Genomic DNA, 56,783 nt, shown 5'->3' with positions numbered 1-56,783 from the left:
AGCGGAGGAATGATCGGCCGTCACTTGTCGGTGTCGACGGCTGGTGACCACTGACCCCGTGGTGGCAGGCGGATCCGCTGCGGGCCCACAGGTCATCCGGTCCGCAAACCTCGCCGTACCACGGCTTCTTCTTCGTCCAGCGCGCCATCGATCCTCGGTGGCGCAGGACACGGTGCGCGGTGGGGAGGGGACGGCGCGAGCGGCCCGGTGTTCCTGCGAACCTGTGCGTCAGCCCAGAGTTCGGTGCCGGAACACTGTCCGGGCGCTGCGGGGCAAATAGACTGTGGGACGCATCAGAATCCTCGATCAACGGAGTGTGCGAACCACCGCTATGGGCCCATCGCCTGCCAACCCCGGGTCGTCCGACGACCCGGGCGACAGTTGTCCTTTCCCCGCAACAACTGACCCCCGCCGCAGGCTCTTGCCCGGCTCCTCCGCCCCGGGGGTGAGCCCCCGATGATCGCAGCAGCTCTCACCCTGCTCTTGGGCATCCTCGTGATCCTGGTGATCATCGCCGCCAATGGGTACTTCGTGGCCCAGGAGTTCGCCTACATGTCGGTGGACCGCACTCGCCTGGGCGCCCGCGCACAGGCCGGCGACAAGGCCGCCCAGCGGGCCCTGAAGGTCACCCGCCGCACCTCCTTCATGCTCTCCGGGGCCCAGCTGGGCATCACCGTCACCGGCCTGCTCATCGGCTACGTCGCCGAACCCCTGGTGGGCGAGTCCCTGGGCGTGCTGCTCGGCGCCACAGGAGTGCCGGCGGCGTTGAGCATCTCGGTGGGCACCGTGGTCGCCCTGGTCGTGGCCGCCGTCGTGCAGATGATCTTCGGTGAGCTCTACCCGAAGAACCTCGCGATCGCCAACGCCGAGCCCATGGCCCGGGCCCTGGCCCGTTCCACCACGATCTACTTGGCGCTGTTCGGCTGGTTGATCACGGTGTTCGACCACGCCGCCAACGCCCTGCTGCGCCTGGTGCGCGTGGAACCGGTGCACGACGTGGACACGACCGCGACCGTGGAGGACCTCGAGCGCATCGTCGCCGACTCCCGGGAAAGCGGGGACCTGCCCGAGGAGCTGTCGATGCTCATCGACCGCATCATCGACTTCCCCGACCAGGACGTCGAGCACGCCATGATCACCCACTCCCAGGTCGGGGCCGTCTCCCCGGACACCACCGTGAGTGAACTGCGCGCCCTGATGGCCACCGGGCACACCCGCTACCCGGTGATCTCCGCGACCGAGGAACCCCTCGGCGTCGTCCAGCTCACCGATCTGCTGCGCAGCAGCGCGCCTGAGGACGCCACGGTGGCCACCCTCATGGCGCCCCCGCTGGTGCTGCCCACCCTCATGTCCCTGCCCGATGCCCTGGCCCAGCTCACGGCCTCACGCAATCAGCTGGCCTGCGTCATCGACGAGTACGGCGGCTTCGCCGGGGTCCTGACCCTGGAGGACCTGGCCGAGGAGCTGGTCGGGGAGATCACCGACGAACACGACGAGGAACCCCCAGCACTCATCACGCCCGAGCAGGACGACACCTGGCGGATGGACGGGGACATCCACGTCGACGAGGTTCAACGCGCCGTCGGCCACGAGCTGCCCGCCGGTGACTACGAGACCATCTCCGGGATGCTCATCGCCCACCGCGGGGAGCTGCCGTCCGCCGGGGAGACGGTGCGCATCGAGCTGCCCGACGACCCCCGCGACCTGGTCCTGGACGAGCCCGTGCACCGGGTGCTCGACGTCGAAGTGCTCGAACTCTCCCGGCACGTGCCCAGCGAGCTGCTCGTACGCCTGGTGAAAACCACCGCCGAGGCCACCACCGACACCCACGCTGCCCGGGAGGAGGACCGATGAGTGATCCGCTGATCGTCACCGCCGTGACCGTGCTGCTGATCGTGCTCAGCGCGTTCTTCGTCATCATCGAGTTCGCCCTGCTGGGGGCCCGCCGCCACCGGCTCGAGGCCGAGGCCGCGACCAACCGCTCCGCGCGTGCTGCGCTGCGCGGCATCAACGAGCTGACCATCATGCTCGCCGGCGCGCAGCTGGGCATCACCGCCTGCACCTTCGCCCTGGGTGCGGTCACCAAGCCGGCCGTGGACGCGTGGCTGAGTCCCGTGTTCGCCTCCTGGGGTGCGCCCGAGGGGCTGGCCGACGGCGCCGCCTTCGCCCTCTCCCTGCTGTTCGTGACCTTCCTGCACCTGGTCGTGGGTGAGATGGCGCCCAAGTCCTGGGCGATCGCCTACCCGGAGACCTCGGCCAAGCTCATCGGCGTGCCCTCCCGCGGCTTCATCTGGGTCGTGCGTCCGCTGCTGGTGTGGGTCAACGGCATCGCCAACCGGCTGGTCGCCGCCAGCGGGATCACCCCGGTGAACCGGGCCGCCGTCGGAGGACAGGACGCCGACACGATCCGGCACCTCGTGGAGCACTCCGCCTCCGTCGGTGCGCTCGACTCCTCCTTCCGCACCCAGGTCTCCGGGGTCCTGGAGCTGGAGAACCTCACCGTCGAAGCGCTCATCGCCCCGGGCACGACACCGACCACGGTGCCGGCCGGCGCCACGGCTGCCCACGTGCAGGAGACCGCCACCCGGACCGGGCACCTGCGCATCCTCGTGGAGCACCCCGACGGCGCCGCCCCCGGGGTGGTGCACGTGCGTGACACCCTGCTCGAGCCGCCCGAGCGGCCCGTCCGGGATCTGGCCCGCCCGGCGTTCGTCCTGGAGGCCGACACCCCGGTCTACGAGGCCCTGGCCCGGATCCGGGCCGCCGGGGAGCAGCTCGCGGCCGTGAAGCACGACGGCCGGTTCATCGGGGTGATCACCCTTTCCGACGTCCTGCGACGGGTGCTCCCCATGGAACTCACGCCGGAGGACCAACCCAGCAGGTGAGCGCGACGGGGCCCAGCACGGGCGGCACTGTCCGTGCTGGGCTCTTTCCGGCCCGACCTCCTGTTTTCTACGGAGAATGATCCGTTTCGCCGGGTCCGAGAGAGATCTCCAGGTGACCGCCGCTGATCCGCCATGTGTAAGACCAGGGTGCAGTGGTGTGATCCTGCGGGTGGCCAGCAACTGATCATCGGCCGCAGGAACCGTGTCCCCGGCGGCCGTGAACCACGGCATCCTCGCCATGGCCCGCTAAGGAGCATGGACCGCACCAGACGCGGTCCCGTACCGCATGATCCGCGACGAGGCAGCCACCGGGCAGCAGCATCACCAGGGCACTCCAGGCGCCTGGCCAAAATGCCGACCGCGCCCCGGCCACCGAATCGGTGAAGCCGCTGGGGGCAGGGCCCACTCCGGGTATTGGCCCGCTGGAGCCGGTTCAATGGTCCGGACAACGCCACGGAGACTGGGCGCTCTTCTCAACGTGGCCTAGATTGAGATCGGTGTCGACGCCGGACGAATACTGAGCAGATGCGACGGTCGAAAAGTGAGCACTCGACGATTGGAGTGTGATCACTGTGGAAGATTGGGCGTTGATCCGTCGGCTGCATGCCGAGGGGGTGCCGAAGTCCCAGATCGCGTCGCGGCTGGGGATCTCGCGGAACACGGTCGCCAAGGCCGTGGCCGCCTCCCGACCACCGCGCTATGAGAGGTCCGCCGGGCCCAACGCGTTTAGCGATGTCGAGCCGGCCGTGCGGGCGCTGCTGACCGAGCACCCGTCCATGCCGGCCACGGTGCTGGCCGAGCGGGTGGGGTGGTCGGGGTCCATCACCTGGTTCCGGGACAACCTTCGAGCCATCCGCAGCGAGTACGCCCCGCCCGATCCGGCGGACCGGTTGTCCTACCGGCCCGGGGACCAGGTCCAGTGCGATCTGTGGTACCCGCCGGCACGGATCCCGCTGGGTGACGCTCAGCAGGGATCACCGCCGGTGCTGGTGATGGTCTGCTCCTCCTCACGGTTCGTCACCGCGGTGATGATCCCCTCCCGCACCACCGGTGATCTGCTGGCCGGGATGTGGCACCTGGTGGTCGAGCAGATCCAGGGCGTGCCGCGACGGTGGGTCTGGGACAACGAGTCCGGCATCGGTCGCGGGGGCCGCCCGGCCGAGGGAGTGGCCGCGTTCATGGGCACGATGGCGGCAACCCTGGTGCAGCTCAAGCCCTACGACCCGGAATCCAAGGGCATCGTGGAGAGGGCCAACGGCTACCTCGAGACCTCGTTCCTGCCCGGGCGCACCTTCACTTCCCCGGCCGACTTCAACGCCCAGCTGCGCCAGTGGCTGATGGCCGCCAACACCCGGCGGGTGCGGGCCATCGCCGCCCGGCCGGCGGAACTGATCGCCGCTGATCGGGCCGCGATGCTCCCCGTGCCGCCGGTCGCCCCGGCCGTCGGGCACCGCACCTGGGTGCGGCTGGGCCGGGACTACTACGTGCGGGTCGCCGGCAACGACTACTCCGTGGACCCGACCGTGATCGGATCCATGGTCGAGGTCACCGCCGACCTGCACCGGGTGCTCGTGCGTCACCAGGGCCGGATCGTGGCCGACCACGCGCGTTGCTGGGCGTCAGCGACCACGGTCACCGACCCGGCGCACGTGGCCACCGCCGCGATGCTGCGCCGGGCCTACCAGCAGCGCCCGCACCCGGGCGCCGAGGCGGATCCGCTGGTACGAGATCTGGCCGACTACGACCGCGCCTTCGGGATCGAGGTCGCCTGATGGCCACCACACCAGCCGAGACGGCCAAGACCCTGGAGTACCTCACCGCCTCGTTGAAGGCGCCGAGGATCCGTGAGGCCGCCGCCCGGATCGCCGACACCGCCCGCACCAATCACTGGTCCTACGAGGAGTACCTGACCGCCGTGCTCGAGCGCGAGGTCGCCGCCCGCAACGCCTCCGGGGCCCGGCTGCGGATCACCGCCGCAGGCTTCCCCGCGATCAAGACCGCCGAGGACTTCGACTTCACGGCCCAGACGGCGATCACCCACACCGACTACGCCGCGATGGCCTCGGGCCGGTACCTCGCCGAGGCCGGCAACATCGTCCTGCTCGGGCCCCCGGGCACGGGCAAGACCCACCTGGCCACGGCCCTGGGCATCACCGCCTGCCAGCAGGGCCACCGGGTGCTCTACGCCACCGCCGTGGACTGGGTGCACCGGCTCAAGACCGCCCACGACACCGGGCGCCTGGACGCCGAGCTGCGCAAGCTGGGCCGCTACCGGCTGATCATCATCGACGAGGTCGGGTACCTGCCCTTCGAGCAGGAGGCCGCGAACCTGTTCTTCCAGCTCGTCTCGACCCGCTACGAAAAGGCCTCCCTGATCCTCACCAGCAATCTGCCCTTCGCCCGGTGGGGTGAGGTCTTCGGCGACGTCACCATCGCCGCGGCCATGATCGACCGCATCGTCCACCACGCCGAGGTCCACACCCTCAAAGGCGCCAGCTACCGACTCAAGACCCTGGGCACCGACTCCCTGCCCAGCACCACCCACCAGACCAACTAGCGACACCAACTGCTCACTTTTCGACCGTCGCTACTGCTCACTTTTCGACCGTCGTTGACAATCGGGGCCGGTGCTGGCCCCGGTCGATGTTCTGATTCCCATGGCATGGACTGATACAGCGCCAATAGGGACCGTGACCCGGGAGCACGGATCCAGAAGGGGGCTCCCCCACAAGGTGGGGGAGCCCCCTTTCAAAAACATTTCGGGAAATCCCGCAGGCCGATTCCCGTGTCCTGTCATCTGGTCTCAACCGTCGATGCGCAATCACAAAAAGACCTGCCCTCAAAGTCGACGCGCGGGCACCCCGCCGGGGTGTCCGGTCCATGAGCAGCGCAAGTGCCCGTTATATACCGTGGAACATCACCACTACGGGTCATGCTTCCCGCCTCACCGGGCCTTATGATCAAGCGTCCCTTCACGGATGAACGCGTGTAGAAGTCAAAGACCTTGGCGCTGTGAGCACGGGCTGGGTTCGGAGGGCGGACGCGTTGCGGGAAAGCTGGCCCCGATCATTCCCCTGGGCACTGGCGTTGCGCGGATGCCGGGTAGTCGGGGACCGGCCGGGCCTGGGCCTCCTGGGGCGTCTCGGCCACGCCGTTGGCCTCGATGTCGGCGATCAGCCAGTTCATCTCATCGATCTCCCGCCGCTGAGCCTCACTGATCTCCACGGCCAGCTGGCACACCCGCACGTCGGCCAGCTCGGCACGCTCGGAACGGGTGATGGCCAACGAGTGATGCGGGATCATCGAGCTCATGTAGGCGCTGTCCTGCACCGTGGTCTGGCTGCGGTCCAGGAACGCCCCGCCGCCCAGCAGCAGGAGGCTGATCACGACCACGGCCACGTTGGCCTTGGTGTTCTTGTACATGTTCAGCATCCAGGCGAGCATGACCAGGCCCATGGTCCCGCCCATGGTCAGGGTCATGAACAGCCGGTTCTCGCTCCAGCGCACGTGGCTCCACTCCCAGGAGCCGATGAACATGGTCCCGTACATCACCACCATGGCCGTGAAGATCATCGCTCCGAAGCGCCAGTACATCTTCAGGCCCCCGTGGGACTGGTGCTCGCCCTGTTGATCGCCCTCGTGCTGGTTCTGATCTGGCTGGTGCTGGTGGTTCTGGTCGTTTCTGGTGCTGGGCACGGGTCTCCTCCGTTCTGCCGGTGCGCGGCTGGGCGCGGCAACGTGGTGCGGCCGGCCATGGCGTACTACCGACGGTAGACCCCCGGTCTCTCCGGGGGGGCCGGGCGTGGCCCTGGGGCCAGGGATGCCTCCTGCGCCGTGCCCATGTGTCACTGTGCGGCGTTCCGATCCTCGCCACGGGCGCGGGTGCGTCGGCGTTCCAGTGTCCGGGTCCGGTGGAAGCGCTCCAGCTGCGCCAGGACCTGCTCGCGGGTGGCCTCGTGGCGGCGGGCGTGGCGGCGGATCTCCCAGGGGTAGTAGTAGGGCTGGGTGGCGATCTGCTCGTCGGTGCGCCAGGTGCCGTCGATGAGGTAGCGCACCACCGTGTTGGCGAACGCCAGGGCCGGCACCGCGAACAGCGCCCCGGCGATGCCGTAGAGGATCGAGCCGGTGGCCACGGACAGGAACACGGCCAGCGGGTGCAGGGACACCGCTTTGCCCAGGATCAGCGGTTGCAGCACGTTGCCCTCCAGCTGCTGGACGAGGATCACCACACCGAGCATCAGCAGCGCGTTCGTCGTGCCGTTGGCCACCAGGGCCACCAGCACCGCCACCGCCCCGGTGGCCACCGCTCCGATTATGGGGATGAAGGAACCCAGGAACACCAAGATCCCGATCGGCAGAGCCAGCGGCACCCCGAGGAGGGCGGCCCCGGTGCCGATGCCCACCGCGTCGATGGCGGCCACCAACCCTTGGGCGCGGGCGTACTGGACCAGAGCTTCCCAGCCGTGTCGGCCCGCGCCGTTGACCGCCCGGCGGGCGGGCACCGGGAAGAGCCCGACGACGAACAGCCAGATCCGTTCTCCGTCGGCCAGGAAGAACAGCAGGGTGAAGAGCAAGATGAGGATGCCGGTGAGCAGGTGCCCGGCCGTGGCCCCGAAGGACAGCGCCCCGTCGAGCAGGGCCTGGCTGTTGTCCTGGACAGTGGCCCCGAAATCGGTGACCCAGTCCTCCAGGTCCGCGGTGCCGAAGTTCAACGGCGTGTCCTGCAACCGGTCTAGCAGCTGCCCGGCGCCGGCCACCACGCTGCCGGAGAGCTCGGCGAAGCCGACCACAATCTGCTGCCCGGCCAGCACCAGCAGCCCCACGACGACCCCGACCAGCCCCAGCACGGTGGCCCCGGCGGCCACCCCGGCCGGCACCCGGTGGCTGCGCGCCCACTTCGTCAGGGGGAAGAGCAGCCCGGCCAGCAGGCCCGCCAGCAGCACCGGGACGACCACCACCGTGACCGTGGAGAGCAGGTAGCCCAGCACCCCCACCCCCGCGGCCACGACCAGCAGCCGCCAGGACCAGGCCGCAGCCACCCGCACCGCCACAGGCACCCCTGCCGCAGCGCTGCCGTGCATCGACGGCAGCTCACGATCGGGCCCCGGGGCGGTAGGACGCTGCGCGCCGCGGGCTGTCGAAGGCATGGGCGGATCCTGACACGATCATCGCTCAGTACGCCCGAGGGGCGCTGAACGGCAGCGGGGTGGGCGCGCGAGGCGGTCCCGAACTGGGCACCCGGTTCGGGACCGCCACTGGGGGTGGCTGGTCAGCGCCGGCTGCGGGTCACTCCTCCTCGAGGATCTCCCCGCTGGTGGCCATGAGGTAGGGCTCGCCCACGTAATCGGCGTAGAGCTCGTCCTCCAGGTCGATACCGAGCTCCTCCTCGGTGGCGGCGATGTCGAAGTCCTGGGCGACCGTGCCGGTCACCTCCACCACCTGCCCGTCATCCAGGGGCGGGATCTCCTGCTCCTCGACGATCAACAGCGGATCCACCGCCGTGCCAGCGGCACCGGCGATCACGAAGGTGTCCGTCGACAGCGTCTCGGTGACTTCGGCCGAGACGGTGACCTCCTGGCCGGCGTAGGTCTCGCTCTCGTCGTAGAAGGCCTGGTCATAGGGCCCGACGTAGCCCACTCCGACCTCTGGATCCGTCTCCTGCGGCGCCGGGGAGGACTCCAGGACCTCGCCCTCGGAGATGTCCTCGACGTCGGTGCCCTCCTCGGGGCCCTCGGTGTTGCACCCGGCCAGCCCCAGGCCGGCCACAGCGACGATGCCAGCGGCCATCGCCCGTGTGCTGCGTCGATTTCGTGTCCTCATGATGTGCCTCCTGCGTTGTGGTGGCTGTCACCGAGGGACTGATCGGTCAGCGCCCCGGCCTGATGCCCATCGACCCTAAGGAAGCTGTTCATCCTGATGCAAGGAACATTCCGCCCTTCCCCGCGTCTTCCGACCGCACCGTGAGGAAATCGTTATGCCTTATCAAGGGCAGTTGAGCCCGTGAAAGCCGCCGTTCTTGCCTGGAGCTGACCGCACTGGGGCAGATCTCCCGGGTCACTTCGATCGGTGAAGACGGCGATGTCACCGGCGGCCGCGCAGCAGCCGAGATCGTCGTGGCCGAAGGAGCCCACGCACCTCAGTCCACGTCCCGGCCCGCGGGTGTGGCGCACGAACCGCGCATTCGTCCGCTCCAGCTCCGTGCCGGTGACCGTGTCTATGGTCTGCCACGTTCGTTGGTGCACCTGCGGGTGCACGGCCTCGAGGTGGGCACGGTGGGTCCGGGCTCGCGGGGTGGGCGTTCTGTGGGGCACAGCCCGACGACGGGGCCGCCCCGGCCGATGTGTCGAGCCCTACCGGCGTGGGGCTTACCCGGGTGATCGGTGGGGAACAGGTCTTCGCCGATCCCGGGCCGATTTCGGGGCAGGTGTCGGGCGGGTCACTCCTCGGGCACCGCCTGGACGTTCTCGGCGACCACACCGAGGTCGAGCTCGCGTTCGACGAGGTAGTTGTTCTCGTCCTGGTCGAAGTCGAAGCCGCCCCAGGCCTCCACGTCGGTGAGCACGATCTGGCGCACGGTGCCAGTGACCTCCACCCGGTCCCCGTCCTCGAGGCCTGCGGCGGCAGCGTCGAAGCCCACCACAGGGGTGTCCTCATCGCCGACGGTGAAGAGGCTGGGGCCGTGGACCTCGGTGACCTCGTTCTCGAAGGTCACCGTTTCGTTGAGCATGGCTGCGGCGGTCTCGGTGCCTTCATCCTGGGCTTCCTGCACCGGAGTCTCCTCGGCGCATCCCACCATCAGTACGGAGGCGAAGGCGGCGGCGACCGGCCACGCTGCCAGTTTCTGTCCTCGGGTCCGCATCATGTGCTCCTTCGATCGATTCGTTGCCTGGCTTTGCGACGTCGTCGCGGTCTTCATTACTGCACGCACCCGGACCGTTACCGGGCCCGGTCAGCGTCGTGACCGGGGGCCAGTCGGCCTGCCGGGATCAGCTGCCGACGCCGGTGACCGTTCCGTCCTCGGCGTTGATCCCGACGTCGAGGACCTCTCCGGTGCCGGTCTCGTTGATCTGCACCACCCAGGTCAGCAGGCCGTTGATCTCTCCGAGGTCCCCGGCGCGGGCCAGGGTCCCCTCGACCTCCCCGAAGGCGGTCTCCACGGCTTCGGTGAGGGTGACGGTAGCCCGGTCCAGTTCGGCGATCTTGTCGTCGGTCAGGGCGATCTCCTCGCCCTGCTCGAGGACTTCCTCACCGTCGGCCGAGACGGTGATCTCGTGGCGGGTCTGCCCGGAGGCCACACCCACGATCCAGCTCTCGCCCTCGGCCTCACGGTCCAGCTGCACGGCCCTACCGTTCTCCACCGCGGCCTCGGCGGTGGCGATGGCGGTGGCCGCACCGGCGGCACCAGCCACCGGATCAGCATCGGCTGAGGCGGAATCGGTGGCCGCAGCGGCATCGGTGGCCGTGGGAGTCGCAGTGGAAGTGGCGGACATGCCCCCCTCGGCCGTACTCGTTCCGGTGGCCGTGGCGGTGGCGACAGGGCCCACGACCTCGGCCGTGGTGTCCTCTTCACCGCACCCGGTCAGGGCCAGAGCAGACACGGCCAGGACGGCCAGGACGGGACGTCGATAATCAGCAAGCTTCATCTTTCCCATGCTTGCCCATGTCAGCGGCCATTTCAAGGCATCGTCCCGCACCGTGCGGCGCGATCGCCCGCAACCTCGGCCTCCCATACGCCAGGCTGCTGGGCAGTGCCTGTCAGTCTCCGGAACCGGATCCACAGCGGTTCCCCCACCCTGGCGCAACCGGCTACGGTCGAATCCTTGAGGGGCACCGGGTGCACCGGCTCAGACCCGGGTATCGCACCCACAACCACTGTGTCCGGACGAAGGAGCGAGACCATGATGCACGTGCCATCGATGCTCAAGTCCTACCCGAAGGACCTCGGGACGGTCGACGAGGTGAAGCTGGCCGCCTGCATCGCCGCCTGCTTCGAGTGCGCCCAGACCTGCACAGCGTGTGCCGACGCGTGCCTGTCCGAGGACACGGTGGCGGAGCTGACCCAGTGCGTGCGCACCAACCTGGACTGCGCCGATCTGTGCGCGGCCACCGGCAATATCCTCTCCCGGCACACCGGTTACGACGTCAACATCAACCTGGCCGCGCTGCGGGCCTGCTGGATGGTGGCCAAGGCCTGCGCGGAGGAGTGCGAAGCCCACGCGGAGCGGCACGAGCACTGCCGGATCTGCGCCGAGGCCTGCCGCCGGTGCGAGGTCGCCTGCATGGACCTGATCACCGCGCTGGGCTGACTAGAGGCTCAACCATCACTGCCCCGGGGGAACCGGCCCATGGTCTGGTCCGCGCCCGCTGGCCCAGCAGCAGACCACCCAGAGGGGCAGTCCCTCGGCCAGCACCCAGTGCACCGCTTCGATAACGAGAAGGACCACCATGAACACCATCCACCACCGTCATCGCGTGCGGAAGCTGGCCGGCGCCCTGGTCCTGGCCACCACCGCCGCGGTGAGCACCGGCTGTGGCACCAGCAACACCCCAGAACCCGCCCCAGAGACCGAGACCAGCCCGGCCCAGCCCGAGCAGACCCCGGGCGAGCAGACCACCGCCGCCTACACCGGGCCCTACGACGAGGACTTCCGCACAGAGGCGGCCTCCTACGCCGGGCAGCAGGTGAGCCTCACCGGGGAGGTCGCCGACCTGGTGCCCTCCCGCTCCGCGATGGTCCTCATCGACCCCGAGAACCCCGAGCTGGACCCGCTGCTGGTCAGCGCCCAGTACGCCTTCCCCGACGCTGAGGAAGGCGCGATCGTGGAAATTACCGGCACCCTCCAGACGAACTTCCAGGCCAGGGTCGACCAGGACGACGTGGACAACGAGGCCGGCTTCTACGACCGCCACATCGGCCAGCCCTACCTGGACGAGGCCAGTCTCGGCGCGGAGTAGTCCTGGCCGGGCGGCGACCGGGCCGCCTCAGGCCGGGTGCAGCTCGATGGTCAGCAGCTGGGGCGGGGCGTTGATCCGCACCGGGGCCAGGCTGAACCCGATCCCGCAGGTCACGAACATCTCGTTGCCCTCGGCCCCGTAGCCGTCCGGGGCGAAGCCGTCGGCGACGATCTCCTCCTCCTCGGTCAGTCCCATGTAGGAGGATTCCGGGCTCCAGGGCAGGGCGATCTGGCCGCAGTGGGTGTGCCCGGCCACCGCCATCGGGGCGGTGCCGGCAGGCAGCTCCGGGAACGTGGTCGGGTTGTGCATCATCACCAGCCGTGGTGCGGCCTCCGGTACGTCGTCGAGGGCTTCCTGAGGCTCGGCTTCTCCGACCGAGGAGGGCCCGACGCCGACCAGGAACAGTCCTGACCCGCGGCCGCCGCCGGGAGCGGGCATCAGGACGGCTTCGTTGGCCAGGACCTCGATGCCGCTTTCCTCGAAGGCCGCAGTGAGTTCGTCGACGGCCCCGACGGCGTAGTCGTGGTTGCCCATCACTGCGTACACCGGGATCTCCGCTTCGGTCAGGGGTTCCAGCAACTCGGTCACGTGCTGGATTCGTTCCTGGATGCTGGTCTCGCTCTGATAGAGGAAGTCCCCGGGCAGCAGCACCGCCGCCGGATCCGCCGCCACGGTGTCCTCCACCACCCGCTCGATCATCCCGGTGTTGTCCCACCACATCCCCACCTGCAGATCGGAGAACACCAGCACGTCCGCCCCGTCCCAGTCCGGACTCAGCCCGGGGATGTGGGCCTGGATGCGCTCCTCGTCGAGGATCAGCCGCGGCTCGATCGCCACTCCGTAGCCGGTCACGAGCAAGCCCAGGGCGATGACCACCGCCACGACGCCCATGAGCCAGGTCCGGGCACGACCACGCCGGTGACCCCGGCGACCCGACTCGGCCCAGTCGTCCCGGGCAGCCGAAGAGTTCATTCCAGTCCTCTCGTGGGCGGATGGGGTATTCCGGCACAGGTTCCCCCGGTGGCGCCTGCGGGCCCGGCGAACCGGCCCTCCACCCTAGCGACCCCGGTCCGGATCCTGTGACGGGCTCCAACCCCCGGATCAGGGCAGGCCTCAATTGTGGTGCGACGTGCTCCGAAGCGGTCTACGCTGCGTCGCTGGGCCCCCATCGCTGCCACCCGCTGAGCAGCCCTGGTGGCTAGGGTAGGACGACACAGGTCGACGACAGGCCACCCTTGCACACCCCGTCACTGGAGCACCGAGGAGCACGCTGATGACCCACCGCATCCTGACCCACCGCGCATCGATCCTGGCCGCGGCCGGCCTGGCCGGGGCGCTGTTGCTGACCGGGTGCCAGGACGAGACGAGACTGACCCAGCTGGACCAGTCCGGGGTCTCCAACGAGGAACTGGTCGGGGAGGAGATCACCCTCACCAATGACGTGGAGGGCATCTACGGGGAGGAGTTCCTGACCATGGGAGATGAACAGACCGTCGTCTTCGTGACGGACATGCCGGCCGATGTGCGCCCCGGCGATGAGGTCGAGGCCACCGGCACCGTGGCCTCCGGTGATCTATTCAGCGATCCCGGGGACCGGGAGCGGCTGTACCAGCTCACCGATGAGGGAAACGCCAACTATCTGGTCAATCGGGAGTCCGAGCTCTACCTCACCGAGGCCACCGTCACCGTCGTCGAATAGGCACCCCGGTCTCTGGACCATTGCCCTCCAGCTGCCCTGCGGCTGGAGGGAGACGGGAACATGCGCGAAGGGAGCCCCTCTCACCGCATCAGCGGTGAGAGGGGCTCCCTGGTCGTTCGGGGGACGTCTAGTCCTGCTCGATGACCTGGACGTCCTCGGCGACCACGCCGAGGTCGAGCTCGCGCTCGACGAGGTAGGACGTCTCGTCGTCGTCGAAGTCGACGCCCCAGCCGGACTCGATGTCGGTCTCCAGGATCTGGCGGACGGTGCCGGTGACCTGGACCATGTCCCCGTCCTGGATGTCCTGGGCGGACGCGTCCACCCCCACGACCGGGGTGTCGTCCTCACCGACGGTGAACAGGTTCGGGCCCACGATCTCGGTGACCTCGTTCTGCATCGTGACCGTCTCGTTGAGGATCGCCGCCTGGGCGGCGGCATCTCCCTCTTCGGCCTCCTGGACCGGGGTCTCCTCGGCGCAACCGACCATCAGCGCCGAGGCGAGGGCGGCCGCGGCCGGCAGAGCAAACATCTTCTTCTTCGAGCTGGTCAACATGATGTTCTCCATTCGATGGGATTGTTCGCTGCTGGACCTCCCACCCTAGGAGCTCAGCCTCCTGCGTATCCCGGAAACCCGTCACACCGGCATAACGAAGTCCTGGACGGCACGTCGGTGGCGCCTTGTCAGACCCTGGGCGCCCGCCCGCCGGGCGTCCCCCCGGGTCATTGCAGGGCGGAGGTCAGCCGGGCGGTGTTGTCGAGGTACTTCTGGTACCAGGGCCGGGACAGCCAGTCCTCCAGCTCCAGTTCGTGGCTGTGCTCCCGGTAGTCGTCCACGAGCTCGTCCAGGCGGGCCACGAAGTCCTGGTCGACGACCAGGAGGTTGACCTCGTGGTCGAGCACGAACGAGCGGATGTCCATGTTCGAGGAACCCACCACCGCGGCGGCGGCGTCGATGAGCACGAACTTCGAGTGCAGCACCCAGGGGGCCTGGTAGAGGAAGATCCGGATCCCGTCGCGGATGAGCATCTCGTAGAAGGACCGCTGGGCGTGGTGGGTCAGGGCGTGGTTGGAGGTCTCCCCCATGTACAGGTGCACCTCCACGCCGCGGCCCACCGCGGTGCGCAGGGTGTTGTACATCGAGTCGTCGGGCACGAAGTAGGGGCTGCACACCGTGATCCGCTCCCGGGCGGAGGCGAAGAGGTGGTTGAACAGCTGCTGGTTGGACTCCTGGCTCAGCCCCGGTCCCGAGGGCAGCACCTGGCACACCAGGTTGCCCGGGGAGGGTCCGTCAGAGCTGGGCGCCGGGGCCCGGTCCGCGCCCAGGACCATCTCGTCGGTCTCGCAGTACCAGTCCGTGGCGAACAGCGCGTCCAGGTGCCCCACCGCCGGGCCCTGCAGGCGGACCGTCATCCCGATCCACTGCAGGCCCTGCTTGCGGTTCTTCTTCTTGTTGTAGGAGCGGTCGATGACGTTCTGCGACCCCGTGTACGCCACCTCCCCGTCGACCACGAGGATCTTGCGGTGGTTGCGCAGGTCCGGGCGCTGGTACTCCCCGCGCCACGGGCGCACCGGCAGCATCCGCCGCCAGTCCACCCCCGCCGCCCCCAGGCGGCGCACGAGCCCCTTGTACCCGGGGTACCCGGCCGAGCCGAGGTGGTCGATGAGCACCCGCACGGTGACCCCGCGGGCGTGGGCGTCCTCCAGGGCGGTGATCACTGGCTCCGTCGTGGCATCGGCCACGGCGATGTAGAACTCGAAGTGCACGTAGTGCTGCGCGCCCCGGATCGTCTGGGCCATCGCGGCCAGCGAGGCGTCGTAGTCGTCGAGGACCTCGATCCGGTGCCCGCCGGCCACGGGGAACGCCCCGTTGTGCTGGTTCAGCCGCACCGTCTCGTGCGCCCAGTCCGGCATCGCCTGAACCTTCTGCGCACCGGCCCCGGGGCCGTGCGCGTCGACCAGCCCCGCCGCCTCGCGCTGCTTGGTCTTGCGCTTCTCGGGCAGCTCGGCCCGGCCCAGGACCAGGAACACCAGCCCGCCCAGGATGGGGAAGAAGAAGATCACCAGCAGCCAGCCCCAGGCCGCCGAAGGACGCCGGTTGTGCGGGATCGTGCCCAGCGCCAGCAGCCGGATGACCAGGTCCACGGCGAAGAACGCGATCGTCGCCCAGGGCGGGACGGAGTTCCACAGCAGGTGAGGAATGTCCATCCGCCCACCCTACGGGCACGCCCGTCCGCAGCACCCTGCTCCCCGGGGCAGAGCAAAGCTCCCCGCGCGGCTGTCTGACGTGCTCCTGAACACAGCGGCCGGGACGGTACGGACCTGAACTTTTATGCGGCGCTGCTAGCGTGGCCGGAAGCGTCTCTGACCGAGTGACCTGGCGCCGGTCAGTCTGGGTGGTGATTGCACCAGTCGCCACCATCGGTGGGCGGCAGCCTCGGGGACGGGCGCCGTCGGATTCCCCGAGCGGCCACCTGGCTGCCAGCCCTCATTGATATGCCACACGACGACCAACCTGTCCCGGTCGACCGATTCGTAGGCCTCCGGGTGGATTCCTCCTGAGTTACAGGCGGAGTGGATCCGGGAGGACCCAGTCATTCCGCCAGTCACGTTGTAGAGAAGGAGAAGAGGATGAGCGGCAGGCTCACCAGCGGGACCGTACCCCGTGGCAGGACCACCGCACCGTGGGTGCTCCTGTCCGGCGCGGCCGTGGCAGCCCTCAGCGGTGCTGTGCGGTTCCTCATTCCGGTTTCCCGCACGGCAGACGGCCCGGCCGGGGTCCGCACCGACGACGGGGTGGAGCTGTGGACTGAGACCCTGGGCCGGGCCGACGCCCCGGTGACCGTGGTGTTCGCCCACGGGTTCGCCTCCGGCGCCCAGGAGTTCCGGTACCAGTGCCAGGCCCTGGAACGGCGTGCCCGGGTGGTGATCTTCGACCAGCGCGGCCACGGCCGCAGCGGCTGGAGGACCTACCGCTCGGCCAGCATCGGCCGGCTGGGCCAGGATCTGGGGGAAGTCATCGACCAGCAGGCGGGCGAAGGACCGATCGTGCTCGTGGGCCACTCCATGGGCGGGATGGCAGTCATCTCACTGGCCGGTCAGCGCCCCGAACTCTTCGGGGGCCGCATCACCGGGGTGGCGTTGCTGTCCACAGCCGCAGGACACCTGCCGAGAATGGAGATGCCCGACCGGGTGGCGCACGTCGCCGTGCGCGCCGGCCTGGCCCAGGCAGCGGCCTGGTCGCTGTGGCTTCTCGCTCCTGTCATCGACCGGGTGGCTCCGTTCCGCCGGCCCTGGGGGCGCCGTTGGTTGCTCAAGCAGCTCTTCGGCGACGACCCGCCCTCGCCCGAGGTCTTCTCGGGGGTGCAGGACACGTTGGCCCGCACCCAGCAGTCCGTGGTGTCCGCCTTCTACCCGGCCATGGTGGCCTACCACCGCACCGATTCCCTGAGCGTCTTCCGGCGCATCCCCACACTGGTCCTCACCGGCGACCGCGATCGGACCATCCCCTGGCAGCGCGGCAAGTTCCTTGCCGAGACCATCGGGGACCGCACCCGCTTCGTGAGCGTCCCCGGCGCCGGGCACATGGTCAACCTCACCCACCCCCAGGCCGTGAACGATGCCCTCGCCGAGCTGCTGGACCGCCCGGAGACCGCCCCCCGGCCGAGCGCATCCTCCTGAGTCCCGTGAGGACTCTGCCGACTCACCGATCCACCGGAGAACGACCAGAGGGCTCATTGCCCCTGAGCAACCGGTGGAGTAGGTGTGGTTCATGAGCGCACCGGACCCGGACGAGATCTACGACCGCGCCAAGGACGAGGGGGCACGACGGCTGTCCATGCCGCCCCTGGAACAGGCCTCCACCGGGTTCATCGCCGGGGTCACCATCGTCTTCGGCATCGTCGCCCTGTCCATGGCCGAGGAGCTCATCGCCCCCAGCTTCGGCCCCGGCCCGGGCAAACTCGCCGGGGCCCTGGCCTTCGGCACCGGCGTGGTGTTCCTCGTGATCGGCCGCTCCGAGCTGTTCACCGAGAACTTCTTCGACCCCGTCGCCGCGGCCATCGACCAACAGGGGGCCTCGGTCTGGTTCCGGCTGGGACGGCTGTGGCTCCTCGTGCTGGTGCTCAACCTGGTGGGCGGAACGGTCATGGCTGCGATCTTCACCGTCGAGGGCGCGCTACCGGCCGGGGCGCACGAGGTCCTCGTCACTGTGGCCGAGGAGATCGCAGCCAAGAGCGGGTGGGCGACCTTCGCCCGCGCCATCGCCGCGGGCACGCTGCTGACCCTGCTCTCCTACCTGCTGCACGCCGCCGACTCGGCCACCGCCCGCATCGTACTGGCCTACCTGGTCGGGGTCTTCCTCGCCCTGGGCCCCTTCGACCACGTCGTCGTCTCCGGGCTGCACCTGCTGTTCGGGATCTGGCTCGGTGCGGCCGTCACCGTCGGGGACCTGGGGCAGAACTTCGGGCTGGCGGTCGCCGGCAACCTCGTCGGCGGGCTGCTGCTGATGACCCTCACCCACACCGTCCAGGTCAAGAGCTCCCCCAGCTCCGACTGACCTTTAGGCCACGACCAGAGGCATCATGGCCCCGTCTGCCGCCCCATCTGTCACAGGATGATCACGATGTGCGCCGGTCCCGCCTGTGGGCGGCCTCGTCGTTGTTTCCGCTCCTCACCTGTGCCTACGGTCGGGGATCAGCCGATCCACACGCCACCGGAATTCCCCGTTGGCAGCCCACCTGCAGGAGGTTCACCGTGACACCGTCCCGACGCCCCACACTGCGCACGAGTACCGCGGCCGCCCTCGCCGTCGCCGGCCTCGGACTCACCTCCTGCGGCACGAACACACCGGACTCGGTCGACGAGCCTGACACCGTCCAGGAGACAGCCCAGGACCCAGGGATCCTGGAAGGCAGAGAGCCCACGGAACCCTACATCGGCCCCTACGACAGCGCCTTCGTCGATATGCGGGAGGACTACGGCGGCATGGAAGTGATCGTCACCGGGCAGGTTCAGGACATCATCGCTCCCGTGGGCTTCACGATCACCGGCGCCGAGGACACCACCCTGGCCCCGCTGCTGGTGTTCTACAACCCGGAGGAAGCCAGCCCCGAAGCCGGAGACACCATCTCGGTCACCGGCACGATCCACGAGGTGTTTAACCCCCCGGTGGTCGAAGAGAACGTGGGAGGAGATCCAGGCCCCGACGAACTGGCCTACTACCACGGCCAGCCCTTCCTGCGGGCTGACAACGTGACCGTGGCAGAGCCACAGGACTCGACTCCGAGCAGCTGACCCACGCACCGGCGGGGTACTCGCTGGTGCAGAACCGCCGGATACCGAAGCCCGCACCGTACCGACTGACAATGCCAATGGTGCCCCCAGGGAGTGACCCCAGCGGCATCGGGGTGCTGGACGGTTGAGGTGGCTCCCTCAGCGGCGCATCTAGGGTAGGCCCCATGAAGAAGTTGTCCGGCTCGTGGACCCGGGTGTTTAACAAGTTTTGGTTCGTGCCCGCCGTGTGCGTGCTCGCCGCCGTCGTCCTGGCCCAGTCCGTCGTGGCCGTCGACCGCTGGCTGCCCGAGGACCTGGACTCCCCGTGGGTCGCCTGGGTCTACGCCGTCGGCATCGACGGGTCCCGGTCGATGCTCTCCGCGATCGGCGGGTCGATGCTCGGCGTGGCCGCGACCGCCTTCTCCATCACCATCTCGGTGATCGCCACCGCCAGCTCCACGTACGGGCCCCGGCTGGTGCGCAACTTCATGGCGGACCGCGGCAACCAGGTGGTGCTGGGCGTGCTCGTCTCCACCTTCATCTACACGCTGCTGGTCCTGCGGACGATCCGCTCGGCCTCCGACGACCTCGCGCAGCCGTTCGTCCCGCACCTGGCGGTCAACCTCGCCGTGCTGATGGCGGTCGCGGACGTCGCCCTGGTCGTCTACTTCATCCACCACATCGCGGACTCCGTGCAGGTGGACACCCTCGTCCACGGTGCGCGCCGGCGCCTCCTGGACGTGATCGAGCGATGGCACCCCGAGGAGGTGCCCGAGGAGCTGGCCCGGACGTCCGGCGACCGGGCCGGTGGTGGAGCGGTCCGCGCGGACGCCGTCGGCTACCTGGTCGGGGTGAACTTCGAGGGGCTCCGCGTGCACGCCGAGGAGCCGGACGTCTTCGTGGAGCTCGTTCCGCGGGTGGGCGACCACGTCCTGGCGGAGGAGCCCCTGTTCCGGGTGTGGCCCGAGCACCGGGCGGAGGAGCTGGCGGAGCCGTTGCGGCGCTGCGTCGTGATCGGCGAATCGCGCTCAGCGGACCAGGACGTCCGGTTTGCCCAGCAACAGGTTGTGGAGCTCGCGGTACGCGCCCTCTCCCCGAGCACCAACGACCCATACACCGCCGTCAACGCCATCGAGGAGGTCGCGTCCGGCATCGTCACAGCCGTCTCCCGCCCGCTGCCCGGCAACACGGTGGTCGTGGACGGGGTGCATCGCCTTCGGTACGGGGTGGTGGGCCTCGACGAGATCGTGGACATGCCCTTCGACCAGATCCGCCCCCACGCCACCGGGCACGTCAGCGTCCTGCTGGCCCTCGTCGACCTCGCCGCCCGGATCGAGGCGGCCAGCGTCCACCCGTCCGTGCGGCGGCAGGTGCGCGAGCATGTCGACGTGCTGCTGGGCCAACTCCGGGACAGCGGCCCCAACCCGCGCGACCTCGCCCGGGTGGAACGCCACGTGGCGGCCCGGTTGGGCGGCTGAGCCAGGCAGGAACGCGCTACAGGCGGCGCAGCCGCCGGTAGCAGCGCAGGAGCAGAACCACAACCACGGAGGTGGCACCTCGCCAGGACCGCGCCGATCCCGGCGGACAGGTGCATCCTCGCTTTGAATGCTGCTTGGGCCGTCCTCGGGGACCGCGCCCACGCGCTGTGTCGGCGACACATCCCAGGACACAGAACGCCCGCGTGGGAACCTCGAGCGGGCCCGGGTGCGACCATACAGAGCTCGGGCAACCAGAGAGGGTTGTCATGCCCGTTCACCCAGCGCGATGAAAAGCCCCTCAGGTGGGTCATACGCACCACGGTGTCTACCGGCAATGACGGGCTCAGATGCTCGTCGGCTGCGGGAGCTCCCGGATCCGCCGGTAGAGGGTGGCCCGGGACATCCCGAGGTCTCGAGCCACCTGAGTAGCCGGCTCCCCGCCCTCGATCAGTCGGAGGGCGTTGCGAATCTGCGAGTCGGTGAAAGTCTGGCGCCGCCCGCCCAAGTCCTTGCCGGCAGCCCTCCGCTTGGCCACCGAGTCGGTGATCCGCTCCCGCTTGATCTCCAACTCCATCTGCGCCAGAGCGGCCATCACGGTGAACACCATCGAGCCCATGGGAGTCGCCGTGTCCACGTCTCCCCCACCGAGGTTCAGCACCCGCAACCCGGCACCTCTCCCCCGTAACGCCTCGGCGAATGCCAGCATGTTCTGCGTCGATCGCCCCAACCGATCCAGCGTGGTGATGACCAGAGTGTCCTCCGGCTCGAGCGCAGCCACCGCCCGGTCGAAGGCGGGGCGCGAAGTACGCCCTCCAGACACTCCACTGTCGACATAGACATCATCGCGCCGCACGCCGGCGGCCAGGAGGTCAGACACTTGACGGTCCGCGTCCTGTTGCCGCGTCGATACCCGCCCGTACCCGATCAACTTCCCCATGTCCACCCCATCTGTCTCGCAACCAACGTTGAATAGTCAATTCAAGGTGCGTCGATAAAGCACATAGATGCGAGACACGCTCGACCGCGGAATCATGCGGGCGCAAATTTTCCGGAGGAGACGTCTTGCATCCCATGCCTTCAGAGACACACGCGAGGAGTCGCGGCTGACAGTCGTTGAATGCATGCAATGGTTACGATGAGGTTCACTGTTGCCGGCTACGAGCCATAGGAGAAACGATGCCGTTCGAGGTGTTCGACAAGAGGATGACTCCGCTGGCCAAGGCGCCGAGCGTGACCATCCAGAAGCGCGGTGTCATCTCGCTGAACAAGGCCGCCCACGATCTCATCGACAACACCGAGACGGTGGAACTGCTTTACGACCGTGACCGCCAAATCATGGCGCTGCGCGCCACCGATGACTCCTCCCCGCACGCTTACGCGGTCCGTAGTGGATCGAGGCGCGGTCCCGGGCAGGCGATTGTCTCCGCCACCGCCTTCACGGCGCACTACGGCATCGACACCACCGCCACGAGGCGATGGAAGCCCTTCGTGGAGGACGACATGCTCTGCGTGGACCTCACCCAGGAGGGCACCGTGATCACCGGCAACCGCACCAAAACCACGGCACCGACCGACCCTGCGGAACCAAAGGATGCAGCCGCTGACGACAATCCCACCGAAGTGCCGGCCGACGACGACCCCGACCACCCCTGACCCACTCCCCACCCGGATATCGAAAGGAACACCACCCATGGTCCAGAAAGTCGAAATACACCTCGAGGACGACCTCGACGGCGGCCCCGCCGACGACACCATCACCTTCGCCCTGGACGGCAAGGACTACGAGATCGACCTCTCCACCACCAACGCCGAGGAGCTGCGCGAGGCACTGCGCCCCTTCGCGGAGACCGGCCGCAAAACCACCCGCAGCAGCGGACCCCGTGGCACCCGATCCCGCGCCTCGGGTAATGACCCGGAGACCGCGAAAATCCGGGCCTGGCCAAGGAGAACGGCTACGAGGTCTCCGACCGCGGCCGCATTCACCAGACCGTCAAGGACGCCTACTACGCCACCCAGTGAATCTGGCATTAAAAATGTTGAAACGGACTGGTCCAGTCCCCGCTCATGAGCGGGGCCTGGACCAGTCCGTTTTCATCGGGCTCAGTCTGGGCAGCGCTCAGGCTGTCTGCAGCGCGGCCTCTTCACTGACCGGCAGCGACCGCGTGTACTCCCTGAGCCACTCGCACAGCTCGGGACCGAGGTCCTCGCGCTCCGAGGCCAGGATGATGTTGGCCTTGAGGTAGCTGAGCTTGTCACCGGTGTCGTAGCGACGGCCCTTGAAGACCACCCCGTACACCCCGCCGCCCTCGCCCTCGCGGCCGGCGAGGGTCTGCAGCGCGTCGGTGAGCTGGATCTCGTTGCCGCGCCCGGGGGCGGTGTTCTCCAGCACCTCGAACACCTCCGGCACCAGCACGTAGCGCCCGATCACGGCCAGGTTGGACGGAGCGTCCTCCGGGGCCGGCTTCTCCATCAGCCCGTTGATCCGCACGTAGTCCTCCCCCGCCACCGCGGTCACGTCAGCGCACCCGTAGGCGCTGATCTGCTCCTGCGGGACCTCCATCAGCGCGACCACGGAACCGCCGGTGCGCTCCTGGACGGCGATCATCTCGGTGAGCAGGGCGTCCCGGGCGTCGATGAGGTCGTCGCCGAGCAGCACGGCGAAGGGCTCGTCGCCGATGTGGATCTTGGCCCGCAGCACCGCGTGGCCCAGCCCCTTGGGGTCCGCCTGGCGCAGGTAGTGGATCTCGCCGAGCTCGGAGGCGTGCTCGACCTCCCGCAGCAGCTCGGTCTTGCCGGACTCCTCGAGCTGGTGCTCCAGGGCCGGCACCCGGTCGAAGTGGTCCTCCAGCGCCCGCTTCGAGCGGCCGGTGATCATCAGGACGTCCTGGAGGCCGGCGTCGACCGCCTCCTGGACCACGTACTGGATGGCCGGGCGGTCCACGACCGGCAGCATCTCCTTGGGCATGGCCTTCGTCGCGGGCAGGAACCGGGTGCCGAGCCCGGCGGCGGGGATGACGGCCTTGCGGATCGCGCGGGTGCTGTTGCTTCGATTCATGGGCACACGGTAACTGTGCGATCGACAAGCGCCCGAATCGAGAGCGCCCCGCCTCGCACTGCGAGGCGGGGCGCTCTCGTACCCGTGCGGGGTCACGGGCACACGTCCCGGGGGAAGGGGACGTCCAGACCGTAACAGAAGGAAATACCTGATATTTAGAGCCGGGTCAGCAGAGACACCTTGGGGCGCGCAGGCACCAGCGGGGGGCGGCCTCAAGATCGGCGACGCTGTCCCTTACTTTGTCCCCCATTCGCAGCACAGAGGCGGTTCACCGGCTTTGGACACCTGCTCATCGACAAGCGGAAATATCCACATCATGGCGTGACAAGCCCCGCCCTTGCCGGCTCGCAAATTTATGAGAGATTACTCACTTCTTTTGCGTATGCACCGTCTGTGCCGTCATGCTGACTGCGGCGGAAGGCAGGGGATGTCTTGCCGCGTCACGTTCATCGGGACGTTCTGGCGACGGGGGTCGCAGGCGTTTCCCGGTTCGCAGGGGGAACCATGAGATCGATCCAGTCCTTGGTGCACGATGCCTTCAGCCGGCGCCGCACCGCAGTCATCGTGTTGGCCTTGTTGCTGACGGCTCTGGTGCCGGCGGCCGTCGACCGGCTCGCCCAGGCCAGTCTGACGCTTCTGGCCCTGTCCGGGGGGCTTTTGGTCGTGGCTGTGGTCGCGCTGATGATGCGCGGCGGGGCCACCGGCATGGTCGGAAACGATCCGGACTCCCCTGTGAGCAACCGGGGTGGAGTGAACCTGCTGCTGTACCTGTCCCCGGTGATCTTCCTCAATATCGTCTTCCCCCTGGTCAGTCCCCGGATGGCCGAGGCCACGGTCGGAGGCGTGCAGCTGACCTACGTGGTGCTGGCGTCCTCGATCACCGTGCCGTGGTTGGCGCAGGCGGCGTGCATGCCCGCCTACCGTGCCATCGGCGGGTTGATGGCCGAGCGGGACATGGAGCAGATCACTCGCCGGTTCTGCCAGGTGTGGCCGGCCATGTTCATCCAGACGCTGCCGCTGGTCGGACTGTTCGCGGTCCCGCTGTGGCTGGCTACCGGCTGGTCGGCCCAGGCCATGGGCACCTACCTGGTGCTGTGCGGCGCACACGTTTTGTTCGTGCAGTCTTTGGTGCTGGCCAACGTCGGAGAACGACGCGGGCTGTGGGCGCTGGCCTGGGGCGCCTACGCCCTGGCTTTGGCCGCAGCGCCGACGCTGTGGATCCTGCCGCCGGTGCTGGCCGCTGCCACCCAGATCGCACCCATGGGCAAGCACCTGGCCCACGCCCGTTCCTTCGAACGCCTGGGACACCGCAGCTTCGCCGGGGACGTCATCCGGGGGCTGCTGCTCGGTGCGGTGCTGTGGGCGGACAAGTTCGTGCTCTTCCTCGTCACCGACGGCACCTTCCAGGTGGTGGTGGTGTTCATGGCCATGCTCCCGGCGGTGCTGGCCTACAACTTCTACTTCGTGAACCTGGCCCCGCACGTGGACCGCGCGGTGGCCGGGCTGCACCGGGCGATCGAACGTGAGCCGCTGCCGGTGCTGGCTTCCCACTCCACGTTGCTCAGCCACATCGTGGATCGTGCCGTGCTGCGCACCGCAGCCATCGGAATGGTTTTGACCCTGGCCGCGACGATGTTGCTGGGGGGCCTGCAACCGGAACACGTCCTCCTGGCCGTGAGCGTGTCGGTGGCCTCCTGGACGTTCATGATGCTCACCCTGCTCAGCTACGAGTTGGACTACATCGGGGAGAAGATCGCCGCCCAGGTCCTCAGCGCCGTGCACCTGCTGGTGTGCGTGCTGGCGTTCACCGCCCTGGGCACCAACGGCGCCTACGGCGTGCTGCTGCTGGCCGATCTCATGCTCGTGGCCGTGGCTTGGGGGCTGTACAAGCGCCACTGGGTCCAGCCGGAGTACACCCTGTTCTGGCGCCACGCCACTTCCTGGTAACCCGCCCCCGCTTCGGCCGCAACACCGGTTGGCGTGCACAGCACGAAGACCAGCCCAGACACCTGTTGCGACTCCCCGGCCGGGTTCAACCGGTCAAGATCACCCTGTCTCCGAGGAGCCCCTGGCATGTATCCCTTCACCCTCTCCCGCGCCAAGCACCGCGCCACCGCCACCGCCACCGCCACCGCCACCGATATTCTCAGCCTGTTGCCTGCCCAGCAGCCTCAGCAGGAGTACGTGGACGTGGACGTGGCCATCGTCATGGAGTCCACCTATCCCTACCTCAAAGGTGGAGTGTCTGCCGTCGTGCACGACATCGTCATGGGCAACCCAGATCTCACCTACGGCATCATCCACATCTCCTGGGACTCGTCGAGTCCGCAGGAGGACCTCTACGGCATGCCGGAGAACGTCAAGTGGGTGCGAGTGGTCTGTCTCAGCATGCAGGAGCACCGGCACGACTTCATGGCCGTCCGGCCGAAGGATCTGGACATGAGCTCCGCCCAGCGCGCCGGACTGTCCCATCGCATCTTCGACGCCCTCTACGCCTTGTCCGAGCGGCGGGAGACCGAGCCCCTGTGGCAGCTCATCGACGAGGGCTTCAACGAACGCACCCGGCAGTTCCCGCTGTGGGCGATCCTGGGCTCCCGGGAGTTCATGCACGCCCTGACCGAGCGCATGCCGCAGTTGGGACTCTCGCTGTCGGACTCCTTCTGGGTGCTCCGCGGTTTCTTCTCCCTGGCCTATGCGGTGCTCGGAGAGACCATGCCGAAAGCCCGGGTCTACCACGCGCACACCACCGGATACGCCTCTCTGCTGGGGGCCGCCGCGGCCCGCGACCACGGCACTTCTTTCCTGCTCACCGAGCACAACCTCTATGTGCGCGACACGGTCAACACCCTGCTGGACCGGAACATGGCACTGTCCATCACCTCCAAGGACTACCGCACCTTTGACGTCACCGCCGAGCAGCGGGCGTGGATGGCCTGGTGGATCGAGATGGGCCACTTCTGCTACCCCAGCGCCGAGGTCATCACGTACCTGTACCCGACTGCGATCACCGAGGCCGCCGAACTGGGCACCGACATCGACAAGTCGGTGGTACTGCCCAACGGCATGACTATCGAGGAGTTCGAGGAGAAGTACCACGCCCGCCAGACCGCCGTGGAGAAGATCGCCGAGAACCGGGACGACCACACCTGGAAGCTTGTTTACATCGCCCGGGTGGTGCCCATCAAGGGACTGATGGACCTGCTGTCCAGCATGGAGATCCTCAAGCGGCACGGATACCCCAACCTGCATCTGGACGTGTTGGGCCCCACCGAGCACGTCCCGGAGTACTACGAGGCCTGCCTGGCCAAGATCGAGGCCCTCGGCCTGCAGGACATGGTCACCATCCACGGCACCGTCAACGTGAGGGACATGCTCGACCAGTTCGACCTGCTGGTGCTGCCCAGCTACAACGAGGGCCAGCCCATCGTGGTGCTCGAGGCCATGGCCGCCGGCATCCCCACCGTCGGCTCCAACGTCGGCGGCATGAGCCAGCTTGTCGCCGAAGACCTCCGCACCCCCGATGGACGAACATGGGGAGCCTGCGGCGAACTGGTCTCCGCTGGCGATGTCGAGGGCATGGCCCACCAGATCCGCACCGTCATCGAGGACACGGATCGCTACCGCACCTACTGCGCCAACGCCCGCGGCCGGGTGGAGGACTTCTTCCAGCTCCACGAGGTCATGTCCTCCTACAACCAGCTCTACCGCATGCTCGGGAACATGAACAAGGAGCGCAACTTCGAGTACTGGGGCGAAGAAACACTTCCTTTGAAGACTTCCTCATGAGCGGGGTGGGTGCCTGGATCCGCTACGGCGATCCGATCAGTGCCGCACAGATCGACTTCGCCGCCGAGCACTATCGTGCGGCGATCCTGCAGCCGTGGGAACTCGAGGCCGCGGCGGAGCTGAAAGAACGCCGCCCGGACATGACCGTGCTGTGCTACAAGTGTCTGTCCTCCACCCGCAGCTACGAGCCCGGGCCCCTCTACAGTTCCGGGGTCTCCTACACCGAGGCCGAGGCCGAGTGGTTCGCCCGTCGCACCACCGGTGAGCGGGTCGAGTGGGAGCGCTATCCCGGGCACTGGCAGATGACCGTGTGGTCGCCCGACTACCGCGCCCGGTGGGTGGACAACGTCACGACCGAGCTCACCGACTCGCCCTTCGACGGGGTGATGGCCGACAACGACGTCTTCGACGACTACTACGGCCTCAACCTCCCCCTCCGAGACGCCGGATCGATGGCCGAGCTGCGCGAAGGCCTCGACGCGCTGGTGCACACCGCCGGCGGCGCACTGAACGAGGTGGGAAAAGTCCTGGTTCCCAATATCGCCGAGTCCCGGCGGCAACCCGGCCGATGGAACGCCCACGCATCCTACGGAGGCGGGTTCGAGGAGGTGTGGCTGGGCTACAGCCCCACCGATCTCTTCGACCCGGACACCACCGAGGCGCAGCTCCCCCAGGCCACCGGCCCCGGGCTGAGCATCCTGCGGGTGCCCACCGACGGCAATGACGACCACCCCAACTTCCGCTACGGCCTGGCGGCGTTCTGGATCTTCGGTGCAGGCCGTGGGGCGTACTCCGCTACCGGCCACGACGACTACAACCACACCCAGCACGTGGCCGAGCTCGACTGGGACCTCGGCGCTCCGCTCCAGGACCCGGTGCGCCGTGGACACACCTGGTCCCGCGAATTCACCCAGGGGTGGGCGGCGGTGAACTTCAACGAGGACGGACGGCGACGACGACGCCTGAAAGTGCCACCCGGCATGGTCGACGCCCACGGCGACCCGGTCGGTTCCCACCTGGTGCTAGCCCCGCACCGCGGACAAGTGCTGCGACGCGCCTGACCCTCCACGCGTTCACATGTGCAACTAATCGCTTTGCATAGGTCATTATGTGCACATGAAAACGATGACCGTCGCGACGGTCCTGCTCGCCGGTGCGCTCACGGCCCTGTCCACCGCACCGGCCCCCGTGGTTGCCACCAGTCTCACTCCTGCCACGGCCGGTGATCACTCCCAACAGCTTCCGGCGTACCTGCAGGGATACCGTCAAGGCCAGCTGCTGTGCCCCGGCGCCGCGTTGACGGGCAAGGTTTCCGTGGCCATCATCGACCCCATGATGGCGACCACCGACGCCCCCGGGGACTGCACCCTGAGGGACATGAAAGCCGCCAACCCGGGCACCCAGTTCCTGGCCTACCTCAACGTCGGCGCGATGCGTCCGTGGGAGCACTGGAACGGCAACTTCCAGAACTCCTGCTCCGACATGGGTGATCGGCGCAGTGCGCGGTACGCCGTCACCACCGACAATCCGGTTGTGGCCACCACCCCCGCCGGACACGCCGGCTACCCCGACTTCTCCTACCTCACCGTCGCCGACCTCTCCCCCGCCTACGCCCAAGCCTGCGCAGAAACCGCGCACACAATCCTCACCACCGATGCCGAACGCGGTACCACCGACGCCCCGCCGGCCCGCTTCGACGGCATCTTCCTCGACGACACCTCCCTCTCCCCGGCTCACGGCCAGGACATGGTGGACATCGGCCAGTGGGGTCCCTGGGCTGATGACGACGCCTACGGGCGGGCCATGATCGACACGGTCACCCGAATCGACACCGCCCTGACCGAATCCATGGGCACCGACGTGCCCGTGGCGATGAACCTGGGTCTCTACCCGGCGTGGAACAACCAGGTGGAGCTGGCCCTGGAACTGGCTGCCACCGGCGCGGTGGACTTCGCACTGCGCGAGCACAGCACCGCCGAGAGCACCGGTGCCCCCTTCTCCCCGGAGCGGATGCACGAGGAGGCCGCAGCCTTCCGTGCTATCACCACCGCTGGGTTGCCCATCGTCCAGCACGACTACTCCGTGCCCCTGCATCAGTTGCCGTCCACCGCCTACGACCGCGGTCTCCCCATCGACGGCTCTGTCACCTGCCTTCAGGACGACTCCGAGAACCACGCCCAAGTCGTCGAAGCCGCAGATCGCCGACGCGCCCTGGACCACCGACTCACCCTGGGCAACGTCCTGCTCCAGCGCACCCCGGAGACCACCACCATGACGGCCACCCTGAACCAGGCCGAACCCACCTGCCAGGACAACGCCTGGGACGACGACCGGCACTGGGAAGACGTCACCCGCGCCTCCGTGGACACCACGGACCCCCAAATCACCGCGCTTACACAGGCCCTGACCTCCTCCGCTCACCCTGTCGCTGCTCCGTTCCAAGACAACGGTGTCCTGATCACCAAGCTGTCCAACGGACGTGTTCTAGCGGTCAACCAGAACCTGGACACCCGCAGCGTCCACGTATTCGGCACGAACCTCACCATCCCGGGCCGCTCAGCCACCATCGACTGACCACCCGGACACAACTCCGCACCACGCAGACCTCCTCAATGCCAACTCCGGTACGAGTCAGAACGACACCCCTAGACCAGGGTCCGGTGCAGGGCGAGCACGGTGATGTCGATGGGGTGGTCCTGGGTCACCGCCCAGGCCGTGACCAGCTCCACGGCCTGATGGGCATCGATCCCGCCGCGGTAGCGTGCAGCCACCTGCTCCAGGGCCTGGTCGACCAGTTCCTGCGCCTCCGGGTCCGAGTCCAGCTCGAGGAACCCGTCGCTGAGCACCAGCAGCGTCTGCCCGGGGACCACCGTGGTGGTGCGCACCTGCCACCCGGTGCCGTAGGCCGAGGACAATCCCAGGGACGGACCGGAGGAGGCCAGCCGGCGGTGGCTGCCATCGACGCCCAGGACCACGGCCATTCCATGCCCGGCGAGCACGTAGGTCAGAGTGCCGGTGGCTGGGTCCAAGGTGGCGGCGAAGGCGGTGACGAACGCTCCGGCATTCCCCAGCAGGGCCCGAATGCCGGCTGCGGCCCGGTCGGTGGCCCGCTGATGATCGCTGTCCTGGCTGATGACACGCAGCAGGATCCGGACACAGGCGGCGATCGTAGGTGCTGAAGCCCCGGCCCCAACCACATCAGCGACCTGGAGCTGCAGCCGCCCATCGACCAGGTGCCAGTCAAAGTAGTTGCCGACCGCACGCCGGGCCGGGGTGCACCGCCCGACCACCTCGTATCCGGGTACCTGCCCGGACCACACCCTCCACCACCGCGCCCCACCCACACCCCGAGGACGCGGCCACCGCGCACAACACCGCCACGCCCCCGCACCCCCAGCAACCCACCTGCCGGAAGCGCCCTGAACGCAGGGGCCACGGGGCACCTCGAGTCACTCGAGCTACGGGGAGGAAGCCGCGGGAGCCGCAGGCAAGAGACGCGCTGTCGACCGATGACGATGGAGCCACTTCGTCATCCCCGCACCACCCCCGTACCCGCCGGGGAGCATAAAATGCGTAGTCATAGAAAGGTTTCCGCCGATGGGGCGCGGCACCGATGAGGCCCCCGACGGCATCCACCCCAGCACCCCCGGCTGGGCGGCCTGGTTCCCCCGGACCAGTTCGGGAAGCGCCCCTGCCCCCTCCTGGACAGGGGCGCTTTCACCGTAGAGATTGGGGCGAGAGCGCCCGCATTTCGGGGAAGAACGGGGCGCTCTCTACGGAGGTCGGCTCTGATAGCAGCAGGTCCGGTGTCCCCCCAGGGTGATGCACATCGAACCCATGCGCCGCTTCGACCACCGCCCCATCGACGCTACTGTCACGTTGGAAAAGAATCACCAGGCGGGCGTGGCTATTAGTGGGGACACCCAGGGGTTCACCGCACGGGGGCACAGCAGCCCACTGGCGGCCTCGAACCCCAACACCGCACGGGCGAAGAGGTCTCCGGCGGGGCCTCCCGTACGACTCCGGCCTGGAGGACGCCCTGGAGTCACATTGCTCAGCTTGCCTCCACAGTCGTCAACCCCGGGCCTATCCTGATCAATCACCATCGGGCTCCCCCACCCGGCGGCGCGATCCTGCCCCACGCGGCCACCGCCAGAGGATCCGTCACCTGCGAACAGGAAGAAGGCATGACCACCTCTGCATTTGGGGCCCTGGCCGTCGAGCTGCACCCCGCCTCGCCCACCCAGTGGGTCGCCACCTACTACCCCATGGTGGAGACTCCCGCGGGCCGCTGGGCCGAGGTCACCTGGGAATTGCACCAACACCTGATGCCCGCCATGACGACTCCACTGGAGCCGGCACGTTGGCTGGATGCACGCAGCCCCGACCCTGATCACCCCTGCTACGCCGGCCACCAGGGGTGGGCCGCCCAACTGGCCGCTGGCTACGCAACCGCATTGGCCGTCCGCGACACCAAAGCCACTGAGGCGGCGCTCTCGGCTCAGGAGGTGCAGCTGCTGCGAGAGAGCGCGTTTATCGTCCCCGCCGGGCAGCTCTCGGAGTGGGCGCTCGACGACCTCGAGGACGAGACCTCACAGATCCGCGGCTGATCCTGCGCTCAGATCAACCTTCCTCACGCCGACCACCCACCGGCGGCCACCTCGATTCACAGTCGCACATTGATGTGTCACGTTGTGAACACCGCCACATCTCCGGAATCGCCGGATGGGCACGAGAGCGAGCATCGTGGCTTATCAGGGGGACAGGGGATCTGCATCAGACCATCCTCCAGCTTCTGGCGCGTCGACCGGCCGCACCGTGGTTCCGGGGGGATCCGTGGTGCGAGGCCGATGATGGGTCCGCGATGAAGCAGCACGGGGCGGGGTGGCCGGGGGGCCGCCCCGCCCCTGCCACACTCGAGGGCACACCGCAGCAACAGCAGGCGAATCCGCCCTCGCAAAGACCCCTCACAGCCCAGACCTCGGCTGACGAGTCATCTCACGACCCCCGATCAGGCCACGCACTAGGTGAGCAGAATCGCCCCACGGGGAACCAGCGTCTTCAAGCCGCCCTCCCATGGACTCGCCAGGTCATGCGCTTTCCCCACGGCACGAAACCCCTAGTCAGCGACCCTCGCGGTGCTTCACACTGGTGCTGTGGCGGAAGGCATCTCCCACACAGAAAGCCGGACACCATCCCATGTCCGGCTTTCTGCCTGCCCAGCACATCGCTCCTCGGCCCTTGGGCTCCTCTTCGGCCGGAGCTGTGCATCAACGCCGATGGGATTTCTGGGACTTTTGGCCTGCCTGGCCGGTTCCACTTTTCTTCTCCCGTTTGTCTTGTTGCCTTCGTAGCTCAGCCACCCGCTGGGCGGCCTCGACCGCGGCAGCTTCGAGCTCTTCAGGGGTGAGCGGATCGGGCGCGGTGGCAGTCTCCAAACGCTGGCTCGCAGCCCGGAAGTTGGCTTCGGCATAGATGCTCCGACACATCATCAGGATGCTCTCAGTGCCCCAGCGCCCGTTGGCCAGCCGGTACACCTCGCGTTCGACCACTTGGCGCCGGTTCATGGGCGCCCGCGGGACGTTTTCCAGGACGTGGCGACGGCGCTCGGCAGGCTCTTCCTCGGCGAAGTCCCAGACGTAGCCGGCTACGACGCCAGCGAGGTTGTCCAGGTCGGCCCCGGTGAATTCTGAGTGGGTGCGTAGCCGGTCGCGGGCAACCTGCTGCAACGCCTCGAGGCTGGGACCGTCCAGAGCCAAGGGGGCGTTCTCCAGAGCCTCGAAAGCGTCCAGAACGGTGTCAGTAGAGATAGTGAACGCCCGACGCACGGCCAGCGGTAGGAGCTGAGCCGACTCAGAAACAGTCGGCGGCTGGACTACGCGTGTCACGCTCGAGGCAGGCGATCCATCCAGCACCTCGGCAAGATGAGGAGCCACAGCCCGGAGACGGTCGATGTAACCGTGGGCTGCGAGCTGGTCGATGGCGTGATCCACGATCGCCCGCCGGACGCCCCCGGCATCAGCCAGGACGTCCCGGCTAGGGGCGGGATCAGGCGCCGCGATCAGTGCCCCGAGGACACCCAGGGCGTAGCGGTCGAACCGGTGAACGTCACCCCACGCGTCCCGCACGATCTCGTGAGCGGCGGTGGTATCGGTCATCAGGTGCAGCTTCTCCAGCTATCGGCAACCAGGACGAGGAAAGCCCTACGGACATGGGCCCCGCCTCGAGTTTAGGAGCAACCCCACCAACAGCTGGTTCCCAGTGTGTGCGCGCTCTGGAACAGGGCCAGCGGCATCGGGTTACGACTTCGCCGCACGCTTCACCTATGCCCACGGCAAGCCGGCAGTCGGGGCAGTCCCGACCCCAGTTCCATGGCTCAGCGTCCCGAAAGACGACTACGTACGGCCTAAACCGAACAATATTGTGGGTCTAACTGTGGCTTTCGCCTTTATATGGCGGTGTTCTGTCGCTTTCAAATGGCGGTGGGCACTCCACCTGGAGCAAGGGCTCCGGGTGGAGTGCCCACCTCGGATGGGTTAGAGCCCGAAGGCTCCGCCGCTGACCAGGATGACGATGCCCAGACCGATCAGCACGATCGGGAACAGGACGTGTTCCCAGCGTTCCAGGACTTCGGCGATCGGCCGGCGGGTGGCGACGAACTTGGCCAGACCCACCAGGACCGCGACCAGTAGCAGGAACACGATGCAGTAGGCCACCACCGCGGCCGGGCCGACGCTGAGGAAGACTGGGACGTAGACGCCGATGTTGTCCCCGCCGTTGGCGAAGGTCACCCCGGCGACGGTCCACACGGCAACGTTCTTGCCTTCGATCTTGGCCTCGTCGTCATCATCGTCGTACCCGCGCCAGGCCTGCCAGGCCGCCCACAACCCCAGGGCCAGGGGAACGAGCCCGAAGTAGGGGATGACCTCCGGGGGTAGGAACGCTCCTGCGCCCAGGGACACGAGCACGGCCGCGCCGAGGATGCCGGCGAACCCCAGGTACTGGCCGAGGATGATCCGGGTCGTTGTGCCGCGTTGTCCCGCCCCGCGGGCGAAGAACAGTGAGAGCACGATGATGTCGTCGATATTGGTGGCGATGAACAGGCCGATCGCCTGCAGGATCGAGGACAGGATCATGCCTCCTTCTCCACGGTGCAGCATCCGGGCACCGAGCAGGCCGGGTCCAGGCACGGGGCGTTCTCATCCACCGCGAGGGTGATCGCGACCAGGTTGGTCAGCGCCCGCGTCAGGTGCGGATCGGCGATCTCATACCGGGTCTGACGGCCCTCGGGCACGGCGACCGCGATCCCGCAGTCGCGCAGGCACGTCAGATGGTTCGACACGTTCGAACGCGTCAGCTTCAGGTCCCGGGCCAGCTGCCCAGGGTAGGCCGGGCTCTCCAGCAGGGTCATCAGGATCCGTGACCGGGTTGGATCGGCCATCGCCCGACCCAACCGGTTCATCACATCCAGTCGAGTAGTAATAGTCAGCATGTACTGGACTGTACAGTATTGACTGAATCGTCCCCTTGACCCGAAAACGAAGGATTCCGCTACAAAAATACCGACCGGCGAAATCTGCCCGTCCGATGTGAACCGCAGCGATAAGTGGCGTGCTTCTGACAGAGCTAAATGACGGGAGCAAGGCCGAGCGGTCCGATCCGGGTCGATGGGTCGTTCGAGCTCGAGATGGTTGAGAGTTTGTCCGGCCCGGCCTGCCGTCCCACTTCCAAGGAAGTGGGACGGTCACCTCGAGCTCGACGAGACGTCTCGCAACCCTTTCCTTCAGAGACACCCCCAATGAGTCGCGTATAAATGTCAGACCAATGCGTGCAATGGTTACGATGAAGCTCATCGTGACTGGTCACAAACCGTAGGGGAAATAATGCCGTTCGAGGTGTTCGACAAGAGGATGACTCCGCTGGCCAAGGCTCCCAGCGTGACGATCCAGAAGCGCGGGGTGATCTCGCTGAACAAGGCCGCCCATGACCTGGTTGGTAACGCTGAGACGGTTGAACTGCTCTATGACCGTGACCGCCAGGTGATGGCACTGCGTGCTACTGATGACTCCTCACCGCACGCCTATGCAGTTCGCAGTGGATCCAAGCGCGGGCCCGGGCAGGCGATCGTCTCGGCCACTGCCTTCACCGCGCACTACGGCATCGATACCACGGCCACGAGGCGGTGGAAGCCTTTCGTGGAGGACGACATGCTCTGCGTGGACCTCACCACCGAGGGCACCGTGATTACCGGCAACCGCACCAAGACCACGGCACCGGCAGAGGCCGTGGAACCAGCGGAAGCACCGGTCGACGATGTGCCCACTGATGTGTCCACCGACGACGACTCTGTCCACTCCTGACCTCGCTCCCCCACCCGAATATCGAAAGGAACACCACCCATGGCCCAAAAAGTCGAAATACACCTCGAGGATGACCTCGACGGCGGTCCCGCCGACGAGACCATCACCTTCGCCCTGGACGGCAAGGACTACGAGATCGATCTCTCCACCACCAACGCCGAAAAGCTGCGCGAGATACTGCGCCCGTTCGCTGCGGCCGGCCGCAAGTCCACCCGTGGTGGTGCCCGCGGTACCCGGTCCCGCGCCTCGGGTAGTGATCCGGACACTGCGAAGATCCGGGCTTGGGCGAAGGAGAACGGCTACGAGGTCTCTGACCGCGGCCGCATCCACCAGACCGTGCGGGACGCCTACTACGCCGCTCACTGAGTCAGTAGCGCCCCCGCCCAGGATGGGGCGGGGGCGCTGTCGTCTACCGTGGACGGTTACTGATCGGTGAGGACTCTCATCGGGCTCTTGCCGGCGGGAATTATGGGCTTTCGCATCCAATGCCGTCGTTGTCGTTGCCGTCCAAGCCCGGGTTCCAGCGCGGGTGAGCTGGTGTCAGATGGGATTCCCCATTGGCATAAACCTCAGTGCAGTTCGCGTAAGGGGCTCCGGCTGCAGGAGCCGGTGCGGCCGGCTGAGGGGCCACGGGCTTTGGGGCGACGGGGGCGACAGGCTGAGGTGCAACGGGCACAGGGGCGGCAGGCTTGGGTGCTGCCGGGGCGGGAGCGCCGGCAGCATTCTCACAAGCGACACCATCCCCGTCGCGGTCCAGGTCAGCGTTGTATCCGGGGTCTCTGGTGGTGATGTTGTAGCGGCCCGCTGCAGCGGCTTCGGAGCAGTTGGCGAACGGGGACTGCTTGGTTTTCGGCTGTTCTACGTCCTTCTCGGTCTCCCGCTCTCGTGCGACCGGCACGGGCGTCGTATCGAGAGCGTCGGCATCGCCGCTGACAGTCCCGTCATCCTTCGGTAGCGTCTGGCCGTCACACGTATCCAGGACCCGCTTCATGGCGTCTTTCTCCGCCTGAGCCTGGATGCGCCGACGTTGATTTTCCGGTGAGCTGATCGGGATCGAGTCAGCGATTTCTGGTTTTTGGCGTGCGGGGGTCGCCGGTCTGCCCGGCTTTTCCACTGGGGGTCCTCGCTCGTGCGGTCAGGGCTTCTCGTCAGGCGATGGCGGTAGCGCTCTCGTGGGCGTGGCGGAAGAGGTTCTCCCATGCGCTGCGCCAGGGCCAGGCGGTGGGCAGGTGCAGCCGCCATTTCCGGGCGTGGTTGGCGATCCGGGCCGGCACCTGGATGAGTTGGGTCCGGATCGTGGCGGTGCGCGCCCGTCCGTGCCGGTTCGAGGCGATCACCCCGGCAGTACGGGTGAGGTTGAAGGCCATCGCCGCGCACACCAGCCAGGCGGCGTTGGCGGTGAACACCCCGGACGGCAGGTGGGCCAGCGGGCCGTTCTTCAGGTCGGCGATGACTTGTTCGACGATCGCGTGGTCCCGGTGGGAGGCCTCGGCCTCGAGCGTGCTCAGGGGCGAGTCGGTGAACACCGCGTGATGCCGGTAGGCAACAAGCAGCTCGTTCTGCCCGGCCCGGGCGGTGGCGGGGTTCAGGCGCCTGACCCGGCGCACAATCAGCCGCGCCGACACGTGCTCGGTCTTCCGGCGGGAGGTGAAGGCGGTGTAGGGGATCTCGGCGACCTCGGCATCGGAGATCCACCGGCCCTGTTCCTCGTCGAAGATCGCCTCCGGGTACCGGATCCCCGTCCAGGCGTCCTCGGGGATGCGGCTGATGGCCGCGGTCACGGCCGGGTCCATCCGGGCGGTGATCGAGAACCGTGCCCCTCCCGCAAGGGCGGCGGCGACCACGTCCCGGTTGTAGTACGCCGAGTCCGCCCGCACCGTGACCGTCCCGGTGGCCCCGGCTTTCCTCGAGGTGGCCAGGGCCTCGGCGACCAGCCGTGGGGCGCCGTGGGCGGAGGCCGCCGAGCCGCGGCGCAGCCTCGTGCCGACGATCACCGGGGCCGCCGAAGGTGTCGACAGTGTGGCCAGTTGCGCGTTCAGCCCTCGCACCCCGGAGTAGCCGTACCCGGTGCCCTGCTTGGCGTAGCCGTGGGTCTGCCGGATCGTGTCGTCGACATCGAGGTAGGCGACCGCCTCGGCCCCGGCCAGCAACCCCGGGACCCGGTCGGTGAGCCCGGCCAGGAGGCGGGAGGCCACCGCGTCGAGCTGGCGGACGTGACCGAAGGTGTAGGCCCGCAGATGCGTGCCGAGCGTGGTCGGGGCCCGCACCCCGGAGAACGATCGGCGCATCCCGCCGTGGCGCAGCAGCCCCATATCGGCGATGCTGTCGGCCCCGGCGACCATCCCCGCCACCAGCGCCGAGATCTTCACGGGCGCGTTGGACCCTGCCGGACCCGGCACCGTGAGACGGTCGGCGACGAGTTCGTGCAGCCCGGCCTCCTCGGCCAGGCCCATCACTGGGAGAAGCCCGGCGGTGGACACGAGGTTGGGGTCATCGAAATCAGCCGAAAAGCTGTGGGAGACTCGCACTATCGGGTGCCCTTCTGCTGGGTGACGTGGAAGCGTGAAGAACTCCCATCGTCCCAAGCAAGAAGGGCATTCGTCTGTCAGGACTCACCCACGGCGACCCTCGACATCGGCGCATCCAGGCTGAGTGATCCACAGCTCGTACTTGGCCTTCACGGCGATCTGGATGGACACGTACTCGCAGCGGAAGCCCTTGTTGGGTGGCAACCAGCTGGCGGCGTCCTTATCGCCCTTGGCCTGGTTGGTGGGTCCGTCGACGGCCAGCAGGTTCAGCGGGTCGTTGGCGAACAGGGCTCGGGTCTCCGCATCGAGCTGCTGGGCCCCCTTCTGCCAGGCATCGGACAGCGCCACGACATGGTCGATCTGCACATCAGCCGAGGTCGCTGGCCCGCGGACGAAATCGATCACGGTATCCGTGTATGGATCCGGATCCAGGGTCCCGGAAGTAACCGTGCACCCATCCGAGGTCACGGATCCCGTGAGGTCGCGGTAGAGGATGTCATTGCGAGTGTCACACCCGTTCCCGTCAACGTCCGCCCACGCCGCTCCGAACTTCTCGCGGTCGTATCCGGTCTTCGGCGCGCGGCCTTTGACCTCGAGCGCCTCCAGGGCGTCTATGGACTTGACGTCCGCGTCGGGGGCCTTGCGAGGGGCCTCCCCATCGATGCCCTCAACCAGGGTTCCCTCGGCGACACCCCCAAGCTCTTCACCTTCGATGTTGATGGGCACCGTGGCGGTGGGAGTGGGCGTGGAGGAGGGAGTGGCCGTCGAGGTGGCAGTGGCTGTGGGCGTGGTGACACTGGCCGTATTGGCCGCACCGATCCCGAGTGCTCCAAGGATGCCGGCGATCAGGAAGAGCAGCACAACCAGCCCAAGACATCCTGCGCACCCGAAAAGGGCATATCGCTTCCCCTTCCGGCCAGAGTCGCTAGGGGCACCAGGAGAACCTGGCGGCATGGGGCTGTAGGGGGTAGACACTGCGGGCCTCCAGGATGGGGGATGTGATGCATATGCAAAGGAGGACCACAGGTTACTCCCGAGTGTCCATTTCGCCGCAACGACACAACCAAGGACCGCCAGCATCGGTTCACAACCGATACGTTTTGCGTACCCATATCAGTACCTAGCCACGCAAAGGTTGCCCGGAGGGAAGGGACGATTGGAGGCCAGAAGTGGCACAGACGCGGGTGGCAAAATGTCGGCTCTCAGCAATGACCATCGACTCGTAGCTAGCACAAAAGGTAGACCACGAAAAATCGCACAGTCTCGCCCACTAAAGATGAGGAAAAACTAATGACGCTAAATTGGGAGCAAGTGGGTACCAGGTAAATCGATTAGTGCGGGCATAACAAAGCCGACTTAAATAATATACAAATAAAACATCATAACAATAAAGGCAGTGCGGCCTAAACTAGCCATGCGCAAAAGCCAAAAATTGGAACCAATACGCATGGCCGCTAAATTAAGCTATACTGCACTACTCCAACCCGCCTAACTAATACTGGACCACAGGGAAACCATCTGGTCACCCGACATTACACTTGAGCCTCGTGTAGCCTCCCAGTCGTCAGCATTAATACCGCCGACAAACGACCGCAAATCCCCGTAGGAAACGGGAACCTCATGTGGACGCCGCAATTTCCACAGCTCCGCCGCACGGCTTGCAGCATCCCTTGGCAAGCCCGCCATTCGCATCCATACAGCTTCTTTACTATTAACACCGTAAAAAATCATCGAAGGGATATGAATACTGTCGCCCTGGACAACCGAATGATTTCCTGCCCAACTGACACGTTGGAGCGCACCCATTCCCCAGCTTACTTTGCCAGTCAAAGATGAATATAGGTATGCAGTAAATTCTGAAAACCGTGATTCCTCGGGCTTGTTCGTATTTCCATATTCCGCGACCATCTCAGGCACCGATCGACCATTTACCCAGTCACTAATAATACGTGCTACGCGTGTAGAGCTGAACTGCCCCGGATCGTCACGACCCAGCCGCATTTCGGGAAGACTCGCCAGTAAATCGATTCGAGTAGCTAACGGATCAGCATTTGAGCCAAATAGCAATGAGGAATTCCATGAATCATAATCACGGAGACTGGGTGTATTTTGAGCGTCATAACGAAGTCTATTAACAGACGGCGTAGAAAATCCGGTCCCATCGGCAAGAGCAACTAAGCCAGGGGTCCTGGAAATATCCTGCAAATAGGCACGACACAGTCGCACCAACTGGGAAGCTGTTTCCTCGGAGACATCCTGCGCTTGACGATAAACCAGACTTCCACGCAGAAGGTCTTCAATATCTCGAACGGCTGCGGTGGCACCCGACACCTTCATGGCATGGGCCAAATACTGCATAAAAGGCGATAAAGCCTCATAATTGTAAAGACTGGCGAAACCTAAATCGGCACTAATCTCATCAGCATTCTGAACCAGCATTGCAAGCTGGCTAGCAATTGAGCTCGCTCCTTCCTTAAAAAAGGAATCCCAATCCGCACGTTGCTCGTTAGTCACAACAGGGAAAGCAACCACACCTAGATCGCTAAGGCGACCTCGACCTGCTCGACCTGCAGTATTCCAAAAATCTGCATACCCTAGTTTCTCACCGCCGCGGCCTTTAGTGCGTGACTCAATAATTACGTTGTTTATAGGGAAGTTTACCCCTTGGGACAAGGTCGTAGTACCCGCAACTGTGTGTATGGCACCATCATGTACGAGAAGCTCGATTAGACGACGAGTCTCTAATGACATGCCAGCATGGTGGTATGCAACTCCCTTACGCAATAAAGGCGAAAGTGAGTTGTTGGGACCAAGCTCGTCTGTTACATGGGAAATTACAACATCAATAAGTCCAGTGGCCTTGGTTTCCGGCAGTTTTTTAGCTATATCGGCAGCTCGAACCATTGACGTTGATTTGCCGTAGCAGACCACCAGAGTAACGCCTTCACGTTCACGCAACGCCTTTGCAGCGATGCCTGTAAGGGATTTTAAACTGGTCGGCCTCTTTCGTTCGTTAGCTAGAGGAAGTTCGACACCTTTATCTAGATCCGAGTTCTCAACAGCGTCGACGGTGCGAAGCACAACATCATAGTCACCACGACCGTGCGATACCGTTTCAATCGCTGCAACGACCCGTTTGTTCGGGCGCCAATCAACCGCAATTGGAAGTAGCGCACGCTCGTCCCCTAACCACTCTACAATTTCAGTTGCGTTGGGAAGAAATGGTGAAAGCAATAAGAATCGCGCTTCGGGTCGATCACGCCGTAGTGTTGCAAGGAGGAGCTCGAGTCGAGCACCTCTCGTGCCTTCAGCCAAGTTGTGAGCCTCGTCAACAACAACTTGAGATAATCGTTTTAACGATGGGTGATTTTCCCGAATTAGTAGGTCCATTTTCTCGGGCGTTGTGACAAGGACACTGGGCGGCTCAGAGAGAATTACATTCTCCGTCGGATCGAGCTCAAAAACCGGAATTGCTTGTTCTACTTCCAGACCTAAACCTCGAAGGTCACGTCGGAGTTCGTCTACAACCTGGTTGACGAGGACCCGCGTTGGGACAATGTATGCAACAGTGGAATCAGGATTCAAGGCCAGCGTCTGCACAATTGAGAATTTGGCAAGCAGTGTCTTGCCCGCACTTGTAGGCATTTGCACCAAAATTGCACGCGAGTATGGATCAAGAAAGTTCTTGCGCAATGCTTGTTGCTGACTTGGCCACAGTTCCAGGAGAGGGGTTTCCATGTTGCGTGATGCCAGCAAGTTCGCAAACCTGGATGCGTTTGTCCCAAGGCCCTCTACTTGATTCCAAATAGAGTTGCGCACCAAGTGACGACAAATTACGTTTGTCAAACGCGCAAGTCGAGAAATCACACCATTATTGACCAGGGCAGCAGCTTCAAGTGCCTGATCCCGATGGCGATCAAGTCTTGAGAGCACCGCAGTGGACCCTGGGAGTCCTGATTGTATAAACTCTCCCGATGACGTCACCATCTGCGCGAGGTGGTAACAGGCAACTAGTTCTATAAGCTTCCGGTCGGCCGTTTCAGCTTCAAAAGCATCAAGGTATGCGTCCTCCATCGAGGTTTGCCGAGCACGAAGACCCTCCATGAGTGCCAACGCAGTTTCAATATCAGACCAGCCATTATTCTTACGCACGAGCAGGCATACGGCCAAAGCTAGATCATGGAGAATGGCGAACTGCCAGTTATCTGTATCCTGTGTTGCGCTAGTGATATCGCGTGCAATGGGAAGGAGTTTTGTCAGCGTATGCTGAGCTTCGCTTGTTCTTTCTGACGCAGTGCCACTTACGGCAATACGGAAAGCAATACTAAGATTCGGCGGAAGGTATTTGTCGTCGGGGTTGTGTTTTCCGAAATCTGTCTCAAGCGCAAGAGTTTTCCAGCATGAGAAGGCTTCACTAAATGCTTTGAGTTGGTCGACTCCGGTGGTTGTTAACGCCTGCCCTTCCAGCAAGTTTGCCATTCTTGCCAGGGATTGTGGTTTCACCGTTTGTTCGATTTGCCTCCATGGTGTAACTCTATCCATGATGGATTGTTTTTCGGCGGCAAGAGCTATAGCGTCCGCCCCGACGGATGCAAGCAGCTCATTTATGGCGAGCGTCATGTCGCGTCCTTTGAAGGCTCCGTTGTTGCCAGCTCGAAAAATGTGTCCACGAGGCCTTCGAGATCGTCACTGTTGGCTCGTACGATATAGAAATTGACCACGGCACCATTAAATTGGTCCGGATTGTCAAGGTACGAGCCAAAGTCATTAATAGAAGCTATGCTATTGGGGCGCACCAGAACGCTTGAAGCATAAACAGTGAGCTGGGGGTGCGCTGATTCAAACATTTCTACAGCTAGACCAAATAGCATTTGCGTTTCCTGATCCACGCAAAATTTATATGCATGCCAAATTTTGTCCGCCGTCGACTCTACTTCAGCCAGTTGTTTAGTGTGAGACTTACTTAACGAATCTTTTTTAGTGTCCACGACACTGGGGGGACTTTTTGGTTCAGTTGAGACCTTTGCCTCGCCCAACATCAATGCCAAATTCGTTTGCCCATCGGGACCCTGTGTGGTTTTCACTCCAATTTGGTCGATGCTGCGGCCAGCAAGATTTTTTAGTTCGCGGTCACGAATGGACTGGTACCCATACTGAAACCCATCAAGCTCTTGCCCCACGTAATTGAGTATAATTTCACCCAAGTCTGATCGAATAATATCGAAATTTCCACCGCTGCGATCTGCGATCTGCGATGCAGCAAGACGATTTTTCAGTTTTCTTACGCTGAGGATTTCTACGCCATCTAACGTAAGGCCGACGGGCTCAACGCGTGTTTCGCTCCGCAATTGGCGATATCTCAGTGCAAGTTGTTCCAGCCATGTAGTTCCGTTGGCCGTCAATATGACCAGCTGGTGTGGTTGCGTTCCGTGATCCGCTCGGTTGAATAGTGCTGCTTCGGGCAGGTCTGTGCTCATCAGGCAGCCCCCGCGCCGATGCTTGTGGTGGGACTAGCACTGATGGCCTGCATGAAGATCTGTTGCGTGCGCACCATGTGCGTAAGCATAGTAGGAGGCGCGGGTCGCTGATGGACACGGTAGGTCAAGCCCCAGGTAGTGGTGTAGCGCCTGTGCATCTGTGAAGTCTCGGGGCATCGTGGACGCTTCTGTCTCACAAGATCGTGCACAGCGTGTCTAATGACATCGTGGACAGTTCGGCGTCGCGTTGTCTTCTGGCATGGACTCGAACCGAACCTCGGGGAGGCTCGACAGTTCGCAGAACAGAAGTAGGTACTGGATATGACTACTGGTGTGGTCAAGTGGTTCAACGCCGAGAAGGGATTCGGCTTCATCTCCCCCGAAGACGGGTCCGCGGACGTGTTCGCGCACTTCTCCGCGATCAATTCCGGAGGCTTCCGCTCATTGGAGGAGAACCAGCGGGTTCAGTTCGAGGTCCAGCAGGGCCCCAAGGGCCTGCAGGCGGCGAACATCACCGTCATCTCCTGACACAACCGCGGGGCCCCGCACGAGGAGCCGCGGTGGCCTGAGCCAGCGGCCGGAGCACCGCTGCAAAGAACCGCCATCCAGCCCGCGGGCTGGGTGGCAGTTCCTTTGTGGCTCACCATCTTCCCGGACGCGTTAGCGTCCCAGGGGGCGGCCTTGGGGCAGGCCCCGGGCACCGACTCCGGGGAAGGGCTGACCCCCGTTGTACTTGGCTTCCAGGCGGTGCACCTCGGCCATTACGGCGTTATTGATGAAGTCCGAGAGCGATCGGGTGCCTTCGGCCACCTGGGTGTGCAAGATAGCCCCGCGAACCCGGGCCGTGTCGGCCGGGTCCTGGTAGAAGGAGACCTTCGGTGGGTACTTGTTCTTCTTCTCCGGCGCGACAGCGGCCGGCTGTTCCTGGACTGCAGGGGCCGCCGCCACCGGGGGAGTCAGGTCAGCCGGGGCGGGGTCGGCCGGCGGTGGGGTGACCGGGGTGCGCCCGGCCAGGCTGGACTTGCGCGGTGCGGGCCGCCCCATCAGCGGGCTCCTTCCAAGGTGGTGAGGTAGTCGGCGTAGATCCCGGCCAGCGTGGTGGCTTCGCTGGTGCCCCACTCGTCCAGGCCGCGGGCGGCCTCGGTGGCATCGGCGATCGCGGCCCGCTTGGGCACCGGCGGGGTAAGCACGGTCAAAGAGCGGGCAGTGGCGGCCTCTTGGAGCTCCTGGCGCCAGTGCCGGCCGGCCACGGTGTGCTCCTCGTGCTGGTTGACGATGATCCCGGCCACGGACAGGCCCGGGTTGTAGTAGCGGCGCACGTTGTCGATCGTGGTCAGCAGGTGCGCCAGCCCGTTAGCGCTCCACAGCTTTGACTGGGTGACCACCACGGCCGCATCGGCGGCGGTGAGCCCGTTGATGGTCAGCTGGTCCAGGCTGGGGGCGCAGTCGATGAGGATCAGGTCGTAGTCAGTCGCGACCTCGGTCAGGGCCTCACGCAGCCGGCCCTCGCGTCCGGCGCCGGCAACTACGAGTTCGTCACGGACGAACCCGAGGGTCTCCCCCGTGGTCGGCAGCACGTCTAGGCCCTCCCACACCCCGGACACGATCACATCTCGTGCAGTCTCCTCGGCGCGGGAACTGAGCACATCTGCCAGTCCCACTTGGTCCTCGGCCACCGGTTCGGCGGCCGCGACACTGGTCAGGTTGCCCTGCGGATCCAGATCGACCACTAGCACCCGTTGACCGGCGGTGATGGCAGCTCGAGCGAGGTGGAAGGTGGTCGTGGATTTACCCACGCCGCCCTTCTGGTTGCACAGAGCGAGGATGCGCGTCGTCATAGATGTAACCTCCAATAGGAGTAACAGTACTGTTAGGAGCAGTCGCTCGTCTACCTGCTGACATGCCTGACAGAAGCCCCGCAGGCCGATCTCTCTTCCATGACCCGTCGATCTTCACAGCCCCCGACACATCTGCGATGCCGTTCCACACTGTCCGAGGAAGCGTCGTCTGAAGAAGGAGGTTGGCCTCCTTCATGAAGTCCTACCTGACTTGCCCGACCAGAGGACGCCCTTCCCGGCCGGGCCTGACAGATCTCGCAACGGGCGCACTAAGACCTGGTCTCAAAACCAGATCGGTCGTTGCCCACCTGCCTGGGAACGGTACACAGTGCCTGCATGACGACGAGGACGCAGTCGTGGATGGTCGATGACCGTCTGTGGGAGCTGATCGCTCCGCTGATCCCTCCCCAGCCACCGCCTCGAGGGCCCGGTGGTAGGCCCAGGATCGAGGACCGGGCGGCCCTGGAGGGGATCCTGTTCGTGCTCCACACCGGGTGCCGTTGGCGGGACCTGCCCCCGGCTCTGGGGTACGGATCCGGTCACACCGCCTGGCGCCGGCTGCGCGCGTGGCAGGAGGCCGGGGTGTGGGAGAAGCTGCACCGGGCCGTGCTCGAGGAGCTCTCCGAGCAGGGGATCCTCGACTGGTCCCGGGCCAGCATCGACGCGGTCTCGGTGCGGGCCAAAAGGGGGGCGAGCTGACCGGCCCCAACCCCACCGACCGCGGGAAACCGGGGACGAAGTACCACCTGCTCACCGACGCGGCCGGTCTCCCCCTGCACGTACTGGCCTCAGCAGCCAACACGCACGACAGCAAGCTCTTTGAGCCGCTGCTGGAGACCAATCCGGCAGTGCGCGGTCGCCGTGGTCGTCCAGGGCGGCCTCGCCGCCGGCCGGAGAAGCTGCACGCGGACAGTAAGACTGTGAGGGCCAGGTGCACCCGGGCGTCCTGACCCTCACAGCGATCGACCCCGTGGGGCTACCGTGGTGCCGGAGGTGCTCTCGCAGCGTCCTGACCCTCACGCTGACCGACCCTTGATCGGTGTCATTCCATTGACGTGTCGGTCGCTCGGGAACACCTCCGGCGAGACCCTGAGGTCTCGCCGGCGCCGTGTGACTCAAGAAGGGCCTGACGGGAATCCGTCTCATTACTGTCGTGTCCAGGTGGCTGGTTCGACCCGGGGACACCATCCCTACGCTCAGAACCAGGAGCCACCGCCATGACGACATCACCATCCCTGCCGCACCATCGACCGGTCGTCATCGGCGGGGTCGACACCCACAAGGACCTGCATCTGGCCGCCGTCGTCGACACCGACGGCCACGTGCTGGCCACTGCGGCCTTCTCCACCACCCGTGCCGGATACCGGGCGCTGCTGCGCTGGATGCACACCCACGGCGACGTGGCCCGCGTCGGGGTGGAGTGCACCGGGTCCTATGGGGCCGGGCTGCTGCGTCACCTCGAGGCCGCCGGTGTGGAAGTCCTCGAGGTCATGGCCGGTGACCGGGCCGACCGGCGCCGGCGCGGCAAGAACGACACCATCGACGCTTCAGAACGCCGCTCGTGCGGCACTGCGCGGAATCCGCACGGTCACCCCGAAGACCCGCGATGGGATGACCGAGTCCCTACGGGTGCTGCGCGTGGCCCGCACCTCGGCCGTGCGTTCCCGCCGGGTGGCCCTGCAACTGATCCAGACGCAGATCGTCGCCGCTCCGGAAGAGCTCCGCGACCAGTTGCGCAACCTCACCCGCATGCAGCTGATCCGCACGATCGCCGCCTGGCGCCCGGATGCCACCGGCTATCGTGACCCCACCTGCGCGAACCGGATCGCGCTGAAGTCCATAGCCCGCCGCTTCCTGGAACTGCACGACGAGATCGCCGACCTGGACCAGATCATCCACAACATCGTCGACGAACTCGCCCCCACCCTGCTGGAGCGCCCCGGGGTCGGCTACGAATCGGCGGCCCAGCTGCTGATCACCGCCGGGGACAACCCTGACCGATTGACCTCGGAGGCTTCCTTCGCGATGCTCTGCGGAGCCGCACCGCTGCCGGCGTCCTCGGGTAAGACCACCCGGCACCGGCTCAACCGCGGAGGAGATCGGGCCGCGAACTCCGCCCTGCACATGATCGCCATCAGCCGCTGGCGCATGGACCCGGTCACCCAGCACTACGTCGAACGGAAGAAGGCCGAAGGCCATTCCAACATCGAGATCCTGCGGTGCCTCAAGCGCTACATCGCACGAGAGGTCTACTACCTCATCCGCAACCAATACCGAGCTGCCGACCAGGTCCAATTCGCCGCTTGACGAACAGAAGGGCGTCAAGGGCTACGACTACCCGAGGTGCCGCCGCTACCTGCATCGGCGAGGCATCAAGGTTCGGATCGCCCGCCGCGGCATCGAGGCCAAGACCCACCTGGGCCGGCACCGCTGGGTCGTGGAGCGCACCATTTCTTGGGTCTTGCGCTTCAAGCGCCTCGGGCTTCGTTACGACCGCACCGCAGCCACGCTGCTGCCCTTGCTCCTGCTCGCCGTCACGCTCATCAACCTCCGCCGACTGCGCCAGGCGACCGAGTTATGAGACCAGGTCTAATTCTTGCCATCCCGCCGTGAGCTCGGTCGTGTCGGCTGGGAAGCATTGCACCCAAGCGCGGCACCGGAAATAACCACTGAAAGTACTATTAGGGGTAAAAGATCCGCGGTACAGTCCATCGCACCTGAACCACGCCTCAGGCTCCGTACACTCGCCAAGGACGAGAAGCCACTCGTCCGGGACCGGATCGACGAAGCCCTCCTCGGGCAGGATCGAAAGGACCGAACTGATGAGAATCCTGATCGCTGGAGCCGGTGCCACCGGCGGCTACTTTGGGGCGCGCCTGATCAAGGCCGAGCGCGACGTCACCCTCCTGGTCCGCCCTCGCCGCGCCGAGCAGCTCCGAGACGGCCTGCGCCTGGTCGGGCCTGGTGGTGAGGAGACAGTCCCGGTGGCCACCGTCACTGCCGAGGCCCTGGAGGGCACCTACGATCTGGTGATCGTGGCGGTCAAGGCCGGTGCCCTGCCAGACGTGATTGACCAGATCGCCCCCGCCATGGGCCCGGAGACGATGGTCTTGCCCTTCCTCAACGGCATGGCCCACCTGCAGGCGCTCACCGACCGCTTCGGACCGGCCCGGGTGCTGGGCGGGATTGTGAAGGCGGTAGCCACCGTGGCCGACGACGGGGCGATTCATCAAATGCACCCGATCGCCACCCTCACCCTCGGTTCCCTGTCCGGGCGGGTCACCGACCGGATCCGCCGTATCCACCGGGAGCTGTCCGTGTCCGGGATGGAGGCCTCGATCGCCGAGGACGTGGTGGGCGCCATGTGGCACAAGTGGGCGTTCATCACCGCCGCCGGGGTTATCACCTGCCTAATGCGGGCCCCCGTCGGGGACATCGTGGCCGCCCCCGACGGGGAACGCTTCATCCGCGCTGTCATCGCCGAGACCGAGCAGGTCGCCGCGGCCGCCGGCCATCCGATGCCCGGGCCTGAGCACGATGCCATGGTGGGCATGCTCAGCACACCAGGTTCAGGGCTCACCTCTTCCCTCTACCGCGACGTCACCGCCGGACTGCCCCATGAGGGCGAGCACCTACTGGGGGCCTTCGTCGCCACCGCCGCCGGTCTCGGGGTGAACATTCCGCTCACCGCCCTGGCCCTACTCCAGCTGCGCGCCCACGACCACGCCACCGTCTGAGACGGTTCCAGGACCGACCTTCTGTGGCAGCTGGAGGTTGTTATCACTGAGAACTATTCATTTTTTCTACTTCTCGACCACGCAGGTGCCCACTAAACTTCTCCTTCAAAGAACGGCCGCGCGGCAACACCACTAAAACTACTTTTAGTACTATTAGTAGTAAAAGAGGCCAGGTTCCTTTCCTAGATTGACTACGCTGTGGGCCCACCATGGCCTGGCGTGGCTACTGCCACTGACTGGCATCAAGGGACAAGTTCAAGGCATGACAGGAAAGGTCTGCACGACTCATCCCCGGCGCACTCTCCACCACTATTCCTACTATTACTAGGTTTAGTACCATTCCCGGTAAAACCACTAAAACTACTAAAAAAGTGATAGGTAGAGCTGCACGCTTCACTGCGTAAGTTGCTTCGCGTGCGACACCCTGTGGTGTGCCGATGACACCGTCAGCAGCCTCCGTCTGCGGCCGGCGTTCTTCTCATTTTGGCGGAAGGCCGGCCACGAGCGTCCCGCTGCCCTACCTTTCGTCAGGGCCCAGGATCTGGAAAAGTTCATGGCGCTGATCTTCTTCGTCCCGTTCGGCCGGTACTCACGACTTACGTCCTTTACTCAACTAGGTCGGCCACAATGAGATGAGCCACTACCTCTTGGTCGCACTGACAGGGAAGCCCCGCTGAACCCTTGTCCTTACGACATGAAGAATCCCCAACCTCGAAACGTTGCCGCCCTGTGAACGAACAAGCACCCTGCACCTAGACGTGCCGCTCTACGGCGAGTCTTCATGGCATGCGCATCTGGGCGGATCGGCTGCCGGACCGATTTTAGCTCTTTTAGTACTAAAAGTACTATAAGTACGAATAGTTCCCATGAACCACTAGCGAGGCTCGTCCATGTTGCGGCCCAAGGACCAGGGGACTTCGAGTCCAGCATCCTCAAAACGAGGCCACCAAATGGACCTCGATTTCGTTGGCGGGACGGCCCTATGACGCGAGGAGGGCTTGGGTCAGGCAGGGGCTCCATCATGTGGGCGGCCGAGGGGAAGCAGTCACACATCGCAGGATGAGAGGCCAGCATGGACACCGAGCCGGATGTGTATGGCCCATAGCCGATTGCTTCAGCTCAATAAACCAAGAATTACGCAGCATAGAAGTTCTATAAGTACTATTCCTACTATTACCACCGCGGTACGGCGATACTGGCGGGCGAGTCACCGGATAGACGCTGAGGCGCCCCAACCTCCTCATTGGCAAGCGTTTCGGAGGCCCTCCGGGGCCGAGGAAACGTGCGGCAGCCCCTCCTGTGTCTTGGGTCAGCTGACGGTGCGTAGTTCCGCCCAGTCGGTCGTATACCCGGGTGACAGTCAGCTTGCCGGTTTCGCCAGGGGCGGGGGGAGCGGGCGCCAAGCCGGCCCAGCGCCAGGGTGCCGGTTCCGAAGCGCTCGATCACCGCCTCGATAAGCTCCCCAAGGGGGTGGGCTATTCGAGTACTCCAGGCGGGACGGAAACGGCTCCGTCGGGGGCGAGGTCTGTGCAGAGAATACCGGCGCGCATGTACTGCATCCCGTGCATGAGCTTAGGCACCAGGGCCGCGCGGGCCGCGGCCACCAGGGGAGTGGGTTCGCTGGTGGGCACGGCCAGGCGCACGTGCGCGGAGACGCTGTGCTCGGGTCCGGGCCGGTGCGGGGAGGTACTGGGGAACACCACGAAGCGCCCGGTGACCTCGCCTTCCTTCCGCAGCCGGCGGGAGGCACGTTGGGCAAACTCGGCCACCGCCGCCCCGACGATCTCCGGGTCGTGGATCGGGTCCGGGAACGACCGGGAGTCCAGGATCTGCTGCTTGGTCGCCACCTCGTCCTCCACCGGGATGGCGGGGAAGCCATTGAGCTCCAGGACGGTGCGCATCTGCACCACGGAGAACTTGTCCCGGATGGCCACCGGGTCGTCATCACGCAGCTGGGCGATGGTCTCGATTCCAGACCTCGGTTAGCAGCGACCGAACTATGAGTCGGTTCCCGTACCCGCCCGGGATCTGGCCCTAAATCATGCCTCCATGCGCGGGCAGGATCTTCTGGACGGCCTCGGTGGCGATTTTCACCAACCCCTAAACTGCACAGAAAACTGTATACTTTGGGTATGTCTCTTCTGGATCTTTCCCATCCCATCTCGGTCACCGAGGCCTCCCAGCGCGGTGTGGCCGGTTTGATCAAAGACGCCGAGGCAGGGGAGGAGATTGTGGTCTCCCGCCACGGCAAAACCGTGGCCGCCGTTGTGAGCGCCCGCCAATTGGAGCAGCTGCGCACCCTGGAGGGAGACCTGCGCGATGCGGCCCTAGTCATCGTGCGTGCTGCCACCGACAGCGGAGTGCGCGGCTCCCTGGATGAGGCACTGACCGCCTTCGGCCTGGACCGGGCGCAGCTGGAGGCAGAACTGGACGCCGACCTGGCCGCCGGCAGGCCGTGAGCACACCCGGGCCCTCCACCTCGGATGCTCCACGGGCGGTAGTCCGACTCACCGAAGACGCCATCGCCGATCTGCACCGGCTGCACCGCAAGGACCCCCAGATCGTGCGCTGGGCCTTCAAGAAAATGCTCCTGCTGGAGCGCTCCGTCGAGGCCGGCGAACCACTACTGGGAGACCTTATCGGCTTCCGCAAACTAGTGGTCGGCGACCGCGACTGGCGCATCGTGTGGCGAACGACCACCGACACCGTCGGGGCCACCGTGATCGATGTCGCCGAGGTCTGGGCCGCCGGCGCCCGATCCGATGATGAGGTCTACCAGGAGATGACCGCCCGTGTCGCCGCCCTGGGCACCTCACCCCAGGCAACCGCTCTCACCACGGTGCTGAAGTCCATGGGCCGTCTCTTCGCTGACCTCGAGGCCACCCCCGAACCGGTCCCGGTGGAGCCCGTCCCGGACTGGCTCGCCCGCCGCCTCATCACCCAGGTCGGACTGAGCGCTCAAGAGGTCGCCGTGATGACTCCCGAAGACGCCATGGCCCGGCTCGAGGCGTACTGGTCCACCCCGCGGTAAGCCCTCCCGTGTGCCCTAGCGCGATAAAGAGCTGGAATATCGACCAGGGCCGGACCAGGCGGTGGGGGCCCGTCGGGCACCGGCCGACCGGGAGGTGGCCATACCCAGCCTCCACATGAGGAAGGCCTGTGAAGATCCGGCCTCTCTCAGCGATCCGTGACCACCAGGCCAAGTGCCGTCGACACCACCGGATCATCGATGACCGGGGCAATGATCACAACGGCGGCCGGCCGATCAACACTCCTGCATCTTCTTGGACCGGCGAGGCACGCAAAAGGAGTGGGGGAGTGGGAGACAGTTGTGCATGGCGCGGCGCGACACATTGATCGGGGAGGTTCCATGGCTCAGCAGCACATTCTGCCGCCGGCTCTCGAGGTGGACCGGGCACGACAGGTGGCCTCCGTGGTGCACAGCGCGGCCATGGAAGGACTTCACGTCACTGCGGCGACCCGGGCGGAGCTGGATCATTTCGCCGCCGGTGGGCTCGAAGTCGAGGAGCTGGTTCGGCGCACCCGCGCCCGCTACGGCCTTGAGTAAGGTCCCCAACCCGCACCGTGACCCGTATCTGGACCCACACACCAAGATCCTGACCGACCTGATCGGCGCCTGCACCACCACAGAGCTCGCCACTGCGGAAGCTGACCCGGTGACGGCCCACATCCGGCAGCTGTTCCACCACCCACCGGCACCCACCCGAGATCTGGCCAAGCTGCAGGCCATTCACCGTCTCTTGTTCCAGGACAACTTTCTCTGGGCGGGGCAGCTGCGCTGCCGTGGAGCTGCGCAAAACGATCCCGGAAGCGCAGCCGTTCCTACCGGTGTCGTTGACCACCCCCTCGGCGGGTTTCATCTTCGATCGTCCGGCCACAGCCGCCGACTGGTGGCTGGACTGGACCCAGTTCACCGGGGCGGTCAACGATGCCGCCTCCCGGGCCGCGGCCGAGGATCACGACCTCGCTGCGTTGCAGGAAATGTTCGCGGTGATCCTCGCTCCCGCACTACACCGCCTTCGGCCGCGTTCCTGACCGGCCCAGCTAACGGTCAGACAAACACTGGGAGCACTGCCACACTGATCCCGGGCACGCCCTTCAGTGGACGATGTAGCCGGGGAACCGTGCTGACCAGCGCGTCTCACCGGCGATTCGAGTGACCTCGTAGGTGACGGCCGTCAGGTGCGGGAAGCGCAGTCCGTGGAGTTCGCCGACCCGGGCCCCCAATTCAGTGACGTGTAGTTCTCGCCCACCCAGCGCAGCGCCGTGGAACGGTCCGTCCTTGGCTGTCTCCCAGTAGGCGGAGGCAGTGGTGAAAGACCAGTACCCGGAGCCAAGGGGGTGATCCTCCAGGTAGTCCAGGGGTACCCAGAGGGTGAGGCCGCGGTGCTCGGGGAGGAGCTGATCCTGGAAGTCCGGGTCTGGTTCTCCAGGCAGGACGCCTTTAGGCCACTGGTAGGCGGGTTCACTCGTCACGGGGGCATCCTCATCGTTAGCAGCAGCGGGGGGCTCATCCAGGGTAGGGGAGGGGGTCGATCGCACCTCGGGGGCGGAGCCAATACCTGTTGCTTGGAGAACTTCACCGCCTCCCATGGTGTTGTAGATGGGCGCGTTCTTCAGCCAGGCCATCACGGTGCGGGCGGTACGCCCCACGGCCTCAGCGATGGCCCGGTAGGTCGCCCCTGCCGCCCGCAACCGCACTGCTTGGGCCCGCAGCTGCCCCACACGGTCGGTACGGGCCTGGCGTGCCTTCCCGGCGTTGTCCGCCGCCGCACGCACCTTGGCCTCGGTCCTCGCCTTCCCACCGCGCCGTCCCATCCGCGCCAGATACTCGTGTGCCGCATCAGAGCCGCTGGTGGAGGTGGGGCGTCCCTTGCCGGCGTTGACCTGGCGGACGGCCGAGCGCGCCAGACACACCACCTCCCCATCAGCCAGGGGGTGGGACAGCTGGGCGTTGAGCGCCCGCGCGTGGGCGATCGAGGCGGCCTCACTCGGGGTCTGGTGGCGGGCCTGCCGCTGGTCCCACAGCCACCGACGGGTGGCGCGGAAGACCGCGGTGTTGCGCCCCACCTCCGTGGCGATGTCCACCACCGGGACCCGCGGGATGCCGGACTGTCCCAGCAGGGGCGTGCCCGGGTCCCAGGCCGGTGTGGCGGGCCCGTCGATGGCCTCGTCGTGGAACGGGTCGATGTACTCGGCCATGTGCGTCTTGAGATCCCCTAGGGACCATGGGCTGGCTCTGCGGCCCCACCACACGCGCCCGGCCGGGAACGCAGCGGCCGGGTTGCGCACCAGGTACCGGGTGAAGCACGGATCCCCATCCACCAGCCGGTCCAGGGCCCGCTGCACCGCCTCCGCGTAGCGGATCGGGCCCGGCCGAGCACCCTCGCCCCGGTAGACCGGTTCGATCGCCCACCCGGCCTGGGCATGACCAGTCTGCGGGTTCTCGATGATCCAGGTCGGCTCCGGCACGGCCGGGTGCATCAAGTTCAACAACGCGTCCTCGTCATCGACGTCCACGACGAGGAAGTTCAACCAATCGGCCGGGTTGAGCTGGATGAACGCGAAGTCACCAGCGGGCCGCCCACGGTTCGGGAACGCCTGCGACTTGGTCTGACCGCACCGGAAGTACTCGATCCGGTGGTGCGCCAGGAACCGGCGGGCCGGGGTCTCGGGGCAAAAAAGGGCAATGTCGAGTAAGGCGGGGTCCACTTGCGGACGCGCCTCAGGTACACTAGGGGACACAACGGTCCCCTGGTAATGGGTTCATATGCAGTTCTCATCCGGTTTCTGTTGACTGGCTGTCGAGAGTTTGGCGACACGAGACAGCCGATGACTTCGACGGCCCGCCCTTCACGGCGGGCCGTCAGTCGTTTAAGCGGTGTTCTTGAGCGGGAGCTCCGCCTCCTGAAGATTGTCGAGCTTGTTGGGACGGCCAGCAGCACGCTCAATGAGGGCGCCGATGTACTCAGCCATAGACAGGCCCGCCTTCGAAGCATCCTCTGCTGCGAGTCGATGCTGCTCAGGAGTCAGGCGCGTGCTGAACGGCACCTTTCGTCCCTGCATCTTGGGGGCCCTGTAGTCATTCATGGGTTCAGTCTTACACGGCGCATGCGCATGCGCCAGACATGCAGTCCGCGTGTCGTCATCGAGCGCGATGCGTGCTGGGTGGCCAATGACGCCCCCTACGTCGGCCGGGTTTCCCGAGATAGGTATGGCCTAGCTTGCCGTCCGATGCGTGTCATGTCCCCGGATCAGGGGACGGATGCGATCTGACTGCTGGTCCTGTAGCTCTGCATGCTTGACGTCCCTGCCTCTGGGGTGCGGCGATGCAATGCCCCCCGCATCGATTGGGGTCGTGGCGTTTGCATACATACCATCGACGTTGAGCTGAAGTAGGGCTCCACCTTGCAAGAGCGGGACAGAAAGGGCCTTCGGGAAGAGCGTCGTGTTGGTGTGCCGCAACAGAATCAGGACTGATTGTCGCCCAGGAGGTAGGCATCCAACGTGTCGAGCAGTTCTTGGATCCGCGCCTTGTTGAGCCTGTGGAGTGTCGGCCGGCCCCTGCCTGTCTGGGTTTCAGACACCACTACACCGAGCTCGCGCAGGATTGCCAGCTGCGGAGTCACGGTGCCCGAGGGCAGGGACAACCGCTCGTTGAGGTCGGGTCCTAGCAGGGGGCCCTGTCTGAGCTCGTGAATGATGGCGGCCCGTAGTCCGTTCCCGAGCGCGATGACGGCCTGATGCACGTCGTCACTTTGGCCCTGGGGCTGAATCGGCGCTGGCATACGGACCATTGTCCACACCTTCCACTGATTGCGCCGAATTTCCTCAAGACAGCGAACGCCCTGATGGATCCAACATGCCTTCTTGATTGTTTTATCCTTTCACCACATGATGGTACTACTAAAAGTGGAAGGAGGTGACTCGTGGAAGAGGAAGAGTTCAAAAGCTCATCGACACTCGCAATTACTGCCCTGGCATTGGTGGGAGTAGTCGCAGTAGGTGCCCCCCTTGTGAGTGTGGCCGGCATCGCCCTGGTGACCGATATGCAAGCCGCGGCCGGTCCGTGTTCCCCTTCCGCGGTCGTCTCCGACGGGGAAGCCGAGGACACGGTGATCAATGTCCCCAACGGTTGGGGACCGTTGGTGGAGGAGGCCGCTAAGACGGCCGGGTTGCCGGTGAGCGTGGTAGCTGCCCAGCTCCAGCAAGAATCCAACTGGAATCCCCACGCCGGCAGCGCCGCCGGGGCCCAGGGCATCGCCCAGTTCATGCCCGACACCTGGGCCGCTTACGGGCAGGGCGGGGACGTCACTGATCCCGAGGACGCGATTCCTGCCTATGGGCGCTACATGGCAGCGCTGCGCAACGAGGTGAAGGACCTGGCCGGCGATGACGCCGACCAGCTGGTGCGCCTGACCTTGGCCGCCTACAACGCCGGCCCTGGAGCGGTGCAGCAGCACGAGGGTGTGCCGCCGTTCGCGGAGACCCAGCGCTACGTGGAAACGATCCTCGACGGCGGCCAGGTCGAGTTCTCTCCCGGGTGTAAAGCCCCCACCGGTGCCAAGGCGTGGGACGGGGACCTGGGGGACGGGGAGTGGACCGCACCGCTGCCCCCTGTGCGTCAGGATGGGGTGAGACACCAGCACTGCTGACCTTCGCACTGCCCGTAAGCGGCCCAGGTGTCGGGCAT

Annotated in this window: 51 protein-coding genes and 4 pseudogenes; 30 read left to right on the top strand and 25 right to left on the bottom strand. The window is 65.9% G+C overall.

The features are described from left to right. Window positions 1-456 precede the first annotated feature (456 nt). From ABL57_RS17740 to istB, 4 genes are all read left to right on the top strand, one after another. The gene (locus ABL57_RS17740) at window positions 457-1,854 is read left to right on the top strand and encodes a hemolysin family protein (protein ID WP_047804798.1); all 1,398 of its coding nucleotides are present in this window, start codon (window positions 457-459) and stop codon (window positions 1,852-1,854) included. Beyond that, the gene (locus ABL57_RS17735; protein ID WP_047804797.1) at window positions 1,851-2,885 is read left to right on the top strand and encodes a hemolysin family protein; all 1,035 of its coding nucleotides are present in this window, start codon (window positions 1,851-1,853) and stop codon (window positions 2,883-2,885) included. Before ABL57_RS17740 ends, ABL57_RS17735 begins: the two co-directional genes overlap by 4 nt. Before the next feature lie 563 nt (window positions 2,886-3,448). Then, window positions 3,449-4,657, top strand: a complete 1,209-nt coding sequence (gene istA / locus ABL57_RS17730; protein WP_047804796.1) for an IS21 family transposase — start codon at window positions 3,449-3,451, stop codon at window positions 4,655-4,657. After that, window positions 4,657-5,442: an IS21-like element helper ATPase IstB gene (gene istB / locus ABL57_RS17725; RefSeq protein WP_047804795.1), complete on the top strand. Its 786-nt coding sequence runs from the start codon at window positions 4,657-4,659 to the stop codon at window positions 5,440-5,442. The genes istA and istB overlap by 1 nt, the downstream gene beginning before the upstream one ends. Window positions 5,443-5,951: 509 nt before the next feature. On the opposite strand, the gene ABL57_RS17720 is transcribed toward istB, so the two are convergent. From ABL57_RS17720 to ABL57_RS22035, 5 genes are all read right to left on the bottom strand, one after another. Beyond that, window positions 5,952-6,581, bottom strand: a complete 630-nt coding sequence (locus ABL57_RS17720) for a DUF305 domain-containing protein (protein WP_238986109.1) — start codon at window positions 6,579-6,581, stop codon at window positions 5,952-5,954. 149 nt (window positions 6,582-6,730) lie between these two features. Then, window positions 6,731-8,032: an AI-2E family transporter gene (locus ABL57_RS17715; protein WP_152683455.1), complete on the bottom strand. Its 1,302-nt coding sequence runs from the start codon at window positions 8,030-8,032 to the stop codon at window positions 6,731-6,733. Window positions 8,033-8,171: 139 nt separating this feature from the next. After that, on the bottom strand, window positions 8,172-8,672 hold the full coding sequence (locus ABL57_RS22460; RefSeq protein WP_047804794.1) for a hypothetical protein: 501 nt from the start codon (window positions 8,670-8,672) through the stop codon (window positions 8,172-8,174). Between the two features lie 649 nt (window positions 8,673-9,321). After that, window positions 9,322-9,747, bottom strand: coding sequence for a hypothetical protein (locus tag ABL57_RS17705; RefSeq protein WP_047804793.1), 426 nt, complete (start codon window positions 9,745-9,747; stop codon window positions 9,322-9,324). A 124-nt stretch (window positions 9,748-9,871) separates the two neighbouring features. Beyond that, complete coding sequence (locus tag ABL57_RS22035) at window positions 9,872-10,528, bottom strand: PepSY domain-containing protein (RefSeq protein ID WP_152683454.1); 657 nt, start codon at window positions 10,526-10,528, stop codon at window positions 9,872-9,874. A 255-nt stretch (window positions 10,529-10,783) separates the two neighbouring features. Between ABL57_RS22035 and ABL57_RS17695 the strand changes: the two genes are divergently transcribed. Both ABL57_RS17695 and ABL57_RS17690 read left to right on the top strand, forming a co-directional pair. Continuing rightward, complete coding sequence (locus ABL57_RS17695; RefSeq protein WP_047804791.1) at window positions 10,784-11,191, top strand: four-helix bundle copper-binding protein; 408 nt, start codon at window positions 10,784-10,786, stop codon at window positions 11,189-11,191. A 139-nt stretch (window positions 11,192-11,330) separates the two neighbouring features. Further along, a complete protein-coding gene (locus ABL57_RS17690) occupies window positions 11,331-11,840 on the top strand; it encodes a hypothetical protein (RefSeq protein WP_047804790.1) in 510 nt (169 codons plus the stop codon). Between the two features lie 27 nt (window positions 11,841-11,867). On the opposite strand, the gene ABL57_RS17685 is transcribed toward ABL57_RS17690, so the two are convergent. After that, complete coding sequence (locus ABL57_RS17685) at window positions 11,868-12,812, bottom strand: metallophosphoesterase (RefSeq protein ID WP_082157542.1); 945 nt, start codon at window positions 12,810-12,812, stop codon at window positions 11,868-11,870. Between the two features lie 301 nt (window positions 12,813-13,113). Here ABL57_RS17685 and ABL57_RS17680 point away from each other — a divergent pair, with 301 nt between their 5' ends. Beyond that, window positions 13,114-13,539, top strand: a complete 426-nt coding sequence (locus ABL57_RS17680) for a hypothetical protein (RefSeq protein WP_047804788.1) — start codon at window positions 13,114-13,116, stop codon at window positions 13,537-13,539. Window positions 13,540-13,666: 127 nt separating this feature from the next. Here the strand turns inward: ABL57_RS17680 and ABL57_RS17675 are convergent, their stop codons facing one another. Both ABL57_RS17675 and cls read right to left on the bottom strand, forming a co-directional pair. Next, complete coding sequence (locus ABL57_RS17675) at window positions 13,667-14,092, bottom strand: hypothetical protein (RefSeq protein WP_152683453.1); 426 nt, start codon at window positions 14,090-14,092, stop codon at window positions 13,667-13,669. Window positions 14,093-14,259: 167 nt separating this feature from the next. Further along, window positions 14,260-15,744 carry a cardiolipin synthase gene (cls, locus tag ABL57_RS17670; RefSeq protein ID WP_053005109.1) on the bottom strand — a complete coding sequence of 495 codons (1,485 nt, stop codon included), beginning with the start codon at window positions 15,742-15,744 and terminating at the stop codon, window positions 14,260-14,262. Between the two features lie 423 nt (window positions 15,745-16,167). Between cls and ABL57_RS17665 the strand changes: the two genes are divergently transcribed. From ABL57_RS17665 to ABL57_RS17650, 4 genes are all read left to right on the top strand, one after another. After that, complete coding sequence (locus ABL57_RS17665; RefSeq protein WP_152683452.1) at window positions 16,168-17,217, top strand: alpha/beta fold hydrolase; 1,050 nt, start codon at window positions 16,168-16,170, stop codon at window positions 17,215-17,217. 91 nt (window positions 17,218-17,308) lie between these two features. Beyond that, window positions 17,309-18,094 carry a formate/nitrite transporter family protein gene (locus ABL57_RS17660; RefSeq protein ID WP_047804831.1) on the top strand — a complete coding sequence of 262 codons (786 nt, stop codon included), beginning with the start codon at window positions 17,309-17,311 and terminating at the stop codon, window positions 18,092-18,094. Window positions 18,095-18,291: 197 nt separating this feature from the next. Then, on the top strand, window positions 18,292-18,831 hold the full coding sequence (locus ABL57_RS17655; RefSeq protein WP_047804786.1) for a hypothetical protein: 540 nt from the start codon (window positions 18,292-18,294) through the stop codon (window positions 18,829-18,831). 164 nt (window positions 18,832-18,995) lie between these two features. Continuing rightward, window positions 18,996-20,288 (top strand): DUF2254 domain-containing protein, encoded by a 1,293-nt coding sequence (locus ABL57_RS17650; protein ID WP_082157541.1) that lies wholly within the window; start codon window positions 18,996-18,998, stop codon window positions 20,286-20,288. A 343-nt stretch (window positions 20,289-20,631) separates the two neighbouring features. On the opposite strand, the gene ABL57_RS17645 is transcribed toward ABL57_RS17650, so the two are convergent. Further along, window positions 20,632-21,225: a recombinase family protein gene (locus tag ABL57_RS17645; RefSeq protein ID WP_047804829.1), complete on the bottom strand. Its 594-nt coding sequence runs from the start codon at window positions 21,223-21,225 to the stop codon at window positions 20,632-20,634. A 239-nt stretch (window positions 21,226-21,464) separates the two neighbouring features. On the opposite strand from ABL57_RS17645, the gene ABL57_RS17640 reads away from it, so the two are divergent. Together ABL57_RS17640 and ABL57_RS21470 are read left to right on the top strand one after the other, a co-directional pair. Continuing rightward, on the top strand, window positions 21,465-21,941 hold the full coding sequence (locus tag ABL57_RS17640) for a hypothetical protein (RefSeq protein ID WP_047804785.1): 477 nt from the start codon (window positions 21,465-21,467) through the stop codon (window positions 21,939-21,941). Window positions 21,942-21,978: 37 nt separating this feature from the next. Continuing rightward, window positions 21,979-22,307: pseudogene (locus tag ABL57_RS21470) on the top strand (Lsr2 family protein). A gap of 97 nt (window positions 22,308-22,404) precedes the next feature. Here the strand turns inward: ABL57_RS21470 and galU are convergent. Then, window positions 22,405-23,343, bottom strand: coding sequence for a UTP--glucose-1-phosphate uridylyltransferase GalU (gene galU, locus ABL57_RS17635; protein ID WP_047804784.1), 939 nt, complete (start codon window positions 23,341-23,343; stop codon window positions 22,405-22,407). A gap of 504 nt (window positions 23,344-23,847) precedes the next feature. Here galU and ABL57_RS17630 point away from each other — a divergent pair. The 4 genes from ABL57_RS17630 (at window position 23,848) to ABL57_RS17615 (ending at window position 29,703) form a co-directional block, all read left to right on the top strand. Beyond that, window positions 23,848-25,290 (top strand): hypothetical protein, encoded by a 1,443-nt coding sequence (locus ABL57_RS17630; protein WP_047804783.1) that lies wholly within the window; start codon window positions 23,848-23,850, stop codon window positions 25,288-25,290. A 126-nt stretch (window positions 25,291-25,416) separates the two neighbouring features. Further along, window positions 25,417-27,129, top strand: coding sequence for a GT4 family glycosyltransferase PelF (gene pelF / locus ABL57_RS17625; RefSeq protein WP_082157540.1), 1,713 nt, complete (start codon window positions 25,417-25,419; stop codon window positions 27,127-27,129). Next, window positions 27,126-28,190 (top strand): putative glycoside hydrolase, encoded by a 1,065-nt coding sequence (locus ABL57_RS17620; RefSeq protein WP_047804782.1) that lies wholly within the window; start codon window positions 27,126-27,128, stop codon window positions 28,188-28,190. The genes pelF and ABL57_RS17620 overlap by 4 nt, the downstream gene beginning before the upstream one ends. A gap of 55 nt (window positions 28,191-28,245) precedes the next feature. Then, window positions 28,246-29,703, top strand: a complete 1,458-nt coding sequence (locus ABL57_RS17615; protein ID WP_152683451.1) for a hypothetical protein — start codon at window positions 28,246-28,248, stop codon at window positions 29,701-29,703. A 71-nt stretch (window positions 29,704-29,774) separates the two neighbouring features. On the opposite strand, the gene ABL57_RS17610 is transcribed toward ABL57_RS17615, so the two are convergent. Next, window positions 29,775-30,419 (bottom strand): PP2C family protein-serine/threonine phosphatase, encoded by a 645-nt coding sequence (locus ABL57_RS17610; RefSeq protein ID WP_053005103.1) that lies wholly within the window; start codon window positions 30,417-30,419, stop codon window positions 29,775-29,777. Window positions 30,420-31,316: 897 nt separating this feature from the next. Between ABL57_RS17610 and ABL57_RS17605 the strand changes: the two genes are divergently transcribed. Further along, window positions 31,317-31,739 (top strand): hypothetical protein, encoded by a 423-nt coding sequence (locus ABL57_RS17605; protein ID WP_047804780.1) that lies wholly within the window; start codon window positions 31,317-31,319, stop codon window positions 31,737-31,739. Window positions 31,740-32,399: 660 nt separating this feature from the next. On the opposite strand, the gene ABL57_RS17600 is transcribed toward ABL57_RS17605, so the two are convergent. From ABL57_RS17600 to ABL57_RS17590, 3 genes are all read right to left on the bottom strand, one after another. Next, window positions 32,400-33,287 (bottom strand): hypothetical protein, encoded by an 888-nt coding sequence (locus tag ABL57_RS17600; protein ID WP_047804779.1) that lies wholly within the window; start codon window positions 33,285-33,287, stop codon window positions 32,400-32,402. Between the two features lie 378 nt (window positions 33,288-33,665). After that, window positions 33,666-34,265, bottom strand: a complete 600-nt coding sequence (locus tag ABL57_RS17595) for a cadmium resistance transporter (RefSeq protein ID WP_047804778.1) — start codon at window positions 34,263-34,265, stop codon at window positions 33,666-33,668. After that, window positions 34,262-34,621, bottom strand: a complete 360-nt coding sequence (locus ABL57_RS17590) for a helix-turn-helix transcriptional regulator (RefSeq protein WP_047804777.1) — start codon at window positions 34,619-34,621, stop codon at window positions 34,262-34,264. The genes ABL57_RS17595 and ABL57_RS17590 overlap by 4 nt, the downstream gene beginning before the upstream one ends. A 391-nt stretch (window positions 34,622-35,012) precedes the next feature. On the opposite strand from ABL57_RS17590, the gene ABL57_RS17585 reads away from it, so the two are divergent. Then, complete coding sequence (locus ABL57_RS17585; protein ID WP_047804776.1) at window positions 35,013-35,489, top strand: hypothetical protein; 477 nt, start codon at window positions 35,013-35,015, stop codon at window positions 35,487-35,489. Between the two features lie 39 nt (window positions 35,490-35,528). After that, entirely contained in the window at window positions 35,529-35,855 is a 327-nt protein-coding gene (locus ABL57_RS17580; RefSeq protein ID WP_047804775.1) for an Lsr2 family protein, read from the top strand. 100 nt (window positions 35,856-35,955) lie between these two features. Here ABL57_RS17580 and ABL57_RS23600 read toward each other — a convergent pair whose 3' ends face one another. The 5 genes from ABL57_RS23600 to ABL57_RS22030 form a co-directional block, all read right to left on the bottom strand. After that, complete coding sequence (locus ABL57_RS23600; protein WP_082157538.1) at window positions 35,956-36,480, bottom strand: excalibur calcium-binding domain-containing protein; 525 nt, start codon at window positions 36,478-36,480, stop codon at window positions 35,956-35,958. A gap of 157 nt (window positions 36,481-36,637) precedes the next feature. Further along, the gene (locus ABL57_RS17575) at window positions 36,638-38,017 is read right to left on the bottom strand and encodes an IS1380 family transposase (protein ID WP_047804774.1); all 1,380 of its coding nucleotides are present in this window, start codon (window positions 38,015-38,017) and stop codon (window positions 36,638-36,640) included. A gap of 84 nt (window positions 38,018-38,101) precedes the next feature. Continuing rightward, complete coding sequence (locus tag ABL57_RS17570; protein ID WP_371212491.1) at window positions 38,102-38,878, bottom strand: HNH endonuclease family protein; 777 nt, start codon at window positions 38,876-38,878, stop codon at window positions 38,102-38,104. 627 nt (window positions 38,879-39,505) lie between these two features. Beyond that, a complete protein-coding gene (locus ABL57_RS21460) occupies window positions 39,506-42,637 on the bottom strand; it encodes a DEAD/DEAH box helicase (protein WP_082157549.1) in 3,132 nt (1,043 codons plus the stop codon). Further along, the gene (locus tag ABL57_RS22030) at window positions 42,634-43,494 is read right to left on the bottom strand and encodes a hypothetical protein (RefSeq protein WP_152683448.1); all 861 of its coding nucleotides are present in this window, start codon (window positions 43,492-43,494) and stop codon (window positions 42,634-42,636) included. The genes ABL57_RS21460 and ABL57_RS22030 overlap by 4 nt, the downstream gene beginning before the upstream one ends. 321 nt (window positions 43,495-43,815) lie before the next feature. Between ABL57_RS22030 and ABL57_RS17565 the strand changes: the two genes are divergently transcribed. Then, window positions 43,816-44,022, top strand: a complete 207-nt coding sequence (locus ABL57_RS17565; RefSeq protein WP_047804773.1) for a cold-shock protein — start codon at window positions 43,816-43,818, stop codon at window positions 44,020-44,022. Between the two features lie 132 nt (window positions 44,023-44,154). On the opposite strand, the gene ABL57_RS17560 is transcribed toward ABL57_RS17565, so the two are convergent. Both ABL57_RS17560 and ABL57_RS17555 read right to left on the bottom strand, forming a co-directional pair. Then, entirely contained in the window at window positions 44,155-44,538 is a 384-nt protein-coding gene (locus ABL57_RS17560; RefSeq protein WP_047804772.1) for a hypothetical protein, read from the bottom strand. After that, window positions 44,538-45,332, bottom strand: a complete 795-nt coding sequence (locus ABL57_RS17555) for a ParA family protein (RefSeq protein WP_047804771.1) — start codon at window positions 45,330-45,332, stop codon at window positions 44,538-44,540. The genes ABL57_RS17560 and ABL57_RS17555 overlap by 1 nt, the downstream gene beginning before the upstream one ends. 336 nt (window positions 45,333-45,668) lie before the next feature. On the opposite strand from ABL57_RS17555, the pseudogene ABL57_RS23190 reads away from it, so the two are divergent. From ABL57_RS23190 to ABL57_RS17535, 4 genes and pseudogenes are all read left to right on the top strand, one after another. Further along, window positions 45,669-46,243 (top strand): annotated as a pseudogene (locus tag ABL57_RS23190) (IS5 family transposase); the annotation flags it as partial. Between the two features lie 306 nt (window positions 46,244-46,549). Continuing rightward, window positions 46,550-47,639: pseudogene (locus ABL57_RS17545) on the top strand (IS110 family transposase). A gap of 10 nt (window positions 47,640-47,649) precedes the next feature. Then, window positions 47,650-47,913: pseudogene (locus tag ABL57_RS17540) on the top strand (transposase); the annotation flags it as partial. A 241-nt stretch (window positions 47,914-48,154) separates the two neighbouring features. Continuing rightward, window positions 48,155-49,069: a ketopantoate reductase family protein gene (locus ABL57_RS17535; RefSeq protein WP_047804769.1), complete on the top strand. Its 915-nt coding sequence runs from the start codon at window positions 48,155-48,157 to the stop codon at window positions 49,067-49,069. A 1,475-nt stretch (window positions 49,070-50,544) separates the two neighbouring features. Here the strand turns inward: ABL57_RS17535 and ABL57_RS17530 are convergent. Next, window positions 50,545-51,003 carry a hypothetical protein gene (locus tag ABL57_RS17530; protein WP_053005099.1) on the bottom strand — a complete coding sequence of 153 codons (459 nt, stop codon included), beginning with the start codon at window positions 51,001-51,003 and terminating at the stop codon, window positions 50,545-50,547. A 198-nt stretch (window positions 51,004-51,201) separates the two neighbouring features. Here ABL57_RS17530 and ABL57_RS17525 point away from each other — a divergent pair, with 198 nt between their 5' ends. From ABL57_RS17525 to ABL57_RS17510, 4 genes are all read left to right on the top strand, one after another. Beyond that, window positions 51,202-51,528 (top strand): type II toxin-antitoxin system Phd/YefM family antitoxin, encoded by a 327-nt coding sequence (locus ABL57_RS17525; protein ID WP_047804768.1) that lies wholly within the window; start codon window positions 51,202-51,204, stop codon window positions 51,526-51,528. Next, complete coding sequence (locus ABL57_RS17520; protein ID WP_152683445.1) at window positions 51,525-52,100, top strand: type II toxin-antitoxin system RelE/ParE family toxin; 576 nt, start codon at window positions 51,525-51,527, stop codon at window positions 52,098-52,100. The genes ABL57_RS17525 and ABL57_RS17520 overlap by 4 nt, the downstream gene beginning before the upstream one ends. Before the next feature lie 339 nt (window positions 52,101-52,439). Then, entirely contained in the window at window positions 52,440-52,637 is a 198-nt protein-coding gene (locus ABL57_RS17515) for an antitoxin VbhA family protein (RefSeq protein WP_047804767.1), read from the top strand. Between the two features lie 236 nt (window positions 52,638-52,873). Continuing rightward, the gene (locus ABL57_RS17510) at window positions 52,874-53,125 is read left to right on the top strand and encodes a hypothetical protein (protein WP_047804766.1); all 252 of its coding nucleotides are present in this window, start codon (window positions 52,874-52,876) and stop codon (window positions 53,123-53,125) included. A 63-nt stretch (window positions 53,126-53,188) separates the two neighbouring features. On the opposite strand, the gene ABL57_RS17505 is transcribed toward ABL57_RS17510, so the two are convergent. The 3 genes from ABL57_RS17505 to ABL57_RS17495 form a co-directional block, all read right to left on the bottom strand. Continuing rightward, window positions 53,189-54,802: a replication initiation protein gene (locus ABL57_RS17505; RefSeq protein WP_047804765.1), complete on the bottom strand. Its 1,614-nt coding sequence runs from the start codon at window positions 54,800-54,802 to the stop codon at window positions 53,189-53,191. 162 nt (window positions 54,803-54,964) lie between these two features. After that, on the bottom strand, window positions 54,965-55,180 hold the full coding sequence (locus ABL57_RS17500; protein ID WP_047804764.1) for a hypothetical protein: 216 nt from the start codon (window positions 55,178-55,180) through the stop codon (window positions 54,965-54,967). A 380-nt stretch (window positions 55,181-55,560) separates the two neighbouring features. Next, window positions 55,561-55,878: a helix-turn-helix transcriptional regulator gene (locus ABL57_RS17495; protein ID WP_152683444.1), complete on the bottom strand. Its 318-nt coding sequence runs from the start codon at window positions 55,876-55,878 to the stop codon at window positions 55,561-55,563. A gap of 141 nt (window positions 55,879-56,019) precedes the next feature. Here ABL57_RS17495 and ABL57_RS17490 point away from each other — a divergent pair, with 141 nt between their 5' ends. Next, a complete protein-coding gene (locus ABL57_RS17490) occupies window positions 56,020-56,745 on the top strand; it encodes a lytic transglycosylase domain-containing protein (protein WP_082157535.1) in 726 nt (241 codons plus the stop codon). Window positions 56,746-56,783: the final 38 nt, after the last annotated feature.

The sequence above is a fragment of the Kocuria sp. SM24M-10 genome, from assembly GCF_001027955.1.
Classification (GTDB): Bacteria; Actinomycetota; Actinomycetes; order Actinomycetales; family Micrococcaceae; genus Kocuria; species Kocuria oceani.
The sequence above is the reverse complement of the archived record's forward strand: the minus strand, read 5'-3'. Positions and strand labels throughout refer to the sequence as shown.

Excerpts from the sequence above, each read along its gene's own strand:
- ABL57_RS17525 (WP_047804768.1), top strand. The coding sequence starts at position 51,202 with ATGTCTCTTCTGGATCTTTCCCATCCCATCTCGGTCACCGAGGCCTCC.
- ABL57_RS23600 (WP_082157538.1), bottom strand. The coding sequence starts at position 36,480 with ATGAAGCGGGTCCTGGATACGTGTGACGGCCAGACGCTACCGAAGGAT.
- ABL57_RS17620 (WP_047804782.1), top strand. The coding sequence starts at position 27,126 with ATGAGCGGGGTGGGTGCCTGGATCCGCTACGGCGATCCGATCAGTGCC.
- ABL57_RS21460 (WP_082157549.1), bottom strand. The coding sequence starts at position 42,637 with ATGACGCTCGCCATAAATGAGCTGCTTGCATCCGTCGGGGCGGACGCT.
- ABL57_RS17535 (WP_047804769.1), top strand. The coding sequence starts at position 48,155 with ATGAGAATCCTGATCGCTGGAGCCGGTGCCACCGGCGGCTACTTTGGG.
- ABL57_RS17660 (WP_047804831.1), top strand. The coding sequence starts at position 17,309 with ATGAGCGCACCGGACCCGGACGAGATCTACGACCGCGCCAAGGACGAG.
- ABL57_RS17585 (WP_047804776.1), top strand. The coding sequence starts at position 35,013 with ATGCCGTTCGAGGTGTTCGACAAGAGGATGACTCCGCTGGCCAAGGCT.
- ABL57_RS17665 (WP_152683452.1), top strand. The coding sequence starts at position 16,168 with ATGAGCGGCAGGCTCACCAGCGGGACCGTACCCCGTGGCAGGACCACC.
- ABL57_RS17500 (WP_047804764.1), bottom strand. The coding sequence starts at position 55,180 with ATGAATGACTACAGGGCCCCCAAGATGCAGGGACGAAAGGTGCCGTTC.
- cls (WP_053005109.1), bottom strand. The coding sequence starts at position 15,744 with ATGGACATTCCTCACCTGCTGTGGAACTCCGTCCCGCCCTGGGCGACG.
- ABL57_RS17495 (WP_152683444.1), bottom strand. The coding sequence starts at position 55,878 with ATGCCAGCGCCGATTCAGCCCCAGGGCCAAAGTGACGACGTGCATCAG.
- ABL57_RS17515 (WP_047804767.1), top strand. The coding sequence starts at position 52,440 with ATGGCTCAGCAGCACATTCTGCCGCCGGCTCTCGAGGTGGACCGGGCA.
- ABL57_RS17555 (WP_047804771.1), bottom strand. The coding sequence starts at position 45,332 with ATGACGACGCGCATCCTCGCTCTGTGCAACCAGAAGGGCGGCGTGGGT.
- ABL57_RS17685 (WP_082157542.1), bottom strand. The coding sequence starts at position 12,812 with ATGAACTCTTCGGCTGCCCGGGACGACTGGGCCGAGTCGGGTCGCCGG.
- ABL57_RS17680 (WP_047804788.1), top strand. The coding sequence starts at position 13,114 with ATGACCCACCGCATCCTGACCCACCGCGCATCGATCCTGGCCGCGGCC.
- ABL57_RS17595 (WP_047804778.1), bottom strand. The coding sequence starts at position 34,265 with ATGATCCTGTCCTCGATCCTGCAGGCGATCGGCCTGTTCATCGCCACC.
- ABL57_RS22460 (WP_047804794.1), bottom strand. The coding sequence starts at position 8,672 with ATGGCCGCTGGCATCGTCGCTGTGGCCGGCCTGGGGCTGGCCGGGTGC.
- pelF (WP_082157540.1), top strand. The coding sequence starts at position 25,417 with ATGTATCCCTTCACCCTCTCCCGCGCCAAGCACCGCGCCACCGCCACC.
- ABL57_RS17600 (WP_047804779.1), bottom strand. The coding sequence starts at position 33,287 with ATGACCGATACCACCGCCGCTCACGAGATCGTGCGGGACGCGTGGGGT.
- ABL57_RS17645 (WP_047804829.1), bottom strand. The coding sequence starts at position 21,225 with ATGGGGAAGTTGATCGGGTACGGGCGGGTATCGACGCGGCAACAGGAC.
- ABL57_RS17615 (WP_152683451.1), top strand. The coding sequence starts at position 28,246 with ATGAAAACGATGACCGTCGCGACGGTCCTGCTCGCCGGTGCGCTCACG.
- ABL57_RS17580 (WP_047804775.1), top strand. The coding sequence starts at position 35,529 with ATGGCCCAAAAAGTCGAAATACACCTCGAGGATGACCTCGACGGCGGT.
- ABL57_RS17735 (WP_047804797.1), top strand. The coding sequence starts at position 1,851 with ATGAGTGATCCGCTGATCGTCACCGCCGTGACCGTGCTGCTGATCGTG.
- ABL57_RS17650 (WP_082157541.1), top strand. The coding sequence starts at position 18,996 with ATGAAGAAGTTGTCCGGCTCGTGGACCCGGGTGTTTAACAAGTTTTGG.
- ABL57_RS17695 (WP_047804791.1), top strand. The coding sequence starts at position 10,784 with ATGATGCACGTGCCATCGATGCTCAAGTCCTACCCGAAGGACCTCGGG.
- galU (WP_047804784.1), bottom strand. The coding sequence starts at position 23,343 with ATGAATCGAAGCAACAGCACCCGCGCGATCCGCAAGGCCGTCATCCCC.
- ABL57_RS17705 (WP_047804793.1), bottom strand. The coding sequence starts at position 9,747 with ATGATGCGGACCCGAGGACAGAAACTGGCAGCGTGGCCGGTCGCCGCC.
- ABL57_RS17690 (WP_047804790.1), top strand. The coding sequence starts at position 11,331 with ATGAACACCATCCACCACCGTCATCGCGTGCGGAAGCTGGCCGGCGCC.
- ABL57_RS17590 (WP_047804777.1), bottom strand. The coding sequence starts at position 34,621 with ATGCTGACTATTACTACTCGACTGGATGTGATGAACCGGTTGGGTCGG.
- ABL57_RS17715 (WP_152683455.1), bottom strand. The coding sequence starts at position 8,032 with ATGCCTTCGACAGCCCGCGGCGCGCAGCGTCCTACCGCCCCGGGGCCC.
- ABL57_RS17740 (WP_047804798.1), top strand. The coding sequence starts at position 457 with ATGATCGCAGCAGCTCTCACCCTGCTCTTGGGCATCCTCGTGATCCTG.
- ABL57_RS22030 (WP_152683448.1), bottom strand. The coding sequence starts at position 43,494 with ATGAGCACAGACCTGCCCGAAGCAGCACTATTCAACCGAGCGGATCAC.
- ABL57_RS17560 (WP_047804772.1), bottom strand. The coding sequence starts at position 44,538 with ATGGGGCGGCCCGCACCGCGCAAGTCCAGCCTGGCCGGGCGCACCCCG.
- ABL57_RS17640 (WP_047804785.1), top strand. The coding sequence starts at position 21,465 with ATGCCGTTCGAGGTGTTCGACAAGAGGATGACTCCGCTGGCCAAGGCG.
- ABL57_RS17565 (WP_047804773.1), top strand. The coding sequence starts at position 43,816 with ATGACTACTGGTGTGGTCAAGTGGTTCAACGCCGAGAAGGGATTCGGC.
- ABL57_RS17630 (WP_047804783.1), top strand. The coding sequence starts at position 23,848 with ATGAGATCGATCCAGTCCTTGGTGCACGATGCCTTCAGCCGGCGCCGC.
- istB (WP_047804795.1), top strand. The coding sequence starts at position 4,657 with ATGGCCACCACACCAGCCGAGACGGCCAAGACCCTGGAGTACCTCACC.
- ABL57_RS22035 (WP_152683454.1), bottom strand. The coding sequence starts at position 10,528 with ATGAAGCTTGCTGATTATCGACGTCCCGTCCTGGCCGTCCTGGCCGTG.
- ABL57_RS17675 (WP_152683453.1), bottom strand. The coding sequence starts at position 14,092 with ATGTTGACCAGCTCGAAGAAGAAGATGTTTGCTCTGCCGGCCGCGGCC.
- ABL57_RS17605 (WP_047804780.1), top strand. The coding sequence starts at position 31,317 with ATGACCACCTCTGCATTTGGGGCCCTGGCCGTCGAGCTGCACCCCGCC.